The following is a 55,287-nucleotide window of genomic DNA, read 5'->3' on the forward strand; positions in this document are numbered from 1 at the left end:
CATCGGCACACCACCGAGGAAGCGGTCGCTGCCCGCGGCAAGCGCCGCCTGCGTGCGGGGGCGGCCTTTGGCAAAGCGTTTCGCCTCGCGTGTTTTCATGGCATCAAGACGGTCGCGGCGCACGCCGGCAATCAGGGCAGAGTCGAGCATGGGACCTCCGAGGTTTCGGGTCTTATGCGGCTTAATTTGATCAAATTCAAGAGCCATCGCATGTGTCCGGTGCTTGACGATGGACAGGCGTGCCGTTAGGCGGCTTGCGCCGATGCGACGGAGACGCAGATGACCGATGAGACCAGCCAGCCGACCGAACGGCGCAACTTTTACGGCCGTGTGCATGGCAAGACCCTGCGCGCCAGCCAGAAGCAGTATCTGGCCGAGGATCTGGAGCGTCTGACGCTGCCCGGTGTGACGGCGGCCGACAATCCGTCGCGCGCGCCTCTTGATGTGGCGGCGCTGACCGGCGGGCGACCACTATGGCTTGAGGTCGGCTTTGGCGGCGGCGAGCATCTGGTGCATATGGCCGCGCGCTATCCCGAGGTCTTCCTGATTGGATGCGAGCCTTTTGTGAACGGCGTCGCGATGCTCTTGGGCAAGATCCGCGCGGCGGGCGCCGACAATCTGGTGATCCACCCCGGCGACGTGCGCGATCTGTTCGACGTGCTGCCTGCCGCCTGCCTGGACAAGTGCTTTCTGAATTACCCCGATCCATGGCCCAAGGCGCGCCATCATCGCCGCCGTTTCGTGACGCCGGGCTATCTGCAACTGCTGGCGCGCGCGATGAAGCCGGGGGCCGAGTTCCGCGTGGCGACCGACATTCCCGACTACGTGCGCCAGACGCTGGAAGAGGTGCCGCAGGCGGGTTTTGATCTGGTGTCACAGACCGGGCAGGGCGGCGAATGGTCCGACTGGATTTCGACCCGCTACGAGCAAAAGGCGCTGCGCGAGGGCCGCTTCCCGCATTACCTGACCTTCCGGCGACAGGGCTAGTCCGCGCAACGCGCGCAGGCTTAGGCCGGTGTTTGCAGCACGGGGGCAAGGCTCCGGGCATCTTGCCCCGGAGCGCCCATGTCAGAGCCCAAGCTGCGTATCACGAACTGCCACACCCATACCTTTACTGCCGCCGATGTGCCGATGCGCTATCCGCATCTGGCGCTGGTTCCATTCAAGCGCCGGCCCTGGCTGATCCGAGGTCTGTGTCTTGGTGCCCGGATTCTCGGGCAAGAGGGCGCTGCGGCAGCCCTGAGACGCCTCTACCGCTTTCAGCAGGATGCGGCATCCGGGCGGCAGGCCGAGATCTTTGCCCGGCTGGTGGCGCAATACCCCAAAGGCACGCGGTTCGTGGTGCTGCCCATGCAGATGGCGGGCATGGGGCATGGCCGCGTCGCGCGCGATCTGGCTGCGCAGCATGATGAACTGGCGGCGTTGGCGGCGGCCTGGCCCGGCCTTGTGATCCCCTTTGCCACCTGCGATCCCCGCCTGCCCGGTGCGGCGAACGAGGTGCGCCGCTGCATCGAGGATCTGGGGTTTCGCGGCCTGAAGCTTTACCCCCGGATCGGCTATGCGCCTGACCATCCGGTCCTGATGCGCGAGATCTATCCGATGCTGAACGCGCGCGGGCTTGCCGTGGTCAGCCATTGCTCGCGCGGCGGGGTGACGGGTCGGATCTCACGCCAGCAGGCCGATGCCTTTTCGGCCCCCATGGCCTTTGCGCCCGTCCTGCGTGCCTTTCCAGCAATGCAGGTGAACCTTGCCCATTTCGGCGGTCAGTCCGACTGGGAGAGCTATATCGCCGAAGGGATCGACCCTTATCGCCCCGGCGCGACCGAGGGGAACTTCATGGTCAGCCTGCGCGCGATGATCGAAAGCGGAGACTTTCCGAACCTGTGGAGCGATGTGTCCTATACTCTCTTTCAGTCTGACGCCTTTGTACCGTTTCTGCGCATGTTTCTTGATCACCCCCGCGTGCGGTCGCGCACGCTGTTCGGGTCGGACTTCTACATGACGCGGCAGGAGTCGTTGTCTGAACGCGCGGCCTCGGTGCGGTTGCGCGCGGGGCTGGGGGAGGCACTGTTCCGGCAGATCGCCGAGGTCAACCCCGAGGTCTGGCTGGGTGAGCGCCCCTAGCTCACGTGATTTTTCGGCAAAAACGGGGGGCGGTGCTGGACCGGACCTGCCGCTTGCGCTAACGCCATTGCCGAAGATTGAAAGGGAGTGCCTGATGTCCGGCCATGGTGACGCGCAACCGATGACTGCCCGCAAATCGGGCCCACTGAAAGGCACCGCCGCAGTGCCCGGTGACAAGTCGATCAGCCACCGGGCGCTGATCTTCGGTGCGATGGCCGTGGGCGAGACGAAGATCACGGGCCTTCTGGAAGGGCAGGATGTGCTTGATACCGCCAAGGCCATGCGCGCCTTCGGGGCTGAGGTGACGCAGCACGGGCCGGGTGCGTGGTCGGTGCATGGCGTTGGGGTTGGCGGCTTTCGCGAACCTGCCGATGTGATTGATTGTGGTAACTCGGGCACCGGTGTGCGCCTCATCATGGGCACCATGGCCACGACGGCGATGACCGCGACCTTCACAGGTGACGCAAGCTTGCGCAAGCGCCCGATGGGCCGCGTCACCGATCCGCTCGCGCTGTTTGGCGCGCGGGCCTACGGACGCCAGGGTGGACGGTTGCCGATGACGATTGTGGGGGCGGCAAATCCGGTGCCTGTGCGCTATGCCTTGCCGGTCGCCAGTGCCCAGGTGAAGTCCGCCGTGCTGCTTGCTGGCCTCAATGCGCCGGGCGAGACGGTGGTGATCGAGCGCGAACCGACGCGCGACCATTCGGAACGGATGCTTGTCGGCTTCGGTGCGGAACTGAATGTCGAACGCGGCCCCGAAGGCCATGTCATCACTCTGAAGGGGCGGCCGGAATTGCGGCCCCAGACAGTGGCCGTGCCGCGCGACCCAAGCTCCGCCGCCTTTCCGGTCTGTGCGGCGCTGATCGTTGAGGGATCTGACATTCTGGTGCCCGGCGTCAGCCAAAACCTGACGCGCAATGGTCTTTACCTCACGCTGGTCGAGATGGGCGCCGAGATCGAGTTTCTCGACCCCCGCGAAGAGGGCGGTGAGCCGGTCGCGGACCTGCGCGTGCGCTTCTCGGGCAGCATGAAGGGCATCGAGGTGCCGCCGGAACGCGCGCCCAGCATGATCGACGAATATCCGATCCTGTCGGTCGTCGCGGCTTTCGCCGAAGGCCCGACCGTGATGCGCGGCGTCAAGGAGCTGCGCGTCAAGGAATCCGACCGGATCGACGCTATGGCCCGTGGGCTTGAGGCCTGTGGCGTCAGGATCGAAGAGGATGAGGATACGCTGATCGTGCATGGCATGGGGGCAGGCGGGATGCCGGGTGGCGCGACCGCGAAGACCCACCTCGACCACCGCATCGCGATGAGCTTTCTGGTGGCCGGCATGGCGGCGCAAAAGCCGGTCTCGGTTGATGACGCCTCGCCCATCGTTACCTCGTTCCCGATCTTTGAAGCCTTGATGAGTGGGCTTGGGGCAACGCTGGAGCGCGGATGAAAGATCTGTTGCGGCGTGCATTGCGCCGGGGATGGCTGATGCTGAACCGCTCTCCCGCCGACCGTCGGGACGAGCTTCTGGCCTGGTGGGATGCCCGGCGCGGATATCCGCGTCTGCACAACCAGTTCCGCAAGCGTCTGGGGTACGATCTGAACCTCGATGCCCCGAAGACGATGAACGAAAAGGTCCAGTGGCGGAAGATCCACGATCGCCGTCCGCTCTACCGTACGCTTGCCGACAAATATGCCGTGCGGGGGTATGTGGCGAAGCGGCTTGGAAAGGATCGTGCAGACGCTCTGTTCCCGCGCCTTCTTGGGGTGACGATGCGCCCGACCGAGGCATGGCTGCGCCAGTTTGGTACGCCGGTCGTCTTCAAGGCCAACCACGGAACCGGGTGGAACGTGTTTCTGCGTTCGGGCGATACGCCAGATTATCCCGCCATCTTGCGCCAGCTGCGTGGCTGGCTGCGACAGCGCTATGGCTGGCGCAAGCAGGAATGGGCCTATTGGGGTATCACCCCCCGCATCATCGCCGAAGAGCTGCTGCTGACGCCGGACGGACGCGTGGCAGACGACATCAAGCTTTGGATGTTCAAGGGAAAATGCCGCCATCTGCAGCTGGACCATGACCGCTTCGGGTCGCATTCCGAGATTTTCATGACACCAGACTGGCAGCCCATTCCCATGCGGATGCGCGTCAAGGGAGAGCTGACCGAGGCTCCGCGCCCGGCTCAACTGGACCAGATGATCGCCATCGCCGAAGAGCTGTCGCGGGGGTTGGATTTTATTCGCGTCGATTTTCTTTACACGACCGATCGCTTTGCCCTGAATGAGCTGACGGTTTATCGTGGCAGCGGGCTAACCCCATTTCATCCCCGCCGCTATGACCGGCAACTCGGGGCGATGTGGACCCTGCCGCGAAGGGCCGGGCAGAACAAAGCCAATGCGCCCGCCGAGGGCCGGGCCGGAAAAGGGGCGGGGCAGCAATGATCTTTACCGTGGCGATCGATGGACCGGCGGCTGCCGGCAAGGGCACGATCTCGCGCGCTGTGGCAGAACGCTTCGGCTTTGCTCATCTCGATACCGGTGCGCTCTATCGTGCGGTTGGGGTGAAGGGGGGCGATCCGGTCCACGCCGCGCGCAGCCTGACGCCAGCGGACATGATGCGCGAAGATCTGAGAACACTTGAGGCCGGTCAGGCCGCCAGCCGCGTCGCGGTGATCCCCGAGGTGCGAGCTGCGCTGTTGGAGTTTCAGCGGCAATTTGCGCGGCGCGAGGGAGGGGCGGTGTTGGACGGGCGCGATATCGGCACCGTTATCTGCCCTGAGGCAGAGGTGAAGCTCTTTGTGACCGCCAGCGCGGAAGTGCGCGCGCGGAGGCGCTGGCTGGAACTTGGGGGCGATGCAGCACCCAAGTCTCTCGCGGATGTTCTGGTGGAAGTACGCGAGCGCGACGCGCGCGACATGGGACGCGCAGACGCTCCGCTAAGGCCCGCATCCGATGCGGTGACGCTGGACACATCCGAATTGAGCGCGGATGAGGCCGTGGCGGTGGCCTGCGCGGCAGTCAAGGCCGCGCTGGCACGTCAGTCGTGATCAGAACTTCTTGGGGAAGGCCTGGGGGTTGATGCCCAAGGTCTGAAGGTCGGCATTCGTCGGAATGACGCGGCTTTCAACGGCGGCGGCGGCCCGGATGGCGGCGCCGATCACGGCCAGCGAAGTCCACAGGGCTGCGACAAGGTGGAAACCTTGCGAGGCGGCTTGGGTGTGCTGGACATAGCTCATTGGTCTGAACCTTTCTCATCTGCGCCTTGTTGCGCCCTGCAAACATGGGTGTCTGTGGGTTATGCCGCAACGCGGAAAGCTGCATGCCCGCCATGCAGATGGCGCAAGCCGTGCGGGGTCAGCGGCTTGCCTCGAACCTTGGTTGGGCGCAGACTGGTACACTGACGGAGGGGTGCCGATGACGCGTCGTTTCCTTGCTGGCCTCTTGCTTGCGGCGCTGGTGTCAGGCCTTGCGCTGCAACTGGGTGCTGCCCCGCCTGAGCCGGGCATCCTTCGGGTTTCAACGACGCTGCCGCGGACATTGCCCCTGCATATCCGCAGCCCCGACGCGCTGAGCATCCTGGTCGATGTGACTGACGACAAGACCGGAGCCGAGGTCATGCGCGCCTTCGGCAAGGGCGGCGCGATGTTCCGTGTGCTGCTGCCGCCCGGGCAGTTCAGGCTGCGGATCGCCGTCGGGCGCGACTGGCGCGATGAGACCAACCTTTTTGGGCCCGACACCCGGATCACCGAGATCGGGCCGCTCGACTTCGCCATTACGGGCCGTGCAAAACGCAACGGGCATCTGATCACCATCCTTCCCGATGGGGGAGCCACCCTTGCGGTCGTCGAGGCGCCGCTGGCCGTCTGTCAGGGGTGGCAGGCGCAGATCGACCGGGCCGAGCCCGTAGATCGCCCGCTGGATGGCTGGCCCGATCTTCCCACCTCGAGGCGGCTTTACACCTTCTCCTGTGGCTGATCGGGGTCTTGTTTTGCTTGCCCCGCAGGGCCAAAGCCGCTAGAAGCCGCCCATCCCGATAGGACTCGCCCGGTTTTCCGGGCTGTTTTTTCATTGCGGGGCCACCAAAGACCGGCGGAGCCAACCGCATGGCCAGAAAACCATGAAAAGGAACTGACTGCATATGTGCGCTAAAGCATCCATGGAAGAATTCGAAGCCCTCCTGAAGGAAAGCTTCGAGATTGACACCCCCGAAGAGGGTACTGTTGTCAAAGGCCGCGTCATCGCCATCGAGGCGGGCCAGGCCATCATCGACGTCGGCTACAAGATGGAAGGCCGCGTCGACCTGAAAGAATTCGCAAATCCCGGCGAAGCGCCCTCGATCAACGTCGGCGACGAAGTCGAGGTCTATCTGGACCGCGTCGAAAACGCCCGTGGCGAAGCCGTCATCAGCCGTGACAAGGCCCGCCGCGAAGAAGCGTGGGACCGTCTGGAAAAAGCATACGCCAACGAAACCCGCGTCGACGGTGCGATCTTCGGCCGCGTCAAGGGTGGCTTCACTGTCGATCTGGGCGGCGCCGTCGCCTTCCTGCCGGGTTCGCAAGTGGACGTCCGTCCGGTGCGCGACGCAGGCCCGCTGATGGGCATCAAGCAGCCCTTCCAGATCCTGAAGATGGACCGTCGTCGCGGCAACATCGTCGTGTCGCGCCGTGCGATCCTGGAAGAATCGCGTGCTGAACAGCGCGCCGAAGTCATCTCGAACCTGTCCGAAGGGCAGACCGTGGATGGCGTGGTCAAGAACATCACCGAATACGGTGCCTTCGTTGACCTGGGCGGCGTTGACGGCCTGCTGCACGTCACCGACATGGCCTGGCGCCGCGTCAACCACCCGTCGGAAATCCTGTCGATCGGCGAGACCGTCAAGGTTCAGGTCATCAAGATCAACAAGGAAACCCACCGCATCAGCCTCGGCATGAAGCAGCTGCAGTCGGATCCGTGGGATGCCGTCGAGCGCGCCTATCCGATCAGCTCGGTCCACAAGGGCCGCGTGACCAACATCACCGACTACGGCGCCTTCGTGGAGCTCGAAGCCGGCGTCGAAGGTCTGGTTCACGTTTCGGAAATGTCCTGGACCAAGAAGAACGTGCACCCCGGCAAGATCGTCTCGACCTCGCAAGAGGTGGACGTCATGGTTCTGGAAATCGACAGCGCCAAGCGCCGCGTGTCGCTGGGCCTGAAGCAGACCCAACGCAATCCGTGGGAAGTCTTTGCCGAATCGCACCCGGTTGGCACCGCGATCGAGGGCGAGGTCAAGAACATCACCGAATTCGGTCTGTTCATCGGTCTTGAGAACGACATCGACGGCATGGTTCACCTTTCGGACCTGTCGTGGGACCAGCGTGGCGAGGAAGCCATCCAGAACTACCGCAAAGGCGACGTGGTCAAGGCCGCTGTCACCGAGGTGGACATCGAGAAAGAGCGCATCTCGCTCTCGATCAAGGCTCTGGGCGACGACACCTTCTCGGATGCCGTTGACGGCGTGAAGCGTGGCTCGGTCATCACCTGCACCGTGACCGCGATCGAAGATGGCGGCATCGAGGTCGAATACAACGGCATGAAGTCCTTCATCCGTCGTTCGGACCTGGCCCGCGACCGTGCCGACCAGCGCCCCGAGCGCTTCCAGGTTGGTGACAAGGTCGATGCCCGCGTGACCAATGTCGACGCCAAGACCCGCCGTCTGGGCCTGTCGATCAAGGCCAAGGAAATCGCCGAAGAGAAGGAAGCCGTCGAGCAGTATGGCTCGTCCGATTCGGGCGCGTCACTGGGCGACATCCTCGGTGCGGCGCTGAAAGGCTCTGACCGCGGCTGATCCGCAAGGCTGGAATAACGAAGCAGGCCCCGCCAAACGGCGGGGCCTGTGCCATTTGCGGCGGGATTCTGCCATGCTGCAGTGCCAAGTTCCCGCGATTGCACGGCTTTTCCTTTTGTGCCCCGGCAATTCTTGCTTATAGTCCTAGAACAACAAGAGCGCGGGCCGAAGCCACCAGCCCCGGGGGGGACTCAGCGAATGATCCGTTCGGAACTCATTCAAAAGATCGCGGACGAAAATCCGCACCTGACACAGCGTCATGTCGAGCGGATCGTGAACACGGTGTTCGAAGAGATCATCGAGGCTCTGTCGCGCGGTGAGCGCGTCGAGCTGCGTGGCTTCGGCGCGTTCTCGGTCAAAGAGCGTGAGGCCCGCACCGGTCGCAACCCGCGCACGGGTGAGGCTGTCGATGTCGAGGACAAGAAGGTGCCCTTCTTCAAGACCGGCAAGCTTTTGCGCGATCGGCTGAACGGCAAGGCCTGATCCGGCGGGAAGGGAGGCTGCGGCCCCGATGCTGAAATACTTGCGTTACGCCTTGCTGGCGGTCACTGCGCTTTGCCTGCTGACATTGGCCATTGCCAACCGCGCACCTGTCACCCTACGCGCGCTACCTGATGACATCGCGGCGGTGGTCGGGATGAACTGGCAGATCAACCTGCCGCTCTTTGCCGTCATCTTCGGCGGGATCGCCGTCGGTCTGCTGATCGGCTTTGTCTGGGAATGGCTGCGCGAGCATCGTTACCGGTCCGAGGCTGGCACCAAGGCCGCAGAGGCGCGCCGCCTGCAGCGAGAGCTGGCGGCGATGCGCGACGCCAAGGGCGAGGTTCAGGACGACGTTCTGGCGATCCTCGACAAGAAGTCCTGACATGGCGGAGATTCGCGTCAAGATCTGCGGCCTGCGCACGCCGGCCGACATTCAGGCAGTGGCAGATGCCGGGGCCGCCTATGCGGGCTTCGTCTTCTTTGAAAGGAGCCCTCGCCATGTGACGCTCCAGCAGGCGCGCGACATGGCGTTTGCGGCGCCGGTCGGGCTTGCCAAGGTGGCCCTTACGGTTGATGCCGATGACGCGGCGCTTGATGAGATCATCGAGGTGGTTCCGCTCGACATGCTCCAGTTGCATGGGCACGAAACCCCCGACCGGGTGGCCGAGGTGCGCTCGCGCTATGGCTTGCCGGTGATGAAGGCGGTCGGCGTTGCGGACGAAGGAGATCTAGCCGCGATCTTTGACTACTCCACCGTCGCGGACCAACTTCTGATCGACGCAAAGCCGCCGAAGACAGCCGTGCTGCCGGGGGGCAACGGCCTGTCGTTTGACTGGCGATTGGTCGCACAGCGCCGCTGGCTTCGGCCCTGGATGCTCGCAGGTGGCCTGACGCCAGAGAATGTGGCCGAGGCCATCCGCCTGACCAATGCGCGTCAGGTCGACGTCTCGTCCGGCGTGGAAAGCGCGCCGGGCGTCAAGGACCCTGCGCGCATCGCAGCCTTTACCCGCGCCGCCTTTGGCGCGACCGGCTTTCGCATGCCTGGCTGAGCGGGGGCGGGGGCTGTCTGCCCCCACGGCCCTTCGGGCCTCCCCCGAGGATACTTTTGAAAAGAAGAAAGCGGGGCTGTGGGCTTTCCTTTGCCAAATATCCTCGGGGGTGAGCCCGGAACGGGCGAGGGGGCAGACAGCCCCCTTTTCCCCGCCCCCCAACCGCGCTACATCGGGGCAACGCTAGCAGGGGGACGCCATGGCCGAGGACGGGATCAACAGCTTCATGACGGGGCCCGACGAGCAGGGTCGCTTTGGTATCTTTGGTGGGCGTTTCGTCAGCGAAACCCTGATGCCGTTGATCCTGGAGCTTGAGGCGCAATACGACTTCGCCAAGACCGACCCGACCTTCTGGGCCGAGATGGACGATCTGTGGAAGCATTACGTCGGCCGCCCCTCGCCGCTTTACTATGCGCCCCGGCTGACCGAGCATCTGGGCGGCGCGAAGATCTACCTCAAGCGCGACGAGTTGAACCACACGGGCGCACACAAGATCAACAACGTGCTGGGCCAGATCATCCTTGCCCGCCGCATGGGCAAGACCCGCATCATCGCGGAGACCGGCGCGGGACAGCATGGCGTGGCGACGGCCACCGTCTGTGCGCGCTTTGGTCTGAAGTGCGTGGTTTACATGGGCGCCCACGATGTGGAGCGGCAGGCGCCCAACGTCTTCCGCATGCGCCTGCTGGGCGCCGAGGTCGTCCCGGTCACCTCGGGCCGTGGCACGCTGAAAGACGCTATGAACGACGCGCTGCGCGATTGGGTGACCAATGTGCGCGACACATTCTATTGCATCGGTACCGTCGCGGGACCGCATCCTTACCCGGCGATGGTGCGCGACTTCCAGTCGATCATCGGCAAGGAGGTCCGCTGGCAATTGGCCGAGCAGGAGGGCGAGGGACGCCTGCCCGATACCGTGATCGCGGCCATCGGTGGCGGCTCGAACGCCATGGGGCTGTTCTTCCCCTTCCTCGACGATCCTTCGGTCCGTATCATCGGGGTCGAGGCGGGTGGCAAGGGCGTCGATGACCGGATGCAGCACTGCGCCAGCCTGACAGGCGGGCGTCCGGGCGTGCTGCACGGTAACCGCACCTACCTGCTGCAAGACCCTGACGGGCAGATCCTCGAAGGCTTCTCGATTTCGGCCGGGCTCGACTATCCGGGGATCGGACCGGAACATGCCTGGCTGCATGATACGGGGCGCGCCGAATATGTCAGCATCACTGATGCCGAGGCGCTTGATGCCTTCCAGCTGTGCTGCAAGCTTGAAGGCATCATCCCCGCGCTGGAGCCCAGCCATGCCTTGGCCCATGTGATCAAGATCGCGCCGACGCTGCCCAGCGACCACATCATTGTCATGAACATGTGTGGCCGGGGCGACAAGGACATCTTCACCGTGGCCAAGCACCTTGGCTTTGACATGAAGATCTGATCGGGTCGGGCGTCAGTCCGATACCGTCAGTGCAAGTGCCAGACGGCGCAGGGTGGCCACATTCTGCGCCTCGACACCCGGTTCGGTGAATGCGCGATCTGCGGCGTTCACGGCGATTGTGACGCCCACGCGGCGGTTTACGTAGATGAACTGTCCATAAACGCCCTGCGCCAGAAACTCTCCGACCTCTGCCCCCTGAGGGATCCACCACTGATAGCCATAACCCATGGCGTCAGGAGGCGTATCGATCTGCGGCTGGGTTGAAAGCATGACCCAGTCTTGCGGCACGATCTGGCGATTGCCGATGCGCCCGTGGAGGCGAAAGAGCTCTCCCATCCGGGCGTAGTCGCGGGTCGGCATGTTCAGCCCGCCCAGCACGAAGGGCTCGGCATAGCCATCGGTCAGATAGAGCGGCTCGGATTCCAGCCCCAGAGGCTGAATGATCCGTTCGGACATCAGCGAGACGATGTCGCGCCCGGTGGCGCCGCGGATCGCCATGCCGAGCACATGGGTGTCGATCGAGACATAGCGCCAGATCTCGCCCGGTGGGCCAGCCCGATCGGCAATCCCGGCGGCAAAGCCGTCCATCGATCCACCGAGGGCGAGCGTGCGGCCCATGCGGTTGATGTCGCTCCAGAAATCAAGATAGGCCTCATCGAAAGCCACACCCGATGCCATGCGCGCAACATCGCGCACGGTTGCCCCGGCATAGGCCGACCCGGCAAGCTCAGGGGCGTAATGGTCAACCGGCTGGTCGAGGTCGATCGCACCCTCTGCGACAAGCGTGCCCAGCAGGGCCGACAGAAAGCTCTTGGCGACGGACCAACTGATCCGGCGATCATCCGGGCCGGTGCCGAGGTGGTAGCTTTCGTGCCGCAGCTTGCCGTCCTGCAGCAGGACAAGCCCGGTGATCTGGCGCTGCGCCACCCATTCCTGCGCCCAGGCTGGCAACGCGAACGGCGCGCCTGCGGGCAGGGGGAGGGGGGGCGCATCGCCGCGCGGGATGGGCACGGAATGGAAGGCCCGGTCCATGTGGCTGAAGTTCTGCACGATCCGGTCCGGCTCGAACAAGGTCAAGACGGCATGCAGACGGGCAATCTCGTCGCGCTTCCAAAGGGCGGCAGCGGCGAGGATCACAAGAAGGATGCCCAGAATTTTCGCGATACGGCGCATGGTTCAATCTCCCTGACCCGGAGGATGGCGTCAGCGGAAACGGTCTGCCAGCTTTTGCAGCGCGCTGCGCGTGTCGGGGGACTGTTCCGTCGCGTCAGGGGGCGCCTTCGCGGGGCTTGTCTCTGCGGTGGGACGTCCGGTTCCCGTCGAGGGGCGCGGCGGCGCGGTGCGCAGGGCGACCGCGTTCAGGAAACGGGCCGAATCTCCGGCTGCCAGATCGGCCGCACCGTCCGAGATGCCGCGCAGCAGGTCATCGAGCCAGTCCTGATCGGCCTTGGCAAAATCATGCAGCACATAGGCCGATACCGCGTCCTTGTGGCCGGGGTGGCCGATGCCAAGACGGATGCGGTGATAGGCCTCGCCGATATGGGCGTGGATGGAACGCAGCCCGTTATGTCCGGCATGGCCGCCACCTGTCTTGGCACGGATGCGGCCGGGCGCGAGGTCCAGCTCGTCATGGAACACGGTGACATCGGCCGGGGTCAGCTTGTAGAAGCGCAGCGCCTCTCCCACCGCCTGACCCGAAAGGTTCATGAAGGTCTCGGGCTTCAGAAGCACCACCTTTTCCGATCCGAAGCGTCCCTCGGCTGACAGCCCCTGAAATGCGCGACGCCAGGGGGTGAAGCCATGGTCCGATGCGATACGATCGAGCGCCATGAAGCCGATGTTGTGCCGGTTTCCGGCGTATTTCGCCCCCGGATTGCCCAGACCGACCCACAGTTTCATGCGCAGCATTCCTTCGCCACTTGACCCGCGCCCTTTCTGCCCCGAATTTGCGCGCAACGCCAGACAGCAAGCCTGCAGCCATCCAGCGTCACCTGCCACATCGCAAGACATGAGGGACGCCGATGTATCTGACCATGAACCGTTTCAAGGTGAAACCCGGCCAAGAGGCCACGTTCGAAGCTGTCTGGAAAAGCCGCGACAGCCAGTTGCCCAGTGTGCCGGGCTTCATCTCTTTTCACCTGATGAAGGGCGCCACGACCGACGATCATACGCTCTATGCCTCGCATACGGCTTGGCAGTCAGAAGCGGATTTTGTCACCTGGACCAAATCCGAGGCGTTCCGCATGGCCCATGCTGGTGCGGGTGGGCATGGCGAGATCTATGCCGGCCATCCGCAGTTGGAGGTCTTCTCCTCGGTCCAGCATATCGGCGCCTGATAGAAAAAGGGCGCGGCGGGAAGATCCACGCCGCGCCCCGATTTCAACCTTGCGGTTGGATCACTCTTCCGCCACCAGGCCCGAAGGCGCGGTGATGTTGGCGATCACGAAGTTCCGTTCGATGGTCGGCTTCGCGCCGTTCGGCAGAGTGACGTCGTTGATGTGGATCACATCGCCGAAGGTCTTGCCAGTCAGGTCGACAACGATCTCGTTCGGGATATCCGAGGCCAGAACTTCCAGCTCCACTTCCGGGCGCACCACGGTCAGCGTGCCGCCACGCTTCAGGCCGGGGGCCGCGTCGTGGTTGGTGAAGGTCACGTGGATGAACAGGTTGATCCGGCTGTCGTCATGCAGGCGCATGAAGTCGACGTGGGTCGGCAGGTCCTTGACCACGTCGCGCTGAACGCCGCGGCAGACGACGTGCACGTCGGGCTGGCCTTCGACTTTCAGGTTGAAAAGCGTCGACAGGAAGCGGCCCTGCTTCAGACGCTTCAGCAGCGTGTTGTAGTTCATGTTGATGGCGACAGGTTCCTTGTTGTCACCATAAACGATGCCCGGCACAAAGCCCGCACGGCGAGCTTGACGAGCGGCCCCCTTGCCCGTCCCCGTCCGGACCTCGGCCTGAAGATCTTCGATCTTGCTTGCCATAGGTAAATCTCCTTCAGTTGTTCAATCCGCCATCCTCCAAGGGTGTATGGCGGATCGGGGGGCTATAGCGGCGTTTCGCAGGGCAAGGCAAGAGCGAATCCCGCGAGACCGGCCTTGTTTTCCAATAAAACCGGGGCGGGAAGGGGCGCTCGCGCCCCCTCTTGCGGGCGGGGCCTGCAATTCACCCCTGCGGGTATTTGGGGCTAGGAGGGGGGCTGTCAGGCCCAGTCGCCCTCGAAGCCCCGCGGGACAAGCAGGTTGTGGGCGCCGAGGTTTTTCACGTCACGCTCTCCACAAAGGGCGAGGGTCACGTCAAGCTCTTTGCGGATGATGTCGAGCGCGCGGGTGACGCCCGCCTCGCCCATGGCGCCGAGGCCGTAGATATAGCTGCGTCCGATCATTGCGGCATCGGCGCCAAGCGCCAGCGCCTTGAGCACATCCTGACCCGTGCGGATGCCGCTGTCGATCCAGATCCCGGTCTGGCCCTTCACTGCGCGCACGATCGACGGCAGGATGCGGATCGACGACAGCGCGCCATCAAGCTGGCGCCCGCCATGGTTGCTCACGACAATCGCATCGGCGCCGAAGTCGGCGGCGCGGCGGGCATCTTCGGCGTCAAGCACGCCCTTTAGCACCAGCTTGCCGCCCCAGCGGTCGCGGATGCGGGCAATCTTGGTCCAGTCGAGCTTGGGGTCGAACTGTTCATTCGTCCAGCTGGAGAGCGAGGCGAGATCGCCCACGCCCTTGGCATGGCCCACGATATTGCCGAAGGTGTGCCGCTTGGTGCCCAGCATGCCAAGGCACCAGCGCGGCTTGGTTGCCATGTTCAGGATATTCGGAAGCGTCAGGCGGGGCGGTGCGGAAAGACCGTTCTTCAGGTCCTTGTGGCGCTGTCCAAGGATCTGCAGGTCGAGCGTCAGGACAAGCGCCGAACAACCGGCCCGTTTGGCGCGGTCGATGATGTTGTCGACGAACTCTTCGTCACGCATCACGTAAAGCTGAAACCAGAAGGGTTTGGTCGTATGCGCGGCCACATCCTCGATCGAGCAGATCGACATGGTTGAAAGCGTGAAAGGCACGCCAAAGGCCTCGGCTGCGCGGGCGGCCTTGATCTCGCCATCCGCCGATTGCATGCCCGTAAAGCCAACCGGGGCGAGTGCGACCGGCATCGAGACAGCCTCTCCCAGCATGCTGGCGGAGAGATTGCGGTCCGACATATCGACCGCCACCCGCTGGCGCAGGCGGATCTGGCTGAAATCGCTGACATTCTCGCGGAATGTCTGCTCGGTATAGCTGCCCGATTCCGCATAGTCATAGAACATCCGGGGCACGCGGCGTGCGTGCAGGCGCTTCAGATCCTCGATGCAGGTGATGACGGGCATGGCGCACCTTTTCCAATTATTGGTAAAAAGTTATTACCAATACCGCGGGGCTCACGCAATGCTGGCCTGGTCTTTGGTCAAGAAAAAGGCGGGGCTCTGCTGGCCCCGCCTTTATCCTGAAGAGCAGATGGTGCGATCAGGCGCTGTGGGCACCTTCGGCGAGGGCTTTTACCCGCGCGAGGATGTCGGCGACGGGCCGGCCTGCGCCGATCTCCTTGACGATGGCGGAGCCCACGACGCATCCATCGGCGATGCCTGCGATGTCACGGGCATTTTCCGGGGTGCTGATGCCGAAGCCCACGATGATCGGAAGGTCCGTCTGCGACTTGATCCGGGCAACCTCGGGCGCGACATCGGTGGCCTGTGCGGCGGCGGCGCCGGTGATCCCGGTGATCGAGACGTAATAGACAAAGCCCGACGTGTTCTGCAGCACCTTGGGCAGGCGCTTGTCGTCGGTCGTCGGCGTCGCAAGGCGGATGAAGTTCAGACCGGCCGCCTTGGCGGGCAGGCAAAGCTCGCTATCCTCTTCGGGCGGAAGATCCACCACGATCAGCCCGTCAATCCCGGCCTCGGTCGCCTCGGACAGGAACCGGTCAACACCGCGAGAATAGATGGGGTTGTAGTAGCCCATCAGCACGATTGGCGTTTCGGTGTCGCCTGCGCGGAAGTCGCGCACCATGTCCAGTACCTTGTCCATGGTCATGCCGCCGTCGAGCGCGCGCTGCCCGGCCAACTGGATCGTCGGGCCGTCTGCCATCGGATCGGTGAATGGCATCCCAAGCTCGATCACGTCGACCCCGGCGGCCGGAAGGCCCTTCATCACCGCAAGCGAGGTGGCAACATCGGGATCTCCCCCCATGATATAGGCGACGAACGCCTTCTTCCCCTCGGCCTTGAGCTTGGCGAATTTGGCGTCGATCCGGGTCATGGCGGTCCTCTTGTGCAATCCTGCCCGATGTGCCGCGAAGTGGGCCGGAAATCAATGGGGCATGGACCGGATCCTGTGCCTCGATTCTTCCTGGAGGGCAGCATTGGGCCCATGCCCGCTGCGTTCAAACTTGCGCTTTCGCTCGGGCTGTGCCTAAAGGCGCGCAGCTTGCGTGCTGGAGGTGATCATGGGATTCAAGATGGGCATTGTCGGCCTGCCGAATGTCGGCAAATCGACGCTCTTCAATGCGCTGACGCGCACCGCTGCCGCGCAGGCCGCGAACTTTCCCTTCTGCACGATCGAGCCGAACGTGGGTGAGGTCGCCGTGCCAGACCCGCGGCTTGAAAAGCTTGCGGCTATCGCTGGGTCAAAGCAGATCATCCCCACGCGGATGACCTTTGTCGACATCGCGGGCCTTGTGCGCGGCGCGTCGAAGGGCGAGGGCTTGGGCAACCAGTTCCTGGCCAACATCCGCGAGTGCGATGCCATTGCCCATGTGCTGCGCTGCTTTGAAGATGGGGACATCACCCATGTCGAAGGCCGCATCGATCCCGTGGCCGATGCCGAGACCATCGAGACAGAGCTGATGCTGGCTGACCTCGAGTCGATCGAGCGTCGCCGTGCCAACCTTGCCCGCAAGCTGAAGGGTGGCGACAAGGAGTCGGCCGATCAGGACCGGCTGCTGGCTTTGGCGCAGGCTGCGCTGAACGACGGCAAGCCTGCCCGCACCGTGGCGGTCTCGGCTGACGACATGCGCCAGTGGAACATGCTGCAACTGTTGACTGCAAAGCCCGTCCTCTATGTTTGCAACGTCGAGGAATCAAAAGCCGCGACCGGCAACAGCCAGTCGGATCGCGTGGCTGCCATGGCCAAGGCGCAGGGTGCTGCGACCGTCGTGATCTCGGCCCGGATCGAGGAAGAGATCAGCCAGCTGCCCGAGGACGAGGCGGCCATGTTCCTTGAGGAGATGGGGCTGCACGAGGCGGGGCTCGATCGCCTGATCCGCGCGGGCTACGAACTACTGGGCCTGCAGACCTATTTCACCGTCGGCCCGAAAGAGGCCCGCGCCTGGACCATCACCAAAGGCACGCTGGCCCCGCAGGCGGCGGGCGTGATCCATGGCGATTTCGAAAAGGGCTTCATCCGCGCCGAAACCATCGCCTTTGACGACTACATCGCCGGCAATGGCGAGGCGGGCGCAAAAGAGGCGGGCAAGTTCCGCGTGGAAGGCAAGACCTATGAAGTCAAGGACGGCGACGTCCTGCACTTCCTCTTCAACGGCTGATTCGCATCCGAAGACCTGAAGGTTTAGGCCCGGACATTGTCCGGGCCTTTTTCATGGGTTTGACGCGGATCAAGGCAGGGTCGTTGCGGCTGTGGCACAAGGCTGACGAACGCGCCACCTGGCAGGGAAGCCTGAAATGACTCGCCTGATGATGATCATCTTTTCCATGGCCTCGACCTCTCTGATGGGGGCTTTCATCGTCGCCGCGCTGGTGATGGGGATGGATACCTCGCAGCCGATCCTGATTGCGGCTGCCCTTGGCTTTGTCGCGGCGATTCCGGTCAGCTGGATTGTGGCACGCCAGATCGTAGGCTAGGCCGAGAGGAACACGCGGAGCGTTTCTTCAAACTCGCGCGGCTTGTCGGCGTGCAGCCAATGGCCCGCGCCGGGAAGCTTGGCAAAGCGGGCCGCCGGGAACTGTGACAGGATCGCCGGTCGGTACTCCGGCTTGACGTAATGGCTCTCGGCTCCGGTCAGGAACAGGGCCGGTCCGTCGAACCGGCCTTCCGGGGCGTGCCAGCCGACGATGTTCGACATCTCGGTCGCCAGCACATCGAAGTTCAGCCGCCAGCGCGGCCCGCCTTCTGCGCGCAGGTCGAGGGATTGCAGGAAGAAAGCGCGCAAGGGGGCCTCGGGCACAGTCTGCGAGAGGCGGAGGTCCGCCTCGGCACGAGTCGAAAGCCCGGTCAGGTCCATCGCGCGCATGGCCTCGATATACTGCGTCTGGTCATGCGCATAGGCGACGGGCGCGATATCCGCGACAACCAGCCGACGCACCAGATCCGGGTGGGTCAGCGCCAGCGTCATCGCCGCCTTTCCGCCCATCGAATGGCCGACCACATCCATCCGACCGCCGTTGGCCGTGATGACCTTGGCCAGATCTTCGGCCAGATCGGTGTAGCTGTGGCTGTCAAACCAGGGGCTTTCGCCATGGTTGCGCATGTCCACCGCCAGCACGTCGCGGTTGGCCGACAGCCGTTTGGCAATGACGTTCCAGTTGCGGGCAGAGCCATAAAGCCCATGCGCGATCAGGATCGGCGGAAGGTCGGACGGCTCGACGGCGGGGTGGCGCAGGATGTTCAGCATGTCCTTGGCTTTACCGCGTCCTGTGCCATCGTGCCAGAGTCGTTGCGCGCGTGGTTGAACCCCCGCCGCAGCTTGATTACCCTCCTGGGAAAAGCGGAAGGGACGGGCAGGATGTCGGAAGAAACGGCGCAGCAGATGGCCGCTCGGGTAGCTGCGTTGATGGGACAGAGGTTGCACGTCTCCGGTGATGGCCTCTCGGAAAAGCTGGCGCGTGGCGGCAAACGCCTTCCGCGCAGAGTGCGCGTGGCGGCGCAAGAGCTTGCCGATGCCGCCGCGCTGGAGGGCGTACCCAAACTGCAGCAGCAGATCGACCCGCGCAAACTGGCCGAGGCCCGCGATGTCTGCCTGCGCTATCTGGAACCGCTGGGGCAGGCCGCGCGGCGATGGGGATGGGTCATGGGGACGATGGCGCAGGTGGCCGCCGGGCTGATGGCGGTCGCAGCCGCAGCTTGGGTGCTGGCGCGCTAGAGCGCTGCGCCAAAAGAAAAAGCCCCGGCGAACCGGGGCTTTCCATCATCACAGTGTCGGATAGAGCGGGAACTTCTCGCACAGCGCCTCGACCTTGGCACGGACGCGCGCCTCGACCTCGGCGTTGCCATCCTCGCCATTCGCGGCCAGGCCATCGACCACTTCCACGATCCAGTCCGCGATCAGGCGGAACTCGGCCTCACCGAAGCCGCGGGTGGTGCCGGCAGGGGTGCCCAGGCGCACGCCCGAGGTGACGGTCGGCTTTTCGGGGTCGAAGGGAATGCCGTTCTTGTTGCAGGTGATGTTTGCCCGGCCAAGCGCCTTTTCGGTCGCATTGCCCTTCACGTTCTTCGGGCGCAGGTCCACCAGCATCACATGGGTATCGGTGCCCCCGGTGACGATATCCAGACCACCCTTCTGCAATTGGTCGGCAAGCGCCTGTGCGTTCTTCACGACCTGCGCCGCATAGTCCTTGAACTCGGGCCGCAGCGCCTCGCCAAAGGCCACGGCTTTCGCGGCGATCACATGCATCAGCGGGCCACCCTGGATGCCCGGGAAGATGGCCGAGTTCACCTTCTTGGCGATCTCTTCGCTGTTGGTCAGGATCATCCCACCACGCGGGCCGCGCAGGGTCTTGTGGGTCGTGGTCGTCGCCACATCGGCATAGGGGAAGGGCGAGGGGTGCTGCCCGCCGGCCACCAGGCCCGCGAAATGCGCCATATCGACCATCAGGTAGGCGCCAACCTTGTCGGCGATGGCGCGGAAGCGCGCAAAGTCGATCTGACGCGGAATGGCCGAGCCGCCCGCAATGATCAGCTTGGGCTGGTGCTCGACGGCAAGCGCCTCGACCTCGTCATAGTCGATCCGGCTGTCCTGCTTGCGCACGCCATATTGGATGGCGTTGAACCACTTGCCCGACTGGTTCGGGGCAGCCCCGTGGGTCAGGTGGCCGCCCGAGGCGAGGTTCATGCCCAGAATTGTGTCGCCGGGTTTGATCAGCGCCTGGAACACACCCTGGTTGGCCTGCGAGCCCGAGTTGGGCTGGACGTTGGCGAAGCTGCAGCCGAACAGTTTGCAGGCGCGCTCAATGGCAAGGTTTTCGGCCACGTCCACAAACTGGCAGCCGCCGTAGTAGCGCTTGCCCGGATAGCCCTCGGCGTATTTGTTGGTCATCACCGAGCCCTGCGCCTCCATCACGGCGCGGCTGACGATGTTCTCCGATGCGATCAGCTCGATCTCGTGGCGCTGGCGGCCAAGCTCGTCGGTGATGGAGCCATAGAGCTCGGGGTCGCGGGAGGCGAGGCTTTCGGTGAAGAAACCGGTGTCGCGGCTGGCGCTCATGTGCGTCTCCTGAAAGTGGGCCGGGGTTCGGGCGTTCGAAACTGGCGTAGGGTGTGCGAGTGGTCTGGGCGCCATTTAGACCATGCGCCATGGTCGAGGGAAGGGCAGAAAACGACACATGCCCGAAAGCGCGCGAAGCTGGGTGCTGCGCGGCCCCCTTGTCTTTGTCTTGCGCACCCCCCAAGACTGGCGGGGTAAAGGGAGAGCCTTGATGCGCATCAGTTTCCGCTCCAGTACCAGCCCCGCGGCACTGGCAGCCTATTCCGCGCTGTCCGAGCGCTATGGCGACGCGCCGGTGACCCAGGCGGAGGTGATCGTGGCCCTGGGCGGCGATGGCTTCATGCTGCAGACCCTTCACGAGACACAAAGCCTTGGCCTGCCGGTCTATGGCATGAACTGCGGGACCATCGGCTTTCTGATGAATGCCTATGCCGAGGACCGGCTGGAGGCGCGGCTGCGTGCCGCGGAAGAGACGGTGATCAACCCGCTGGCCATGCATGCCGTGAACGTTGCAGGGCGGCACCACCACGCGCTGGCGATCAACGAGGTGAGCTTGCTGCGCGCCGGCCCGCAGGCGGCGAAGCTCAGGATCAGCGTCGATGGGCGCGAGCGGATGGCCGAGCTTGTCTGCGATGGCGCGCTGGTCTGCACGCCTGCCGGATCGACCGCATACAACTACTCAGCCCACGGCCCGATCCTACCCATCGATTCCGATGTGCTGGCGTTGACGGCGATGGCGGCCTTTCGCCCACGGCGCTGGCGCGGGGCGATTCTGCCCAAGACAGCCATCGTGCGCTTTGACGTGCTGGAAACCGACAAACGCCCGGTGATGGCCGATGCCGATGGCCGGTCATTCCGCGATGTCGTGAGTGTTGAGATCAGGTCGGAACCGGCCGTGCGTCACCGCATCCTCTTTGATCCCGGCCACGGGCTTGAAGAGCGCCTGACGCATGAGCAGTTCATGTAAGGCCGGGCGGCGGCGCCCGTGATCGGCGCTGCATGGGTATTTTTGCCAAGAGGAAACTGGACCGGCGTCTGCTTCCTCTTGGCCCAAATACCCAAAAAGGCGCGCGAGGGGGCCTCGCGCGCAGTCAAGGGGTTCTGGTGCCGGTTCAGCCGCGCGCAAGCCCCAGCGTGCGCAGGGCCAAGGTGATCTCATCAAGGATTGCCGGGTCATCGATGGTCGCCGGCATCTTCCAGTCTGCGCCGTCGGCGATCTTGACCATGGTGCCGCGCAAGATCTTGCCCGACCGCGTCTTGGGGAGACGATCAACCACCACCGCGCGCTTGAAGTCGGCCACTGGTCCGATCCGGTCGCGCATCAGCTTCACGCATTCCTTGACGACATCGGCATGGTCTTTTGCCGCGCCCTTCTTGAGGCACAGAAGGCCCAGCGGGGACTGGCCTTTCAACTCGTCCGCGACGCCGATCACGGCGCATTCGGCGACGTCGGGGTGCGAGGCCAGCACCTCTTCCATGGCCCCGGTCGAGAGGCGGTGACCGGCGACGTTGATCACATCATCCGTGCGCGCCATGATGTAGAGATAGCCGTCCTCGTCCACATAGCCCGCATCGCCGGTCTCATAATAACCGGGGAAGTGGCTGAGGTAGGATTTGCGGAACCGGTCTTCGGCATTCCACAGAGTCGGCAGAGTGCCGGGAGGCAGCGGCAGCTTGACGGCGATGGCGCCAAGCGTGCCGGGGCTGACCGGGTGGCCACCTTCGTCCAGCACCTGCACGTCATAGCCGGGCATCGGCACCGAAGGCGAGCCAAGCTTGACCGGTAGCGCCTCGATCCCCAGTGGGTTTGCCGCGATGGCCCAGCCGGTTTCGGTCTGCCACCAGTGGTCGATCACCGGGATATTCAGGTGCTTTTGCGCCCATTGGATCGTCTCGGGGTCAGCCCTCTCGCCTGCAAGGTAGAGCGCCTGCAGGTGCCGCAAATTGTAGTCCTTGATGAACTCGCCATCGGGATCGTCGCGGCGGATGGCGCGCAGCGCGGTCGGTGCGGTGAAGAAGCTTTTCACCTTGTTCTCGCTGATCACCCGCCAGAAGGTCCCTGCGTCAGGCGTGCCCACGGGCTTTCCTTCAAAGACGATGGTGGTGCAGCCCGCGATCAGCGGCGCGTAGCAGATGTAGCTGTGCCCAACGACCCAGCCCACGTCCGACGCCGCCCAGAACACGTCGCCCACGCCCACGTTATAGATGGCGCGCATCGTCCAGTTCAGCGCGACCAGATGGCCCGCGGTGGGGCGGACCACGCCCTTGGGCGCCCCGGTCGTGCCCGAGGTGTAGAGAATATAGGCCGGGTGGTCGCCCGAAACCGGCACGCAATCAGCAGGCTCGACCCCGTACTGGAAGGTGTGCCAAGCGAAGTCACGGCCCTCGATCAGCTTGGCGACCTCTTGTTCGCGCTGGAAGATCACGCAGAAATCGGGCTTGTGGTCAGCAAGGTCGATCGCGCCGTCCAGAAGCGGTTTGTAATGGACGATCCGGTTTGGTTCGATCCCGCAAGAGGCGGCGATGATCGCCTTTGGCTTGCAGTCGTCGATCCGCACGGCCAGTTCGTTTGCGGCAAAACCGCCGAACACCACCGAGTGGATGGCACCCAGACGGGCGCAGGCCAGCATGGCCTCCAGCGCCTCGGGGATCATGGGCATATAGATGATGACGCGGTCACCCTTTTCGACACCCTTGGCGCGCAGGGCGCCGGCAAGGCTTGCGACGCGGGTCTGCAGTTCCTTGTAGGTGATGCCCTTGCGCAGGTGTGTGACGGGGCTGTCGTGGATGATTGCCAGCTGGTTGCCGCGCCCTGCTTGCACGTGTCGGTCGACGGCATTCCAGCAGGTGTTCACCTCGGCGTCGCTGAACCATTCATAAAGCGGCGCCCGGTCGGGGTTCAGCGCACGGCTGGGTGATTTCACCCAATCGATGCCGCCAGCAGCCTTCATCCAGAATCCCTCGGGGTCTGCCTTCCAGCTGTCATAGATCTCTTTGTATGCCATGGTATGCCTCCTCCCTCGGTATCGTGTTTTGTTACGCGAGAGGGGGGCATTGCCGCAACGCTGTTACCGTTAGCGTAGCCGCATTGCAGCGAGAAATTTGCAGAAATCTGCCTGTCCTCGCCCGCAAATTTTTGCAAACTATGTGAATATGCCAACACTGGCAGGGCACGCAGGTAACTTTGCAAAGTTTTGCGATTTGCAGACCGTCATGATGGCAGACTGAGTCGGCCAGGCGGGGCGGCCAAATTGGTCGCCCCGCAAGATGATGTCAGCCGTAGTGCGCGACCGGCGTTCCAGCCAGAGCCGAGATGTTGAGCAATCCCCGTGCGGTGATCGACGGGGTGACGATATGGGCCTTGTTGCCCATGCCCATCAGGATTGGCCCGACCTCAAGCCCGCCCGCCTTCATGCGCAGGATATTGCGTGCAGCATTCGCGGCATCGGAATAGGCGAAGACCAGAATGTTCGCAGCGCCCTCGATCCGGGCGCCGGGGAACATGCGTCCGCGCAGGTCGGGGTCGAGTGCCGCATCAATGCTCATCTCGCCGTCGTAGGCAAAGCCCCGAGGTTCGGCATCCAGCATCGCCAGCGCCGCGCGCATGCGCAGGCCGGAATCGCTGTCGAGGTTGCCGAAGTTCGAATGCGAGCAGAGTGCCACCTTGGGCGTCACGCCAAAGCGCTTGGCATGGCGCACCGCACCCAACGTGGTCAGCGCGATCTGGTCAGGCGTGGGGACGGGGTTCACCTGGGTGTCGGCGATGAAAAGCGGCCCGTCTTCCAGGATCATCAGGCTCAGCGCACCATGCGCGGAAAGCCCGTCACGCCCCAGAACCTCGGTCACATATTTCAGGTGCCACAGATATTGCCCGAAGGTGCCGCAGATCATGCTGTCGGCATCTCCGCGATGCACGGCAATGGCGGCAATTGCTGTCGTGTTGGTGCGCATGATCGCGCGGGCCAGATCGGGGGTCACGCCCTTGCGGGCCATGAGTTCGTGATAGCTGCCCCAGTAGTCGCGGTAGCGCGTATCGCTTTCGGGGTTCACGATCTCAAAGTCACGGTCCGGGCGGATCGGCAGTCCCGCGCGTTCGGCCCGCATCGCGATCACCTCGGGGCGGCCGATCAGGATGGGCTTGTCGGTCGTCTCTTCCAGCATCGCGTTGGCCGCGCGCAGCACGCGTTCGTCCTCGCCTTCCGAAAAGACGATGCGACGGTCGGCCAGTCGGCTTGCCTCGAATACCGGGCGCATGATCAGGGCTGAACGGTAGACCGAGCCGTTCAGCTTGTCGCGATAGGCGTTCAGGTCGCTGATCGGACGGGTGGCCACGCCAGTTTCCATCGCCGCTTTCGCCACGGCCGAGGCGACGACGCCGATCAGCCGGGGGTCGAAGGGTTTGGGGATCAGGTAATCGGCACCGAAGGTCAGTCGTTCACCCTGATAGGCGGCTGCGGCCTCGGCGCTGGTGGTTGCGCGGGCAAGGGCCGCGATTCCCTCGATGCAGGCCAGCTGCATCTCGTCATTGATCTGGGTCGCGCCCACATCGAGCGCACCCCGGAAGATGAAGGGGAAACACAGGACGTTGTTCACCTGATTTGGAAAGTCACTGCGACCCGTCGCCATGATTGCGCCGGGCGCTACGGCGCGCACCTCGTCAGGCAGGATTTCGGGCGTGGGATTTGCCAAGGCGAAGATGATCGGGTTTTCGGCCATGCGGGCGACCATCTCGGGCTTCAGCACGCCAGGGCCGGACAGGCCCAGGAACATGTCGGCGCCGTCAATCACCTCGTCCAGCGTCCGCTTGTCAGACTTTTGCGCATAGGCGGCCTTCTGCGGGTTCATGTCCACCTCGCGGCCCTCATGCACAAGGCCGTGGATGTCGCAAAGCCAGACGTTCTCGCGCCGGACACCTAGCTTCAGCAGCATGTTGAGGCAGGCAATGCCCGCAGCCCCGCCGCCGGTCGAGACGATCTTGATGTCCTGGAACCGTTTGCCCGCCACATGCAGCGCATTCGTGGCGGCTGCGCCGACGACAATGGCCGTGCCGTGCTGGTCATCGTGGAAAACCGGAATGTTCATCCGTTCGCGGCAGAGCTTCTCGACGATGAAGCAATCGGGTGCCTTGATGTCTTCAAGGTTGATTGCACCAAAGGTCGGCTCCAGCGCGCAGACGATATCTGCCAGTTTTTCCGGATCGGGCTCATTTAGTTCAATGTCAAAACAATCTATGTTGGCGAACTTCTTGAAGAGGACGGCCTTGCCCTCCATCACCGGTTTCGAGGCCAGCGCGCCGATGTTGCCAAGGCCCAGAACCGCGGTGCCATTCGTCACGACGGCAACAAGATTTCCCCTTGACGTATAACGGCTTGCGGTCGCCGGATCGGCCTTGATCTCAAGGCAGGCCTCTGCCACGCCGGGGCTGTAGGCGCGGCTCAGGTCGCGGCCGTTCGCCAGGGGTTTCGTGGCGCGGATCTCAAGCTTACCGGGCTTGGGAAACTCGTGATAATCCAGCGCAGGATGGCGCGACTGGTCGTGACGTTGCTCTTCCATAGGGCCTCCCGGGAAATTTGGTTTGGCATTAAACAATCAGATTCGCCGCGCAAGTCTGATAGCGCTAACGACAAACTCCTCCGGGGCTGAGTGTGGCGCTTTTCCGCCAGTGCGCCAAGGTGGAAATCAGGAAAGACAGCTTTGTCCGTTTCCGTAGGATCACCACATGCGCGCGCTTGCCTCTGCGACGGGCCTGCCGCACAATCATGACCAGTTGGTCAAACACGCCTGATGCCCCGGAGATCCGAATGTCGCTGAAAGATGCCGCCACCCAGGTGCGCGAGAATGCCTATGCCCCGTATTCGCGCTTCAAGGTGGGGGCGGCGTTGCGCACCCCGTCGGGGGCCGTGCATGTCGGCTGCAACGTCGAGAACGTGGCATATCCTGAAGGCACCTGCGCCGAGGCGGGGGCTATTGCCGCGATGTGCGCTTCCGGCGAGCGGCAGATCAGCGATCTTTATGTCATCGCCGACAGCCCTGAGCCTGTTCCGCCATGTGGCGGTTGCCGCCAGAAGATCGCCGAATTCGCAGCGCCCGATGTTGTGGTCACGCTGGGCACGACCGACGGCAAGGAAAAACGCATGACCGTGGCGGACCTTCTGCCCGGGGTATTCACGATGGCCCATATGGATCGGGCCTGAGAAAGGACCTGCGATGAGCGATGCCCGCGCCATCATTGCCGCGATCCGCGACGGGCACAGCCCCGGCGCAGATGACATTCGCTGGTTTGCGGCGGGCCTTGCCTCGGGTGCAGTCACCGATGCGCAGGCGGGCGCCTTTGCGATGGCGGTGCTGCTTAACGGGTTGACCGAAGGCGCGCGGGTGGCCTTGACGCTGGCGATGCGCGACTCGGGTCGCGTGTTGGCCTGGGATCTGCCCGGCCCGGTGGTGGACAAGCATTCGACGGGCGGCATCGGGGATTGCACCTCGTTGCTGCTGGCGCCGGCGCTGGCGGTTTGCGGTGTCTTTGTCCCGATGGTCTCGGGCCGTGGCCTGGGCCACACCGGCGGCACACTTGACAAGCTGGAGGCGATCCCCGGCTTTCGGACAGGTCTGGCCGAAGATCAGCTTCGCCGCCAGATCGCGCAGGTCCGCTGCGCCATTGTGGCTGCTACGGCCGAGATCGCCCCGGCGGACCGGCGGCTTTATGCCATCCGCGATGTGACCTCGACGGTCGAGAGCATTGACCTGATCACCGCCTCGATCCTGTCCAAGAAGCTTGCAGCCGGGCTTGGGGCGTTGGTGCTGGATGTGAAGGTCGGCTCGGGCGCCTTCATGCACGACATGGACCGGGCGCGGGCGCTGGCGCAGTCGCTTGTGGCCACGGCGAATGGTGCGGGCTGCAAGACCTCGGCGCTGATCACCGATATGGACCAGTCTCTGGCCCGCAGCGCGGGCAATGCGCTGGAGGTGATCGAGGTGATGGAGGTGTTGACGGGCACCCGTCCCAATGCGCGACTGTGGGATGTGACCTGCGCGCTTGGGGGCGAGGCGCTGGCGCTGGCCGGGGTGGCCACGGATGCGGCGGAAGGGCAGGGGATGATCGCCGAAGCGCTGGAAAGCGGGGCGGCGGTCGAGCAGTTCGGGCGGATGGTTGCGGCGCAAGGCGGGCCGGCCGATTTCGTGGACCGCTGGGCCGACCGCTTGCCTGCGGCGCCTGTGGTGCGCGATGTGACAGCCGCGCGGGACGGGGTGGTGGCGGCGATCGACGGCTTTGCCTTGGGTGAGGCGGTCGTCCATCTGGGCGGGGGGCGTCTGAAGGGCGATGACCGGATCAACCCGGCGGTTGGGCTTTCCGACATGGCGGGCATCGGGCAACAGGTGGCTGCCGGACAAGTTCTGGCGCAGGTGCATGCGGCGAGCGATGCCGAGGCTGACAGGGCACTGGCAACGGTGCAGGCTGCCTATCGTTTGGCCGACGGCGAGGTTACGCCCCCCGAATTGATCCGCGAAAGGATTGCAGGATGACGCGCGCTTTTCTGATCGTGCTCGACAGCGTCGGAATCGGTGGCGCACCTGATGCCGAGGCGTTCGGCGATGCTGGTTCCAACACGCTTGCGCATATTGCGCGCGAATGCGCAGCCGGGCGTGCCGAACAGGGGCGAAGCGGGCCTTTGCGCATGCCTGTGCTCGACGCACTTGGGCTCGGCGCGGCGGTGCGGCTGGCCTCCGGGGCTGAGGCGCCCGGTTTGGGGGTCACGCCGCAGGGGATGTGGGGGGCCGCAACCGAGGTGTCGAGGGGCAAGGATACGCCGTCTGGCCATTGGGAGCTGGCTGGCGTGCCAGTGCCGTGGGACTGGGGCTACTTCCCCGATACGGTCCCCGCCTTTCCGCAGGATGTGGTGGCCAAGGTGTGTGAGCTTGCCGGCGTGGACGGCATCCTTGGGAACTGCCACGCCAGCGGGACCGAGATCATCGACCGGCTTGGACCCGAGCATATGCGGACAGGACGGCCGATCTGCTACACCTCGGCTGACAGCGTGTTCCAGATCGCCGCGCATGAAGAGAGCTTTGGCCTGCCTCGGCTGATTGCGCTTTGTCAGGGTCTGGCGCCGATGCTGCATGCGATGAACATCGGGCGGGTGATCGCGCGGCCGTTCGTGGGCGCGCCCGGCCATTTCAGCCGCACGGCCAACCGCCGTGACTTTGCGATAGCCCCGCCGGCGCCCACACTGCTCGACTGGGCGCAAGGGGCCGGGCGGGTCACCCATGCGGTGGGCAAGATCGGCGATATCTTCTCGCATCGCGGCATCACGCACCTGCACAAGGGCAAGGATGACGCTGCACTTTTCGAACATCTTGACGGGCTTGCACGGGATGCTGAGCCGGGAAGTTTGACATTTGCGAACTTTGTCGAATTTGACAGCCTCTATGGCCACCGGCGCGACGTGTCTGGCTATGCGCGTGCGCTGGAATGGTTCGATACGCGCGCTGGCGCATTTCTAAACCGCCTGCAACCGGGGGATCTGGCGCTGTTCACCGCCGATCACGGCAACGATCCCACATGGCACGGCACGGAACACACGCGCGAGCGTGTGCCCGTCCTGATGTCCGGTCGCGGCGCGGGGCAGATCGGGCTCTGTGCTTTTGCCGATGTCGGTGCCTCGGTCGCGGCACATCTGGGCATTCCCGCGCAAGGGCCGGGAAGGAGCTTTCTGTGACACTTGCTGCCACGCCAAAGATCGAGTTGCACCTGCATCTGGAAGGGGCGGCCCCGCCCGCCTTCATCCGGGGCCTCGCGGCAGAAAAGCGCGAGGATATCTCGGGCATCTTTGATGAGAGGGGTGGTTACGCCATCCGCGACTTCTGGCATTTCCTGAAGGTGTACGAGGCCGCAACTTCGGTGATCCGGTCGCCTGAGGACTACCGCCGACTGACCCTTGCCGTTCTTGAGGAAAGCGCTGCAAGTGGCGTGATCTATTGCGAAACCTTCATCAGCCCCGACTTCTGCGGCGGTCGCGATCTTGTCGCCTGGCGCGACTACCTTGCCGCGATTGAGGATGCGGCGGCCGAGGCCGAGGCGAAGATGGGCGTCACCCTGCGCGCCATTGTCACCCCAATCCGCCATTTCGGCCCCGAGAAGGCGCGTGAGGTCGCGATCTGTGCCGCCGAGACGGCAGGGCGCTTTGTGACCGGCTTTGGCATCGGGGGCGATGAAAGGGTTGGCGAGCCTGAGGACTACGCCTGGGCCTTTGACTGCGCCCGCGAGGCGGGACTGGGCATCACCGCCCACGCCGGCGAATGGCGCGGGCCTGACCATATCCGCGCCACGCTTCGGGCCCTTCGCCCCTCGCGTCTGGGCCATGGCGTCCGCGCGATCGAGGATCTGGCGCTGGTCGATGAACTGGCCGAGCGCGGCACGGTGCTGGAGGTCTGCCCCGGATCGAACATCGCGCTTGGGCTTTATTCCGACTGGCGGCACCATCCGATCGGCAAGCTGTTTGATCGCGAGGTCAAGGTGACCGTATCGACCGATGACCCGCCCTTCTTTCGTACCACCATGAACCGTGAATGGGACCGTCTGGCCGATGCCTTTGACTGGGACACGGGGGTCTTTGCGACGCTGAACAAGACCGCGCTTGACGCGGCCTTCTGCGACCGCGACACCAAGGACATGATCGCCAAGAAACTGGAGGCCGCGCATGGCTGAGCATCTGACAGTCGTCAATCACCCGCTGGTTCAGCACAAGCTGACAATCATGCGCGACAAGGAAACCTCCACCGCGGGCTTCCGGCGGCTTCTGAAGGAGATCAGCCTGCTGCTGGCCTATGAGGTCACGCGCGAGCTTGAGATGACGACGACCCGCATCGAGACGCCGCTGGAGCCGATGGATGCGCCGACGCTGGATGGCAAGAAGCTGGCGCTGATCTCGATCCTCAGAGCGGGGAATGGCTTGCTGGACGGCATTCTCGAACTGATCCCGGCTGCGCGGGTGGGCTTCGTGGGCCTCTACCGTGACCCCGAGACGCTGCAGCCTGTGCAATACTACTGCAAGCTTCCGGATCATCTGGACGAGCGGATCTGCATTGTGGTCGATCCGATGCTGGCCACGGGCAATTCATCTGCGGCTGCAGTGGACTTGCTGAAGAAGGCGGGGGCCAGGAATATCCGCTTCCTTTGCCTCTTGGCCGCGCCCGAGGGGGTCGCGCGGATGAAAGAGGCACATCCCGACGTGCCGATCGTGACAGCCGCGCTGGATTCGCATCTGAACGACCATGGATACATCGTTCCCGGCCTAGGGGATGCGGGTGACCGGATGTTCGGCACAAAATAAGGGAAATCCGGCTTGCGTCACACGCCCATCTGGCGCATGCTTCCCGCCATCTGGATCAAAGGGGGCCTTATGTATCGCGTGATCGTTTCCGTTGCGCTGGCCGTGGGGGCGATGTCTGGCCCCGCCGCCTTTGCGCAGACGGAAGATGCGATACCCGCCCCTGCCGAGGTGCCGCCAGCCAGCTATGATGACGCAAGCTACGTCGACAGCCGGGGCTGCGCCTATGCCCGAGCTGCCGTGAATGGTGCGGTAACCTGGGTTCCCCAGCTTGGGGCGGATCGAAAACCGCTCTGCGGTCTGGCACCTTCGCTGCCTTTGCCGCCAAAGACCGAAGTGATGGAACCAGAGCCTCTCACCGTTGATCCGGCAGAGGCCGCAGTCGCGGCACCCGTGGCGCAGCCGGAGCCTGCCGCGGAACCGCCCGCGGCGCCCGAGGCCAAACCGGTGGCGGCCAAGAGTGCCCCCAAGGCTTCGGCACCGCGTCAGACCAAGTCGCTGGCCCGGCAAAAGTCCACGGCACCAAGGGTTGTCATTCAAGTACCTGCGACGGCCATCGTGAAGCGCCACGGCCTGTGGCGGCAGATCGAGATTCCGGGCAAGGCCCTGAACGTGAAGGCCATCGCCTCTGGCGTCTATGTGCAGGTCGGCGCCTACGGCCGAACTGCCAATGCCGATGTTGCGATAAGCAAGCTGCGCGCCGCAGGCTTGCCCGCTGCCAGCACCACTGCCCATAAGGGCGGTGCGCCGCTTTATCTGGTTCTGACGGGACCTTTCCCCGATGCGCCCGCCGCGCAGGATGGGCTGCGCCGCGCCCGCGCGGCCGGATTTACCGACGCGTTCATTTACTAGTCTTTCGGTGGTTTCACGAAGCAGGCGAAGACGAAGAGCAGAAAGACCCTGCCCCTGGGAGCAAATTCCCGGGGGCTTTTCTTTGCCCGCGCGATGATCTCAGTCGGCGCAGATCGATTGCAGGCCGATCCAGTCGCTGTCGGTCATCAGCGGGCGACGCTCGCCTCGGGCAAGGGGGTCCGCCTCGATCAGGGCTTGGGACGTGTTGCCGGTCGGATCAAAGGCTTTCGCATAAGGGGTAGAGGGCACGTCCGCTGCCGCAAAGCGCGCAAGCAGGGCGGCGTCAGGCACCGCAAGGGGCGGTGTGGTCAGCAGCGTGGACCCGTAGCCCGCGACAGACGCCGGATCGAGCTGCCCCGTGGTGAGCAGGCCGAATGTCGCGCGCAGCCCCGCATGGCGCAGAAGCGGAACCAGGGGATCATCCATGTCTGAACGCTCATCCTCGGCCAGCGCAAAGCCTGCCAGCACCTCGGGGCCGTCGGCCTTTTCAACAAGGTCACGGTGAAGCGTGATGATGTTTCCCGGCAGATGCAGGCTGCGGGCCTGACCGTCGCGCAGGATGTAAAGCCCCGGTGCCTCGGCCCCGAACAGGCGTGTCGCCAGACGCCGCAACGCCGCCTCGCCTGACGGATCAGCACAGGGGGCACCCGCCACCTTGCCCAGATCGTCCAGCGCCACGCGGCCGATAGCCAGCCGTGTCGTCTGAGGAACCATGGCGGCGGTGTGGTTCACCATCGCGCCCGGAACGAAGATCGCACCCAGAATGAGCACCAGTGCCGAGCCCGCAAGCATCAGGCTGCCACGAAGACGGCCCGGACGAGGGCGGTTTGAAGCGAGTGCGGCGCGCACCTTTTCCAACGCTTCGATCATCAACTTGTCGTCGATCTCCAGCGTTTCCAGTGCCTGGTGCCCCGGGGCATAAAGCGCAGGCATCTCGCCGGGGTTCAGCCTTACGACCGCAGGCAGGGACCAATGCGAGAGGGCGTTTTCACTGCGCGGATCGGCAATGGTCAGCGAGGCCTCGCCGAAGTTCACGATTACTTCGCGGCGCTGCAATTCCGGGGCTTCCCGCCACAGGCCGGTACTTTCCAGTTTCGTGAATTGCTTGAGCGCCGTGCTGCGCATGAATACCGTTTTGTCCCTTTTTCCGCAGCTTATCGGGAAAGGGAGAGGCGAACAACAGAGCATGCGCCCCGTTGTCGCCCCCCTGAAACTCTTGCACTGTCAGGCGGGTTCGCGGCCCTGCTGCGCCATCAGCTTTGCAACGGCGCGCAGTTCGAACTTCTGGATCTTGCCGGTGGATGTCTTGGGCAGATCGCAGAAAACCACCGCCTTGGGCGTGGCAAATCCGGCGAGCCGCGCGCGGGCGAACTTGATCAGCTCGTCCTCGGTTGCCGACATGCCGGGCTTCAGCTCGACAAAGGCGCAGGGCACCTCGCCCCATTTCTCGTCAGGCTTGGCGACGACCGCGACAAGGCTGACGGAGGGGTGGTGCATCAGCGCGCCCTCGACCTCGACCGACGAGACATTCTCGCCGCCCGAGATGATGATGTCCTTCGCACGGTCGGTGATCTTGAGGTAGCCGTCCGGCGTCTGGAAGGCGATGTCGCCCGACCGGAACCAGCCGCCGCGAAACGCATCGCGCGTGGCCTCAGGGTTCCGGTAGTAACCCTTCATCACCATGTTGCCGCGCAGGGCTATCTCTCCCAGATGGGCGGCATCGCGGGCGACGGGCTGGCCGTGGGTGTCATGGACCTCGGCACCCTCAAGCATCGCCATGGCAACGCCGGTGCGCGCCTTGAGCGCGGCGCGCTCCTCTCCGGCCGTGCGCTCCCAGTCGGGGCGCCACAGGCATTCGGTCGAGGGGCCATAGGTCTCGGTCAGGCCATAGACCTGCGTGACGTTGAACCCGAGCGGCTCGATCGCGGCAAGTGTGGCGGCGGGGGGCGGGGCGCCTGCGGTAAAGACCTGCACCACATGGTCAAAGGGGCGGCGGTCTTCGTCGCGCGCGTTGATGATGGTGTTGAGCACGATCGGCGCGCCGCCGAAATGGGTGACGCCCTCATCCGCGATGGCATCATAGATTGCCTTGGCCGTGACATCGCGGCAGCAGACAAGCGTGCCACCCATCATGGGCACCAGCCATGGCTGCACCCAGGCATTGCAGTGAAACATTGGCACGATGGTCAGGACCACAGGGAAAAGCTGCATCTGCCAGGCGATGACATTGGCCATGGTCGCGAGGTAAGCGCCGCGATGGTGATAGACGACACCCTTGGGCCGCCCGGTCGTGCCTGATGTATAGTTGATGGCAAGGCTTTCCCATTCATCCTGCGGCATGATCCACGGGAAGTCAGGGTCGCCCTCGGCCAGAAACGCCTCATATTCCAGATAGTGGCCCGATGATGTGTGACCGCTCTCCTGATCGGTGACCTCGATGATCTGGGGTGCGAGACCTTCCATCTTCTTGATCGCGGCCTCGGCCAGCGGAACGAGCGCGCTGTCTACCAGAACGATCCGCGCTCCGGCGTGGCCAAAGATATAGCCGACCGTATCGGCATCCAGCCGGGTGTTGATGGTGTTGAGCACCGCCCCGCAGGCCGGCACGCCAAAATGCGCCTCTGCCTGAGCGGGAAGGTTTGGCAGCAGCGTCGCGACCACATCGCCGGGATTGATGCCACGCCGGACCAGGGCCGAGGCAAAACGGCTGACGCGCGCGGCATATTCGGCATAGCTGACGCGGCTTGACCGCCACGCCAGCGCGGTGCGGTCGGCATGCACATCGGCCGCGCGTTTCAGGTGCGAGAGGGGCGTCAGTGGCACGTAATTGGCAGGCGTCTTGTCCAATCCACTTTCATCTGCGAGCCATCCCATGTGTCCCCCCCTTCCGAACTGATCGGATCATGTCGTTTTCCGGCGCGCAGCATGGGGCGGGTTTGCGGCAAAGAAAAGGGCAGCGAAAGGAAATTGCGCAATGACATCCGCTAACATTTCATCCTTGCCCGACAGGACGCTTGCCGCAGCCGCACTCGTCCTTGGCTATGCGGTGATCATCGGCTTTACCGACAACTACGTCAGGGTCATTGCAGAGGAGGGGGGGCTCTGGCAGTTCCACGCCACGCGGTCGGTCATGGCATGGATGATCCTGCTGGCGCTACTGGTGCCGATGGGGTTGCGGCTGCGCCCGCGTAACTTGCGTGCGGTTGTTGCGCGCTCGGCCATTCACGGCAGCGGGATGCTGATCTACTTCGGCGCGTTGGCTTTCCTGCCGGTCGCGCTGGTCGCGGCAGGACTGTTCACCGCGCCGATCTTCGTGCTGCTGATCTCGGGGTTCGCCTTCGGTCACCACATCGGGCCGGTGCGCATCGCGGCTGTCGCGGTGGGCTTTGTCGGCGTCGTCATGGTGCTGGGGCCGCAGGCACTGGGCGGTGCAAGCCTCGCGGCAATTCTGCCGGTGGCGGCAGGTGCGCTCTATGCGTTGGGGAACGTCGCAACCCGTGAGTGGTGCGCAGAAGAGACGGCAGAGACCTTGCTGGGCGGCTTCTTTCTGGCGCTTGGTGTGCTGGGCGCCATTGGCATGGCTGTGCTGTCGGTCTGGCCGCTCGATGTGCCCGAGGGACCTGCGGGCTTTGTGATGCGAGGTCCGGTCTGGCCATCGGGGACGTTCCTGTTCTGGACCTTCGTGCAGGCGGCGGGCTCGCTTCTAGGCGTGGGCATGATGATCCGCGCCTACCAACTGGCCGACGCCGGACGCGTATCGGTGTTCGAGTACGTAATCCTGCCTGCATCGGCAGCCTGGAGCTGGTTGATCTGGGGCGAAACGCTGACCCCGCTGGCGATCGCCGGGATGGTGCTGATTGCCGTCGCCGGCATGATGATTGCGCTGCGGGCGCGGTCACAGGGAAACTGAATACGTTGGTTCGGGGGGCTGTCTGCCCCCCGCTCGCCTGCGGCGATTCCCCCCGAGGATACTTGCGAAAAGAAGAAGAGGGGGGCTCAGCCCTCGACCGCCTCGCGCCAGTGGCGGCGGCAGAGGCTCTGGTAGGTTTCGTTGCCGCCGATCTGCACCTGTTCGCCTGCGGTCAGGGCGCGGCCATCGGCGCCGCGGCGGATGACCATGGTGGCCTTCTTTCCACAATGGCAGATGGTGCGGACCTCACGCATTTCATCAGCCCAGGCCAGAAGTGCGGCCGAGCCGGGAAAGAGGTTGCCCTGAAAGTCGACCCGCAGGCCGTAGCACATGACCGGCACGCCGAGGTCATCGACCGCGCGCGCCAGCTGCCAGACCTGTTCCTTTGACAGGAACTGCGCCTCGTCGATGAAGACGCAGGCGACAGGGCCACTGCCAAGGCGGGTGGCGAGCATTGCAAACAGATCATCGTGAGGGGTGAACGGGTCGGCATCCTCGGCGATGCCGATGCGGCTTGCGATGCGACCGGGGCCTGCCCGATCATCCAGACGCGCCGTCAGCAGGTAGGTCTGCATCCCGCCTTCGCGGTAGTTGTGCGAGGCTTGAAGAAGCGCGGTCGACTTGCCCGCGTTCATGGTGGAGTAGTGAAAGTAGAGCTTTGCCATGGTGCGCCCGCGATAGCGCAGAACCCCCGGCGCGGGCAAGCCGTGCCGAGGGTGAATTCAGGCGCGGGCAAGCCGCGCCGGTATGGCGATCAGGGACGCGGGCCGCTGCGTCCCGCAGGTTTCGCCCCGCCGGCCGAGCGGCGCGGCGCAGCTGTGCCGCCCTGCGGCTTCGGGTTGGCAGACTTGGGACGCGCGTCGGGCTGTCCCTGCGGGCGCGGGCCATCTGCACGGGCACCCTGGGGCTTGCCGGGGCGCGCAGATTGCCCCTGCGGCCGACCGCCCTGTCCTTGCAGCTTGCGGCCCTGCGGACGCGCGGGCTTGGCCGCCTTCACCATGTCCATCGCCCAAGGCGCACCACCCAGAACCGGCAGCGGCTTCTTCAGAAGCGTCTCGATGTCACGCAGCTCTTCCATCTCGGCCGGGGCGCAGAAGCTGACCGAGGCGCCATCAGCGCCTGCCCGCGCGGTCCGGCCAATGCGGTGGACGTAGTTGTCGGCCACGTTCGGCAGGTCATAGTTGTAGACGTGGCGCACCAGCGGAATGTCGATGCCACGGGCCGCCACATCGGTTGCGACGAGCACATCGAGTTCGCCCGCACGGAAGGCCGACAGGATCGCCTCGCGCTGGTTCTGGCTGCGGTTGCCGTGGATGGCGCCTGCCTTGAAGCCCCATTGCACCAGAACCTTGGTCAGCTTGTCAGCGCCATGCTTGGTGCGCGAGAAGGCAATCGCGGCCTCACCGGGATGTTTCTTGAGGTATTCTTCAAGCAGGCGCGCCTTGTCGCCCTGCGGGGTGAAGTGCACGCCCTGCGTGATCCGCTCAACCGGCTTGCCCGGAGGCGCCACCTGCACGCGGATCGGATCGCGCAGATAGGTCTCGGCGATCTCTTCGATGTCCTTGGGCATGGTGGCCGAGAACAGGAGCGTCTGGCGCTTGACCGGGATATGCTTGGCAATGGTGCGCAGCGCGTGGATGAAGCCCATGTCGAGCATATGGTCGGCTTCGTCCAGCACCAGATAGCCGCAGCGTTCAAGCATCACTGCGCCACGGTCGAGCAGGTCGATCAGACGACCCGGAGTGGCGATCAGAACGTCCGACCCCTTGGCCAGTCGGTCGGTCTGCTTGTTGATGGACGCGCCGCCCACCACCATCGTCAGCTTGACGGGAGTACCCTTGGTGAAGGCAAAGAGGTGATCGTGGATTTGCTGAACCAGTTCCCGCGTGGGCGCAAGGATCAGCGCCCGCACATGGCGCGGGCCCGGCGGATGGGTGTTGTCAAGGATGCGGTGCAGAAGCGGCAGGCCGAAAGCTGCGGTCTTGCCAGTGCCGGTCTGGGCAAGGCCCATCAGGTCGCGGCCCTGCAGAACATGCGGGATGGCCTTCACCTGAATGGGTGTCGGCATGTCGAATTTGGTCGCCTCAAGCGCCTTGATCAGCTTCGGCGAAAGGCCGAGGTCGGCAAACGTAGTCATGAATCTGTCTTTCCGGCAGACGAATGCCTGCCATTGGCCCGCTTTGCGGGGCCGTGAAGGGGCGGGACCGGCCTCGCCTTCGGGGCGAATCCCCAAAGGCCGTCAGCCCGCGGCGCCCCTGCGTGATGGTGGGAACCACACCCCGACGTCCCATTCAGGCTCACGCGGCCGGACGGCGGGGGTTGAATGGGCAGATGGGGCAGGGCGGGGCAAAAGTCAAGGGAATTCCCCCGATCGGTCTTGGCGATCACTGACCCCAGATGCGGGCCTCGGCCAGTTCGACCGAGTTTCCGGCGGGATCGCGCAGGTAGATCGACCGGCCACCACCCGGCCAGTCATGCTCATGCTCGATGGTTTGGCCTCTGGTCTGAAGCTGCGTTTTCCAAGCGTCCAGGTCGGCCGCCGTATCCGCGCGAAAGCACACATGGCCCGCCCCTTGCGCGCCATGTGCGGGGATGCCGTGCTGCTGCGCAGGGTCCGACGAGGGGCCGGGCGCAAAGATCAGAAGCATTTGCTGACCGCACCGCAGGAAGTTGAACCTGCCCGGCACGGCACGCGTTTCGGTCAGCCCAAGCACCTCTACATAGAACGCGGCGCAGGCTGCGGGGTCATCGGCGTAAAGCACCGTCTCCAGTATGGCCGTTACCCGCATGACGCCCCCTTTTCCGGGCCGCGATCAGTCCCGCGTGCCCGCGAACTTCTGCTGCCACTCTGCCCGTTCCTCATCCGTGATCTTGCGGAACAGGTTCTCCGGCACGGCGAAGGCATGGCCCGGCGGCAAGGCGCGCAGCGCGGCCCCGGCGTCGGTCGGCCAGGACCAGTCGTCAGACCCCATAGCCGACATCATCGCCTGCGCCGCATCGGGTATGAACGGCTGCGAAAGGATCGCATAAAGACGGATCAGGTTCAACGACAGGCGGATCATCGCCTCGGCCCGCGCCGGATCGGTCTTGACCGCGCTCCAGGGGGCGGCGGACTGCAGGTATTCGTTGCCCACCACCCAGATCGCCCGCAACTCGGCAGCGGCCTTGCGGACCTCCATCTGGTCCATGCAGCGCTCATAGTCGCGGATGCGCGCGCCCAGATCGGCGATGAGTGCGGTTTCCTGCGGGCCGAACTCGCCCCCCGCGGGGACCGTATCGCCCAGCTTCGATTTGGCGAATTTCGTCACGCGGCTGACAAAGTTACCCAGAACGTCGGCCAGATCCTTGTTCACGGATGCCTGGAAATTGTCCCAGGTAAACTCGCTGTCGGCCGATTCCGGGGCGTGCGACAGCAGCCACCAGCGCCAGTAGTCGCTGGGCAGGATCGACAGCGCCTGATCCATGAACACCCCCCGCCCGCGCGAGGTAGAGAACTGGCCGCCATCATAGTTCAGATAGTTGAAGGACTTGAGGTAATCGACCATCTTCCACGGCTCGCCCGAGCCGAGGATGGTCGCCGGGAACGACAACGTGTGGAAGGGGACGTTGTCCTTGCCCATGAACTGATAGTAGGTCACGTCGTCCGCGCCCTTGTCGGTGCGCCACCAGCGTTCCCAGTCGGCCTCTGACTTGCCATTCGCATCTGCCCATTCGGCGGTGCCCGCAATGTATTCGATCGGCGCATCGAACCAGACGTAGAAGACCTTGCCCTCCATCCCCGGCCACGGATCATTGCCTTTCATCACCGGGATGCCCCAGTGCAGATCGCGGGTGATGCCGCGGTCCTGCAGCCCGTCGCCATCGTTCAGCCATTTCTTGGCAATCGAGGTGGTCAGGATCGGCCAGTCGGTCTTTGAATCGATCCAGGCCTCGATCTTGTCCTTCAGCGTGCGCTGCATCAGGTAGAGGTGCTTGGTTTCCCGCACCTCGAGGTTGGTCGAGCCCGAGATGGTCGAATGCGGGTTGATCAGATCGGTCGGGTCAAGCTGCTTGGTGCAGTTGTCGCACTGGTCGCCCCGCGCACTGTCATAGCCGCAGTTGGGGCAGGTGCCCTCGATATATCGGTCGGGCAGGAAGCGGCCATCGTCGACCGAATAGACCTGACGCTCGGTCACTTCCCGGATCAGGCCGTTCTCGGCAAGCTTGCCGGCGAAATGCTGGGTCAGACGGTGGTTGCGCTGGCTGGAAGAGCGACCGAAATGGTCAAACGACAGGCGGAATCCGGCGGCGAGCTCTTTCTGCACCTCGTGCATCTCGGCGCAGTATTCGGCGACTGGCTTGCCGGCCTTGGCGGCGGCGAGTTCGGCCGGGGTGCCGTGTTCGTCGGTGGCGCAGATGAACATCACCTCATGCCCGCGGGCGCGGTTGTAGCGGGCGAACAGGTCGGCGGGCAGCTGGCTTCCCACAAGGTTGCCCAGATGCTTGATCCCGTTGATGTAGGGAATCGCCGAAGTGATGAGAATCCGTGCCATGCGCCTGTCCCCTTGCCGTGCAGGGGGCTGTTTAACGCTGCTCGCGCGCAGGGAAAAGGGTCTTTGGGACAGGGGTCAGCCGCCCGCGCGCTGGATGCGGGCCAGAATGTCGAGCGTAATCACATCGCCAACCATCCCCGCCCAGCCGTCGGCGCCAAACGCCGAGCGGCTGACCTGCCCGCGCAGCGCAACGGTCAGCCGCGAAAAGTCATCCTCTGCCGCCCCGCTCTGGCGCAGGATGCGGCCTCGCAGGACAACGGGCCGGGTCACGCCCCGCAGGGTCAGTTGGCCGCCGACCTCGACTGCAGATGGGTCGCCACGGACGCTTTCACTGACAAATCGCGCTTCGGGAAAGCGGCGGGTGGCAAGCACGCTTTCGCCGCGCATCGCCTCTGCCGCCAGAAGCGAGCTCGCCTTGACGCCGGCCACGTTCAGCGTGACATCGATCTGGCTGCGCGCGGGCTTTTCGACGTCGATCACGACGCTGGCCGAGCGGATCGGGAATGTGCCGGTGATCGGTTGGCCGTCGGATGGAGCGGAGAAGGCAACGCGCGATGCCTCTGCCTGCAGCAGGTATCGTTCGGGTGCGGCCCAGACAGGGACGGCGGAAATCAAAGCCAGAACAACGCCCAGAGTGCCTACGGCTTTCATGACTTTTCTCCCTTGGGCCCCAGCCTAAGCCCCTTTTGCCCTGCATGCACGCACGTTTGAGTGATGGGATGCTGCGACACCCCTTGTTCACCCCGGCCAAGGCGCTAGGCTTCGGGGTGACAGGAGACTGCAATGAAAAAGATCCCGCTTGGCCGTTCTGGCCTGACCGTATCCGAATACTGCCTTGGCACGATGACATGGGGCACCCAGAACACCGAGGCCGAGGGGCATGAGCAGATGTCCTATGCGCTGGAACACGGCGTCACCTTCTGGGACACGGCCGAAATGTATCCGGTCAACCCCGCGCTGGTCGAAACAGCCGGGCGCACCGAAGAGATCATCGGGACCTGGTTTGCAGCCAACGGCGGGCGCGACAAGGTGGTGCTTGCCACCAAGATCGCGGGCGAGGGGGGCTTGCACCCCGAAGGGATCACGGCGGCCAGCTTTACCGCCGCCCTCGATGCCTCGCTGAAGCGGTTGCGGACGGATTACATCGACCTCTACCAATTGCACTGGCCCAACCGGGGCAGCTATCACTTCCGCCAGAACTGGAATTATCGACCCAAGACCAACCGGGCGGGCACGCTGACCCATATGGAAGAGGTGCTGCGCGCCGCGCAGGCAGCGGTCGCTGCGGGCAAGATCCGGGCGGTCGGCCTGTCAAACGAATCCGTCTGGGGGGCCGCGCAATGGCTGCGGCTGGCCGACGAATGCGGACTGCCGCGGATGGTGTCGATCCAGAACGAGTATTCGCTGCTGCATCGCCAGTTCGATACCGACTGGGCAGAGCTTTCGGCGATGGAGGATGTGCCGCTGCTGGCGTGGTCGCCCTTGGCTACGGGGATCCTGTCTGGCAAATATGCGGGCGATGTGACGCCAGATCACACGCGACGTGCGGTCAACCCCACGCTGGGTGGGCGGATCACGCATCAGTTGTTCGCCGCCGTATCGGCATATCTGGGGCTTGCGCGGGAGCACGGGCTGGATCCCTGCCAGATGGCGCTGGCCTTCACCCGGACGCGGCCGTGGCCGTGTATCCCGATCATCGGGGCGACGAGCCTTGCGCAGTTGAAGACGAATATAGCGGCGGCCGAACTGCGCCTTACGGATGAAGTGCTTTCCGGCATCAATGCGATTTATCGCGAGTATCCAGCACCGTTCTGACACCATATCTTGCGCTTCCTGTGGTTTTGTAGCCAATAGGCACAAACTTCGGGGAAGGGCATGACATGCGTGTGCGACGGTTCGGCATCCTGCTTTGCCTTGGGCTTGCGGCATGTCAGATGTCGCTGCCGTTCAAGAAGGACACGCCGGACGCCGCCTCTGCCGGTGTGACGGCCCCGGCGGGCACGATCATGGGCGGGCCGATCACGGCCACACCGATCACGCCGGGTGGCAGCGCTGCGGGTGCTGCGCCTGTCGCGGCGCCAGCCCCGCCAGAACCCTTCCCATCCTCGATCGAAACGACGACCGAGGGTGGGGCCACGACCACTGTCGAGACCCTGCCCGCCGCAGCCGCACCTCCGCCGCCCGAGCCCAAGTCCGAGGCGCAGCTTGCCTGCGAGCGGCGCGACGGCACCTGGACGAGCGCGGGCAAAGGCTTCAAGTCCTGCGTTTACCGCACACGCGACGGGGGCAAGACGTGCCGGAAGGAAACCGACTGCGACGGGCTTTGCCTGGCGCGCTCGGGCACCTGTTCGCCCTACAAGCCGCTCTTCGGCTGCAACGAAATTCTCGATTCCATGGGCCGAAAGGTGACCCTTTGCATAGACTGACAATCCTGCCGCTGGTTCTGCTTGCGGCCTGCGGTGGCAAGCGCGATGGCATGCCCGAGAGCTTTCGGGATACGGACACGCCCATTTACTCCAACGCGGTCCTCGACCCGGCCGAGCTGGAGGGAACCTGGACCCAGGCCGCGACCTTTGCGCCCGAGGCCGGTGGTTGCAAGCCGGGAACGGTACGCTTTGGACGACCCGACGGCGGGGCGATCCCGGTGACGGCTGACCTGTGCCTGGGGGGCAAGTCGCAAAAGATCTCGGGCCGCGCCGCGATGCCGGTGCCGGGCCGGCTGGTGCCCGAAAGCGTGGGCAGCGCCGCCGTCGCCGACGGCATCGGTCAGGCGTGGTGGATCGTCTGGGCCGACGTGGATATGCGCACGCTGGTTATCGGCACGCCCTCGGGCGAAATGGGGTTCATCCTGAACCGTGACGGGCGGCTGCCCGCTGACCGGCTTGCCGCCGCGCGCGAGATCCTCGAATGGAACGGCTACGATCTGGAACGTCTGCAGACGTTCTAGGCCGTCAACCGCCGAAAGGTCGGCCGTGTGCCCGAGTTGTCGAAGAACGGCACGCCGGGTTGCGGCTGGCCCGCCAGTAGTGCCGCAACCTCTGCCAGAACCACTTCGGTGATGAATGGCAGGTCCAGACGACGCACCTCGGCCAGCGCAATCCAGTGCAGGTGCGAAAGCTCGTCAGCGGCGGCCGAGAAGTCATCGGGGTCGCCGGCGAGCGAGCCTGCATCGGCAAGAAAGAACCGCGCGTCGAACCGCCGGGGGCGGCCGGGCGGGGTGATCGCGCGGAAAATCAGCCGCAGGCCAGAGGCGTCGGGCACAAGACCGCGTGCGGCAAAACCGTGCCAGCCTTCGGGCGGCAACGGCCAGGCTCCGGATCTGCCGAGCGTCAGGCCAGTTTCCTCGAACAACTCGCGGATGGCGGCCACCGCCAATGCATGGGCCGATGGGACCGAGCCTGCCAGAAGGGCCGCGCTGTGATCGGGCAGGGGCGCGGCCAGCGGTACCTCAGCGTCGCCTGCATCGACCGCGCCACCCGGAAACACATACTTCGACGGCATGAACACGGCACCTGCGCCGCGCTGACCCATCAGCACCTCGGGGCTGCCGCCACGGCTTCGGGTCAAGATGATGCTGGCGGCAGGCCGGATCGGCGGGTCAGCCGTCACGCCCGAACCCGTGCATCCGCCGCGACCATTGCAGCGCCACGAAGGCGCCCTTGACCCTTGGCAAAAGCCAGAGCGTCATCGCAACCGTCATCACCGAAAAGACTGCAACCATGATCAGCGGATCGGGCTCCCAGCGGGTAAAGGCCCAAAGCATCAGCGGCGCCACGACATGGCCCACGATCAGGATCGTGATATAGGCCGGGCCGTCATCGGCGCGCTGGTGGTGCAGGGCCTCGCCGCAGACGGGGCAGCTTTCGCGCACCTTCAGATAGCCACGCAGCATGGGCCCCGATCCGCAACTGGGGCAACGCCGTTGCCAGCCCTTTTTCAAGGCGGGCACAAGCGGCCGGTCATCCTCGGGGGGCGAGGCGGTGCTCATCGTCTGCATGTCCATGTCTTTCCTGTCGCGCGAAGCGGCACAATAGGCACTTGGCGGCTGGCGTCAAAGGGGACATTCCGCCGCGGCGCCACAAACGTCGCGTTTTCGTGAACGTGGCCACCCGACGGAAAGCACCCGGTGCCGCGTTTGTCCCGTAACGGCGCCAGAAAGAGGGCGCGCCGTGACCCTTTACCCGAACCTCTACAGGAGACGGAAGATGACGAAACGGACAATTGGATATTCGCTGGCACTGGCCGCCGTGCTGATGGGCGGGCTTGGAACCGCTGCCTTGGCTGACCGTGGCCGGGGCATGTTTCCGATGCATGACGTGGATGCGGTGGGACCCTTCGACGGGCCGGGCTTTGACTTTGCCGCGATCGACGCGGACAAGGACGGCAAGCTGACCGAGGCTGAACTCAAGGCCTTTCGTGCCGCCCGGATCAAGACGGTCGATGCCGATGGCAATGGTGTGATCTCTGAGGACGAGCTGGTCGCCTTTCGCCTGAAGGAAGCCGAAGCAGCGATGCGCGGTCATGCCAAATTCGCGATGACGCGCCTGGATGTCGATGGTGACGGCGCAGTCAGCGTGACCGAGCTGCAGGCGGCCCCGAACCCGTCGCTGCGGATGTTTGAACGGGTCGACACCGATGGCGATGGAGCGATCTCGCAAGCCGAGCTTGATGCCGCAAAAGTCCGGATGGCCGAAATGCGCGAGCGTGGAGGCCATGAGGGTCGTGAGGGCAAAGGTATGCGCGGTCACGGTCACAAGATGATGCGTGGCGAGGGAATGCAGGGTGGAATGGGCATGCAGGGCGGAGGAATGGGCATGCAGGGCGGGCCCGGCATGCCGCCGCCGGATGCGCCTCAGGGCAACTGAGACAAAACCTGTCCCGCCCGGTGCTTGCCGGGCGGGGCTCTGAGGGTTAACCCTGCTGGATGACCATGGCCTTCGACGACCTTGCCGACCAGAGCGATGAGGCGCTGCTGCAGCTTTATGCACGCGGCGACCGTGCTGCGGCGCGCACGCTGGTGTTGCGGCTCTCGCCCCGTGTGCTTGGCTATGCCACGCGCCTTCTGGCGGACCGGGCCGAGGCCGAGGATGTCGCGCAAGAGGCGATGCTGCGTCTGTGGCGTATGGCCCCGGAATGGCGGACGGGCGAAGCGCAGGTCACGACCTGGCTTTACCGTGTTGTGACCAATCTGGTGACTGACCGTCAGCGTGCGCGCCAGCGGCGGCAGGCAACCACGCTGGATGATGCGCCCGAGGTGGCCGATGACGCCCCCGCCGCCGTCGCCCAGTTGATCGAGGCCGACCGGATGGCCGCGCTTGACCGCGCGCTGGACGGCCTGCCTGACCGGCAACGCCAGGCACTGATTCTGCGGCATATCGAAGGGATGTCGAACCCCGAGATCGCAGAGATCATGCAGATCGGTGTCGAAGCAGTGGAAAGCCTGACCGCACGCGCCAAGCGGGCACTCGCCTCGGCGCTTGGTGGCCAAAGAGAAGAACTTGGATATGCGGATGTGGAGGGCGGATCATGACGAAGAGGCTTTCCGGTGCCGATGGGTCCCATAAGGATGAGGGTGCGATGAATCCGAAGGATCTTGATGACCTGCTTGCTAGCGCGCGTCATACCCGCGCCGAGCCCTCGGCTGAGTTTCTGTCGCGCCTTCTGGTCGACGCCTATGCGAATATGCCCGAACCTGCCGCCGTTCCCGTGGTGCCTCCGCGCGTGGGGTGGAGGGCTGTGCTGCGTGGCTGGCTGAATGATTTCGGTGCGCCAGCGGCGGGTCTTGCCTGTGCAACGGCTGCAGGGCTCTGGATCGGCTTTGCGCAACCGGCCACGCTTGATCCGGTGACCGGCGCATTGACGCTGGCCGCAGCCTCGACCGATACGACCGAAGAAACCGTTGAGCTTATCCCACGTCTGGATACCTGGCTTGGGGAAGGATGATCATGACGACTGGACCGGAAATGCCCGAAGACGTGTCGCAAAAGCCGCCTGTTGCTGTCGCGACGGCGCCAGAGGCGCGGATCAAGCGCTGGCGCATGGCGTTTTTCGCCTCGCTCGCAGTCAATCTGCTGTTTCTCGGTGTCGTGGGGGGCGCGATCCTCAAGGGGCCGCCGCCGCGCATGTCGGGGGGCGATCCTGGTCTTGGCGCCTATGCCGATGCATTGGATGATGAGGATCGCAAGGCGCTGCGCATGGCGTTTCGCGGCAGTGAATCCTCGGTGCGTGAAGTGCGTCGTGCCATTGCTGAACAGCAGGCAGCGGTGATCGCCGCGCTGCGTGCCCAACCTTTCCAGCCTGAGGCGCTGGACAGCGCCTTGCAGCGCCAGCACACCACGATTGCCGACCAGATCGCACTTGGCCAGCAGATCCTGCGAGACCGTCTGGTTGCAATGACTGATGACCAGCGCGCCGCTTTTGCCGACCGGCTGGAGCACAGCCAGAAACGCAAGCGCGATGATCGCCACGGTGATCGGCCAGGCAAGCCTTGATCCGGGCGCGGTCTGGGCCTGGTCTTCTGGGCCTGATCTGCGCTCGTCAGGCGGCCTCGGGCCACAGCATGATCTGATTGCGCCCTTCGGACTTTGCGCGCAGCAAGGCGCGGTCAGCACGATCGAGGACGGCACTGCCGTCCTGCAGGTCTGACAGACTCTGGGCCAGTGCAACGCCGATCGAGGCGGTAACATGTGCCTCCGCGCCACCAGAAAGCCGCACCGGCTTGTCGCCGATGACACGGCGAAGACGTTCGGCGACCCTCTGGGCATCATCCGCCGCGCAGTCGGGAAGGACCACCAGAAACTCTTCCCCCCCGATGCGGGCCAGAAGGTCGGGCGCGCGCAGATTTTCGGTCAGGCGCCGTGCGATCTCGACCAGCACGGTATCGCCGCCAGCATGGCCGTGCCGGTCATTCACAGCCTTGAACCGGTCCAGATCCACCAGAAGCACCGCAAAACCTGCCGCAAGCTCATGCGCCCGCTGGGCAATCGTGGCGAGCCGCGACACGGCGTAGCGGCGATTGTAGAGCCCGGTCAGGGGATCGATCACCGCAAGGCGCAATCCGTCCTGCACCGACATGCGCACCCGGTCTGCCGACTGCTTGCGCCGCATAAGCCCGCGCAGGCGGAGGGCAAGCTCCTCCGTCGGCAGTCCTGCCGGAAGCACCTCGTTTGCGCCGATATCAAAGGCCACGGCCTGCTCGGCGCTATTGGGGGTCGACTGCATCAGCACGATCCCGGCATGGCGCGTCGCGGCATGGGACCGCAGTTCTGACATCAGTTGCAGCCCGCCGCCTGGCCCTCCCAGATCTGAGGCAATGATGAATATGTCGGCGGCGGCCATTTCCGGGGTCTGTTCAGCCAAGGTGTCGGTGCGCGACAGGACAACCATCCGGTCCTCGACCAGACATTTCAGTGCGTCATACCGCGCGTGGACATGATCGTTTCGATCCTGCACCAGCGCGATCGTGCCGGGCAGGGCGAATTCCGGCTGCGTCTCGGCAAGCCCGAGGGCGCGCAGGGTATCGTCGCGCTGGCCAAGTTCGGCCACCGCAGTCTGGGTGCGCAACAGGTTCCGGATGCGCGCCAGTACCACGGAATCGTCAACGCTGCGGGCAAGCACCTCATCCGCGCCCGCCATCAGGGCGGCGATCCGCGCCTCGGCCCCGCCACGGGCTGTCAGCGCGATGATGGGTACGGTACGGCTGCGGGCGTCGGCACGCAAAAGCCGCAGCAGCGCCGGGCCGGGCGGATTTTGCAGATCAAGGTTAAGAAGGATCAGGTCGGGTCGCAAATCCCGCAAGGCCAAACGGCAGGCGCGACCATCCGCCACCGCCAGTGTCTGATGGCATGCGGCCGCAAGCATCGCTTGCCAAGCGTCACGGTTCGTTGCCACATCGTCAACGATGAGGATACGACCAGCCATGCGAAACCTCGTTGGAAACTGTATGTTCACCAACCGAATTTGCGCAGTAAAGGTTAACAAAAGCTTTTGAATTGTTAATTCATCGGCGTGCAATGTGCGTTTCGCAGAGTTCAGGAACCGGAGATTGACTGATGCGGCAAGAATCCGCCGAGACACTCGCCCTGCAGGCCTTGGGGTGGCTCTTGTCACGCGACGATCTGGTGCCGCAATTCATGGCCGCCACCGGGGCTTCGCCGGACGATCTGCGCGCCCTGGCCGCCGATCCAGGATTTCTTGGCGCAGTGCTGGATTTCCTGCTGACCGATGATCAGATGGTGCAAGCCTTTGCCGGGGACGCGGGCCTCGCGCCGGATCTGCCGATGCGCGCGCGGGCAGCCCTTCCGGGCGGCATGGTTCCTGACTGGACCTGATCCGAGCCGTTGGCCCTTGCCTTTGGCTCTCGACGCAGGCCAATTAGCGCGCGGTCATAACATGCGGGCAGGACATCAAAAGCCATGATCAAGGCGCTCATCTTCGACAAGGACGGCACGCTTTTCGACTTCCGCCGCAGTTGGGGGGCCTGGGTCGAGGCGCTTTTGCCTGTGCTGACACCCGATGTCGGGCGGCAGGCGATCCTGTCCGAGGTTCTGGGCTATGACCGTGCACGGGGCGATTTTCTGCCCAGCAGTCCCGTCATCGCCGGAACCGCACACGAGATCGCAGAATCCCTCGTGCCGCATCTGCCGGGAGAAGCGGTCGAGACCCTGGCTGCCCGCATGAATGCGGGTGCAGCCGAGGCGCGGATGGTTCCGGCGGTGCCGCTGCGCCCGCTGTTTCTGACCTTGCGGGCGCGGGGCCTTTTGATCGGTCTGGCCACCAACGATAGCGAACTGCCCGCCCGCCGCCATCTTGAGGCGCATGACCTGCTCGATCTGTTCGACTTTGTTGCCGGCTACGATTCGGGCTTCGGCGGCAAGCCCGCGCCGGGGCAACTTCTGGCTTTTGCGGACCAGTGCGATCTGCACCCTACGCAGGTGGGCATGGTTGGGGACAGCCGGCACGACATGGTCGCGGCCGCCAACGCCGGCATGGCGCGCATCGCAGTGCTGACGGGCATCGCACTGGCTGACGAGTTGGCACCGCATGCCGATGTGGTCCTGCCCCATATCGGGGCGCTGCCGGACTGGCTCGATTCGTTGCCGCCCGCGTCAGCAGCAGGCAAAGCGGCGCATGGTGCAAAAGCGACATGATCAGGGTTCGCTGAGGGTCAGCGAAAGCCACGCACTTGCGACAAGCTGATCCCATGTGGCCAGATAGGGCGCAGGGACGACGACGGAGGGACGACCATGGCGGATGATACTGGCAGCAGCCGGAGCAAACCGGGGCCGCGCCCCCGCCCGCAGGTTCCGCCAGTTCAGATGCCTTGGGCGCCGCCGATCCTGCAGGATCGCCCGATTGACCCGCTTTCGCCCGAAAATGTGGTGCGGCTGGACGCGGCGGTTCGGCGCATCCTTTCAGACGTGGGCATTGACGTGCAATCGACCGAAGTCGCGCAGATCCTGCGTCAGGCCGGTTGCCGCGTCACAGGCACACTGGTCCGCATGGATGGCGACTTTCTGACCGAGATGCTGGCGCGCGCGCCGCGTCGGTTCGACATCATTCCGCGCAACCCGGACCGGACGATCACCGTAGGTGACGGGCATCTGCTGTTCGGCTCTGTCTCTTCACCACCCAATGCATGGGACATGGAACGGGGCAAGCGTCCGGGCGACCGGGCTGCGATGCGCGATCTGCTCCGTCTGTCGCAGCACTTCAACTGCATCCACTTTATCGGCGGCTATCCGGTGGAGCCGGCCGAGGTTCCTCCGTCCCTGCGCCATGTCGAATGCCTGGCCGAGATGCTGCGCCTGTCTGACAAGGCCTGCAACGTCTATGCGCTGAACGCGACGCAGGCTGAGGAATCCATGGAGATGGTGCGCATCGCCGCTGGCCTCTCGGCGGACGAATTCCGGCAGGCGCCCCGGATGTTCAGCAACATCAACTCGGTCTCACCCCTGAAGCATGACGGCGCGGTACTTGAGGCGGCCTTGCGCTTTGCGCGGGCGGGTCAGGCGGTATTTGTCACGCCATTTGCCGCTGCAGGGATTTCGGCGCCAACGACACCGGCCGGGGCGGTTGCGCTTTCGCTGGCCGAGGCGCTGTCGGCCATTGCGCTGCTGCAATACGCAAGTCCGGGCTGCCCTGTGGCGCTTGGCAGCTTTACCCCGACCGCCGACATGAAGTCGGGTGCGATGCTCTTTGCCACGCCCGAAAGCCTGCGAGCAACACAGATCGCCGGACAGATGGCCCGGCACTACGGGCTGCCACTGCGCGCCTCGAATGCCTGCAGCGCGCCTGTGCCTGATGGTCAGGCCATGTGGGAAAGTGCGGCGATGCTGTGGACTGCCGTGCGATCCGGCGCGTCGATCATCTATCACGCCGCAGGCTGGATCGAGGGGGGCATGTCGGCAAGCTGCGAAAAGTTCCTGATGGATTGCGAGGTGTTGCAGCAGATTCAGCGCTATTGTGCGCCCGGCTTGAACGACTGCGGCGACGAGGGCCTGTCGCTTGATCTGATTGCGCGGATCGGCCATGGGGGCCACTACTTCGGGCACGCCCAGACCGATGCGCAATCGCGCGATGCTTTCCTGCGTGGCTTTCTGTCAGACACCCGCTCGTATGAAAACTGGGCGCAGGATGGCGCCGTCTGGACGTCCGAGCGCGCGCACCGGATGGTGCCGCGGATGCTGGCGGATTGTGTCGATCCGCCCCTTCCCGAGGGCGCGCAGGATCAGCTTGACCGTTTCCTTGACGGGCGCAGACGGGCCGCGGGTGTGGCCGAACCCGCCTGAGCCGCGTCAGAATTTTGCGCGTGCGTCGGGCCTTTCGCGCGCGCGTCGGGGGCGATAGGCTGCGATCGGCGCAGGCAAAACCTGTCGCGCCCGGCGAAAGGAGCAGCCCATGATTGACCGGCCGATGGGACAACGGCTTGCCATGACGGCGACGGGGGCGTTGGCAGGCTTGTCCTTCTTCAATCTGGCCGAGGCGCTGAACCGTCAGCTTTTGCCCGACCGCGTGATCTTTGGTGCGATTGCCTGGGCGATGGTCTTCTTTGTCGGGGTCCTCGGCATGTCGGGAACGCTGCGCCTGCCGCGCGCGGCGGCAATGTCGGCGCTGCTCGCCACGCTGGTTGCGGGTCTTCTGGCGCTCGCCGGTCTACGCTTTGATCGTCCGGACCAACTTTTTGAGGGCGCGATTCCGGTGATATGTGTCGGTGTGTTGACCTTCGTGCCGCTGCCTTTCCTTATCGCGGCCAGTACAGGCAACTGGCGGGATTACCGGGTGTTATTCAGCGAAGCCTGGGCAATCCTGATCCGCTTTGCCGCTGCCGCACTGTTCGTGCTGCTGGTCTGGGCGGTTCTTGCGCTGAGCGATGCCTTGCTCCGAATGGTCGACGTAGAGGCCATGACGCCGCTGCTTGAGTCGCGCTTTGTCATGTCGGCGATTGTCGGCGCGACCTTCGGGCTTGGCGTGGCGATGGTTGACGAGCATGTGGAGGTCGTGGCGCCGACGCTTCTTTTGCGTCTTTTGCGGCTGTTCTTGCCTGTGGTTCTGGGTGTCGTTGGGGTGTTTCTTGGCGCACTCGCTACGCGTGGGCTTGAGGGGCTGTTCGGCGATCTGTCGACCGGCACCATGCTGCTGGTCATCACTGCCCTTTGCGCCACGCTGATTGCTGCGGCGGTCGACCAGTCCCCGACCGAGGCCAGTCGCAGTCGGATCATCCGCTGGTCGGCGATTGCGCTCTCAGCCCTTCTGGTGCTGCCTGCTGCCTTGGCCGCATGGGCTGTTGGGCTGCGTGTCGGGCAATATGGCTGGACACCTGATCGCATACTGGCCGCCTCGATTGCGGCTTTGGGGCTGGGCTATGGCATCCTCTACCTGCTGGCGGTGCTGCGCGGTCGCGGGTGGGAAGGGCGGATCCGTCAGGCCAATGTTACCATGGCGCTGGTGACGCTGGTCCTTGCCGCTACTCTGCTGACGCCCTTGATCGACCCGCAACGGATCTCGGCGCAGAGCCAGCTATCGCGCCTGAAATCCGGCATCATGGGGCCAGATCAGCTCGATCTGTCGGGGCTCATGCAATGGGGTCGTGCGGGCGAGGCCGTACTTGCCGAACTGGCCGTGATGGCGGCAGAGCCGGGGCGCGAGGCGCTGGCCGCGCGCCTTGCCGCCCGTGAGCGCCCGCCAGAGGCGACGCCGAAAGCCGAACCTGCGGTCGATCTGCGGGCAGAGCTGGTGGACAACATGACCTTGCGCCCCGCGACTGAAACCGCGATGCGCGACGCGGTGCTGGCCTCCCTCGACCGGGTCGAGCTGGCGAACTGGGTGCGTCAATGCACGCTCGGAACGCCGATCAACGGCAAGGCGCCCTGCGTCATGGTGGTTGGCAAACTCTGGCCGGACGCTGGAGGGCAGCAGGCGATTGTTGTGATCGCGGAACTTGATGGCTTCATCCGTACCGAAGGCTTCACTCGATCGGACGGGGTCGTCGCGCGCCGCAGTGTTGTGGCCTTCGGGATGCCCTCGCCAGATCAGGCGACCGGCATGCAGATGATCGAGGATCTGCAATCCGCCGACCCGGTGATTGCAGCGCCTGTGGTCAAGGCCCTGCGCGTCGGCGGGATCGACCTTCTGGTCGTGCCCTGAACGTGCTTCGGTAGGTCTTCGTTAACATCCGCCTCCTATGTTTCGGAAAACAGGGGGCTGCGATGCATGGGCTAATCAATCGATCGATCCAGTGCTTTCTGCGCGAAACCTTTGGCGCGGCCTTCTGGCAGCACGTCGCGCAGGAGGCGCGGCTCGGCATCGATGGGTTCGAAGCGATGCTCGACTATGACGATGCGCTCAGCGAAGCGGTGATCGCGGCGGCGGGCCGCCTGCTGGATCGCAGCCGCGATAGCCTGCTTGAGGATATGGGCACCTATCTTGTCACCGGGACCGGAGATCGGGGTCTGCGCCGTCTGTTGCGATTTGGCGGCCCCACCTTTGCTGACTTTCTCCACTCTCTGGACGAAATTCCTGACCGTGCCCGACTGGCGCTTCCCGATATCGAACTGCCGGCACTCGAGGTCGTCGAACATGCGGGCGCAAACCTGACGCTGTGGTGCCGCTTTCCGCTGTCAGGGGCAGGGCATGTCATCGTCGGGCTGTTGCGCGCGATGGCGGATGACTATGGCGCGCTCTGCCTTGTCGAGCACCGTGGAGAGGTTGCGGGGGCCGAAGTCGTGGGGGTAAGCCTCGCCGCTGCGGCCTTTGCCGCGCCGCGCCCCTTTGACCTTGCCATGCCGCCGGTGTGATCCCTTGATGTTGCCCGCCCTCGCCCCTTTCCCCAAAGGCCTTACGCAGGCCGCGCTCGATACACTCATGCCCATGCACGTGGCGCTTGACGCCGCCGGGCGCGTCCGCGCGACCGGCCCCACCATTGGCAGGATCGTCGAGGCCCCGTTCGGCGCGCCGTTCTTCGATCTCTTCGCAATCAGACGGCCGGAGGGGATAGGTGATCCCGCGACTTTACGGGCCCGCGCGGGAGAGCGGCTGTTTCTCAGGTCGCGCGGGGCGGAGGGGACCTTTCGAGGCGTCGCTGTGGCGGATGCAGAGGACGGGACGCTTGTGAACCTGTCCTTCGGGCCAGGGATAATCGAGGCGGTTCGACGATACGGTCTGACAGAGGCGGATTTCGCCGCCACCGATCTTGCGATTGAGCTGCTCTATGTCGTCGAGGCGAAATCGATGATCATGGAAGAGCTGCGAACCCTGAACGTTCGCCTGCGCGGCGCCAAGAACGAGGCAGAGCAACAGGCCCGCACCGACCCGCTGACCGGGGTACGCAACCGGCGCGCTTTCGACCTTGCCTTGGACGAAGTACTATCGGGTCAAGGCGCACGCCCCTTTGGCCTGATGCATGTGGATCTTGATTTCTTCAAGGCCGTCAATGACACGCTCGGGCACGCTGCCGGTGATGCGGTGCTACGCCACGTCGCGACCGTGCTTACGCAAGAGACGCGGACCTCTGACACCGTGGCGCGTATTGGTGGAGATGAGTTCATGGTCCTTCTGCCGAATGTGGCTGACCGCGCGCGTCTTTTCGAAATCGCCGAACGCGTCATCAGCCAGCTTAGCCAGCCTATCGATCAGTCCGGTAAACGATGTCAGGTCGCGGCGTCCGTCGGCCTCTGGTCTTCGGTGGGCGCACAAGGCCCGTTGCTGAACACCGAGATCCTCGCGCAGCTCGACGCCGCACTTTATGCAGCCAAACGACAGGGCAGGGCGCGGGCGTGCTTCGCACCGGATGGGTATGGCTCCGCTTGGCCATCACGTCCTTGACACCATAATGCCGGGGAAGTGAGCGGGACTGTTCATCATTCAACATTCCATCGCTTGCGTGGTTGCCGGATCACCGTAAACTGCGCCCAAACCATGATGGAGCTTTCAAGGTGATTTTCAGAAAGTCGATACTGCCAATTCTGGCTATTGTAGCGGTTGCCGGCCCGGCGCTTTCCGCGCCATGCAGCAATACCGGTGCCGAGTATGAATCGTGGAAGCCGGTCATGGCGCAGGAAGCAGCTGCCGCCGGTGTCGGTGAACGTGGTCTGGCGGCCCTGATGGGATCGAGCTACGCATCCAAGACGATTGCCGCTGATCGCAACCAGAAGAGCTTCAAGTATTCGCTCGACAAATTCCTGCAAGTGCGCGGCGCCGATACGATCATCGCGCAGGGGCGCAAGCGCAAGGCGGCCAGTGCCGGTTTCTATCAGTCGCTTGAGCAGCGATACGGCGTACCGGCTGGTGTGTTGATCGCCATTCACGGCATGGAAACCGGGTTTGGCAGCTTCATGGGCGACAGCAATGTGATCTCGGCGATTGCGACGCTGGCCTATGACTGTCGGCGCAGCGATTACTTCACCCCGCATCTGGTTGCGGCGCTGCAGCTTGTCGACATGGGTGTGCTGTCGCCAAAGTCGGTGGGTGCAAAGCACGGTGAGGTCGGCCATACCCAGTTCCTTCCAGGCAACGTGCTGCGTTACGGAATCGATGGCGACGGCGATGGTCGAGTTGACCTGACAAAACAGGCAGATGCCTTGGCTTCGACTGCGAACTTCCTGGCGCAGAAGGGATGGCGTCCAGGGGCCGGCTACCAGGAGGGTGAGCCCAACTTTGCCGTGATCCGCGAATGGAATGCGGCCAAGGTCTACCAGCAGGCCATCGCACTGATGGGCGCAAAAATCGACGCCTGATCCCGCTTTTTCCCCCTTGCACAGGTGGGGCGGCTGTCATAGATAGCCGCCTACCAACCGC

At 64.4% G+C, this 55,287-nt stretch carries 58 protein-coding genes (1 of these 58 running past the window's edge); 37 read left to right on the forward strand and 21 right to left on the reverse strand.

Annotation, left to right across the window (positions count from 1 at the left end):
* A protein-coding gene (locus tag FQU74_RS03600; RefSeq protein WP_146285061.1) for an aspartate aminotransferase family protein crosses the window boundary here: on the reverse strand, positions 1-150 show its 5' end (the start). It extends 1,218 nt beyond the left edge of the window; only the first 150 of its 1,368 coding nucleotides appear in the window; it begins with the start codon at positions 148-150; the stop codon falls past the left edge of the window.
* A 129-nt stretch (positions 151-279) separates the two neighbouring features.
* Between FQU74_RS03600 and trmB the strand changes: the two genes are divergently transcribed.
* From trmB to FQU74_RS03625, 5 genes are all read left to right on the forward strand, one after another.
* Positions 280-987: a tRNA (guanine(46)-N(7))-methyltransferase TrmB gene (trmB, locus tag FQU74_RS03605; protein ID WP_146285062.1), complete on the forward strand. Its 708-nt coding sequence runs from the start codon at positions 280-282 to the stop codon at positions 985-987.
* 78 nt (positions 988-1,065) lie between these two features.
* A complete protein-coding gene (locus FQU74_RS03610) occupies positions 1,066-2,124 on the forward strand; it encodes an amidohydrolase family protein (protein WP_146285063.1) in 1,059 nt (352 codons plus the stop codon).
* A 94-nt stretch (positions 2,125-2,218) separates the two neighbouring features.
* Positions 2,219-3,565, forward strand: coding sequence for a 3-phosphoshikimate 1-carboxyvinyltransferase (aroA, locus tag FQU74_RS03615; protein WP_146285064.1), 1,347 nt, complete (start codon positions 2,219-2,221; stop codon positions 3,563-3,565).
* Positions 3,562-4,554 (forward strand): ATP-grasp fold amidoligase family protein, encoded by a 993-nt coding sequence (locus FQU74_RS03620; RefSeq protein ID WP_146285065.1) that lies wholly within the window; start codon positions 3,562-3,564, stop codon positions 4,552-4,554. The genes aroA and FQU74_RS03620 overlap by 4 nt, the downstream gene beginning before the upstream one ends.
* Positions 4,551-5,159, forward strand: coding sequence for a (d)CMP kinase (locus FQU74_RS03625; protein ID WP_146285066.1), 609 nt, complete (start codon positions 4,551-4,553; stop codon positions 5,157-5,159). The genes FQU74_RS03620 and FQU74_RS03625 overlap by 4 nt, the downstream gene beginning before the upstream one ends.
* On the opposite strand, the gene FQU74_RS03630 is transcribed toward FQU74_RS03625, so the two are convergent.
* Positions 5,160-5,348, reverse strand: coding sequence for a hypothetical protein (locus FQU74_RS03630; protein WP_146285067.1), 189 nt, complete (start codon positions 5,346-5,348; stop codon positions 5,160-5,162).
* Between the two features lie 178 nt (positions 5,349-5,526).
* Between FQU74_RS03630 and FQU74_RS03635 the strand changes: the two genes are divergently transcribed.
* From FQU74_RS03635 to trpB, 6 genes are all read left to right on the forward strand, one after another.
* A complete protein-coding gene (locus tag FQU74_RS03635; protein WP_146285068.1) occupies positions 5,527-6,087 on the forward strand; it encodes a hypothetical protein in 561 nt (186 codons plus the stop codon).
* Between the two features lie 163 nt (positions 6,088-6,250).
* Positions 6,251-7,936, forward strand: coding sequence for a 30S ribosomal protein S1 (gene rpsA / locus FQU74_RS03640; RefSeq protein ID WP_146285069.1), 1,686 nt, complete (start codon positions 6,251-6,253; stop codon positions 7,934-7,936).
* 198 nt (positions 7,937-8,134) lie between these two features.
* A complete protein-coding gene (ihfB, locus tag FQU74_RS03645) occupies positions 8,135-8,419 on the forward strand; it encodes an integration host factor subunit beta (RefSeq protein WP_146285070.1) in 285 nt (94 codons plus the stop codon).
* A gap of 28 nt (positions 8,420-8,447) precedes the next feature.
* Positions 8,448-8,801, forward strand: coding sequence for a LapA family protein (locus FQU74_RS03650; RefSeq protein WP_308423073.1), 354 nt, complete (start codon positions 8,448-8,450; stop codon positions 8,799-8,801).
* Between the two features lies 1 nt (position 8,802).
* Positions 8,803-9,468, forward strand: a complete 666-nt coding sequence (locus FQU74_RS03655) for a phosphoribosylanthranilate isomerase (RefSeq protein ID WP_146285071.1) — start codon at positions 8,803-8,805, stop codon at positions 9,466-9,468.
* Between the two features lie 199 nt (positions 9,469-9,667).
* Complete coding sequence (trpB, locus tag FQU74_RS03660; RefSeq protein WP_146285072.1) at positions 9,668-10,900, forward strand: tryptophan synthase subunit beta; 1,233 nt, start codon at positions 9,668-9,670, stop codon at positions 10,898-10,900.
* Positions 10,901-10,912: 12 nt separating this feature from the next.
* On the opposite strand, the gene FQU74_RS03665 is transcribed toward trpB, so the two are convergent.
* Together FQU74_RS03665 and pth are read right to left on the reverse strand one after the other, a co-directional pair.
* A complete protein-coding gene (locus tag FQU74_RS03665) occupies positions 10,913-12,073 on the reverse strand; it encodes a serine hydrolase domain-containing protein (protein WP_146285073.1) in 1,161 nt (386 codons plus the stop codon).
* Positions 12,074-12,103: 30 nt separating this feature from the next.
* Positions 12,104-12,799 (reverse strand): aminoacyl-tRNA hydrolase, encoded by a 696-nt coding sequence (gene pth / locus FQU74_RS03670; protein ID WP_146285074.1) that lies wholly within the window; start codon positions 12,797-12,799, stop codon positions 12,104-12,106.
* A 122-nt stretch (positions 12,800-12,921) separates the two neighbouring features.
* Here pth and hmuQ point away from each other — a divergent pair, with 122 nt between their 5' ends.
* On the forward strand, positions 12,922-13,236 hold the full coding sequence (gene hmuQ / locus FQU74_RS03675) for a heme-degrading protein HmuQ (protein ID WP_146285075.1): 315 nt from the start codon (positions 12,922-12,924) through the stop codon (positions 13,234-13,236).
* Positions 13,237-13,296: 60 nt separating this feature from the next.
* Here the strand turns inward: hmuQ and FQU74_RS03680 are convergent, their stop codons facing one another.
* The 3 genes from FQU74_RS03680 to trpA form a co-directional block, all read right to left on the reverse strand.
* On the reverse strand, positions 13,297-13,884 hold the full coding sequence (locus tag FQU74_RS03680; protein WP_146285076.1) for a 50S ribosomal protein L25/general stress protein Ctc: 588 nt from the start codon (positions 13,882-13,884) through the stop codon (positions 13,297-13,299).
* 218 nt (positions 13,885-14,102) lie between these two features.
* Positions 14,103-15,266: an alpha-hydroxy acid oxidase gene (locus FQU74_RS03685; RefSeq protein ID WP_146285077.1), complete on the reverse strand. Its 1,164-nt coding sequence runs from the start codon at positions 15,264-15,266 to the stop codon at positions 14,103-14,105.
* A gap of 136 nt (positions 15,267-15,402) precedes the next feature.
* On the reverse strand, positions 15,403-16,194 hold the full coding sequence (gene trpA, locus FQU74_RS03690; protein ID WP_146285078.1) for a tryptophan synthase subunit alpha: 792 nt from the start codon (positions 16,192-16,194) through the stop codon (positions 15,403-15,405).
* Between the two features lie 187 nt (positions 16,195-16,381).
* On the opposite strand from trpA, the gene ychF reads away from it, so the two are divergent.
* A complete protein-coding gene (gene ychF, locus FQU74_RS03695) occupies positions 16,382-17,479 on the forward strand; it encodes a redox-regulated ATPase YchF (RefSeq protein WP_146285079.1) in 1,098 nt (365 codons plus the stop codon).
* Positions 17,480-17,615: 136 nt separating this feature from the next.
* Positions 17,616-17,795: a CTP synthetase gene (locus FQU74_RS03700; protein WP_146285080.1), complete on the forward strand. Its 180-nt coding sequence runs from the start codon at positions 17,616-17,618 to the stop codon at positions 17,793-17,795.
* Here the strand turns inward: FQU74_RS03700 and FQU74_RS03705 are convergent.
* On the reverse strand, positions 17,792-18,565 hold the full coding sequence (locus FQU74_RS03705; protein ID WP_146285081.1) for an alpha/beta fold hydrolase: 774 nt from the start codon (positions 18,563-18,565) through the stop codon (positions 17,792-17,794). The two genes, FQU74_RS03700 and FQU74_RS03705, sit on opposite strands and share 4 nt — an antisense overlap.
* Before the next feature lie 111 nt (positions 18,566-18,676).
* Between FQU74_RS03705 and FQU74_RS03710 the strand changes: the two genes are divergently transcribed.
* Positions 18,677-19,033 carry a hypothetical protein gene (locus tag FQU74_RS03710; protein ID WP_146285082.1) on the forward strand — a complete coding sequence of 119 codons (357 nt, stop codon included), beginning with the start codon at positions 18,677-18,679 and terminating at the stop codon, positions 19,031-19,033.
* Between the two features lie 48 nt (positions 19,034-19,081).
* Here FQU74_RS03710 and glyA read toward each other — a convergent pair whose 3' ends face one another.
* Positions 19,082-20,374, reverse strand: a complete 1,293-nt coding sequence (gene glyA, locus FQU74_RS03715) for a serine hydroxymethyltransferase (RefSeq protein WP_146285083.1) — start codon at positions 20,372-20,374, stop codon at positions 19,082-19,084.
* Positions 20,375-20,585: 211 nt separating this feature from the next.
* On the opposite strand from glyA, the gene FQU74_RS03720 reads away from it, so the two are divergent.
* The gene (locus FQU74_RS03720; protein WP_146285084.1) at positions 20,586-21,341 is read left to right on the forward strand and encodes an NAD kinase; all 756 of its coding nucleotides are present in this window, start codon (positions 20,586-20,588) and stop codon (positions 21,339-21,341) included.
* A gap of 145 nt (positions 21,342-21,486) precedes the next feature.
* Here FQU74_RS03720 and prpE read toward each other — a convergent pair whose 3' ends face one another.
* Entirely contained in the window at positions 21,487-23,379 is a 1,893-nt protein-coding gene (gene prpE / locus FQU74_RS03725) for a propionate-CoA ligase PrpE (RefSeq protein WP_146285085.1), read from the reverse strand.
* Between the two features lie 268 nt (positions 23,380-23,647).
* The gene (locus FQU74_RS03730; RefSeq protein WP_146285086.1) at positions 23,648-25,927 is read right to left on the reverse strand and encodes an NADP-dependent malic enzyme; all 2,280 of its coding nucleotides are present in this window, start codon (positions 25,925-25,927) and stop codon (positions 23,648-23,650) included.
* A 248-nt stretch (positions 25,928-26,175) separates the two neighbouring features.
* On the opposite strand from FQU74_RS03730, the gene FQU74_RS03735 reads away from it, so the two are divergent.
* Genes FQU74_RS03735 through FQU74_RS03760 form a run of 6 tightly spaced genes read left to right on the forward strand, consistent with a single transcriptional unit; the run spans position 26,176 to position 31,551 of the window.
* The gene (locus FQU74_RS03735) at positions 26,176-26,568 is read left to right on the forward strand and encodes a cytidine deaminase (RefSeq protein ID WP_146285087.1); all 393 of its coding nucleotides are present in this window, start codon (positions 26,176-26,178) and stop codon (positions 26,566-26,568) included.
* Between the two features lie 13 nt (positions 26,569-26,581).
* Positions 26,582-27,895 (forward strand): thymidine phosphorylase, encoded by a 1,314-nt coding sequence (locus FQU74_RS03740; protein ID WP_146285088.1) that lies wholly within the window; start codon positions 26,582-26,584, stop codon positions 27,893-27,895.
* Positions 27,892-29,088, forward strand: coding sequence for a phosphopentomutase (locus FQU74_RS03745; RefSeq protein WP_146285089.1), 1,197 nt, complete (start codon positions 27,892-27,894; stop codon positions 29,086-29,088). Before FQU74_RS03740 ends, FQU74_RS03745 begins: the two co-directional genes overlap by 4 nt.
* Positions 29,085-30,077: an adenosine deaminase gene (locus FQU74_RS03750; RefSeq protein ID WP_146285090.1), complete on the forward strand. Its 993-nt coding sequence runs from the start codon at positions 29,085-29,087 to the stop codon at positions 30,075-30,077. Before FQU74_RS03745 ends, FQU74_RS03750 begins: the two co-directional genes overlap by 4 nt.
* A complete protein-coding gene (upp, locus tag FQU74_RS03755; protein ID WP_146285091.1) occupies positions 30,070-30,702 on the forward strand; it encodes a uracil phosphoribosyltransferase in 633 nt (210 codons plus the stop codon). Before FQU74_RS03750 ends, upp begins: the two co-directional genes overlap by 8 nt.
* A gap of 36 nt (positions 30,703-30,738) precedes the next feature.
* On the forward strand, positions 30,739-31,551 hold the full coding sequence (locus tag FQU74_RS03760; protein WP_158635524.1) for an SPOR domain-containing protein: 813 nt from the start codon (positions 30,739-30,741) through the stop codon (positions 31,549-31,551).
* Between the two features lie 99 nt (positions 31,552-31,650).
* On the opposite strand, the gene FQU74_RS03765 is transcribed toward FQU74_RS03760, so the two are convergent.
* Together FQU74_RS03765 and FQU74_RS03770 are read right to left on the reverse strand one after the other, a co-directional pair.
* A complete protein-coding gene (locus tag FQU74_RS03765) occupies positions 31,651-32,676 on the reverse strand; it encodes a hypothetical protein (RefSeq protein ID WP_146285093.1) in 1,026 nt (341 codons plus the stop codon).
* Between the two features lie 99 nt (positions 32,677-32,775).
* Positions 32,776-34,425, reverse strand: a complete 1,650-nt coding sequence (locus FQU74_RS03770; RefSeq protein ID WP_146285094.1) for an AMP-binding protein — start codon at positions 34,423-34,425, stop codon at positions 32,776-32,778.
* Between the two features lie 100 nt (positions 34,426-34,525).
* Here FQU74_RS03770 and FQU74_RS03775 point away from each other — a divergent pair, with 100 nt between their 5' ends.
* On the forward strand, positions 34,526-35,461 hold the full coding sequence (locus FQU74_RS03775; RefSeq protein ID WP_146285095.1) for a DMT family transporter: 936 nt from the start codon (positions 34,526-34,528) through the stop codon (positions 35,459-35,461).
* A gap of 86 nt (positions 35,462-35,547) precedes the next feature.
* Here FQU74_RS03775 and FQU74_RS03780 read toward each other — a convergent pair whose 3' ends face one another.
* The 5 genes from FQU74_RS03780 to FQU74_RS03800 form a co-directional block, all read right to left on the reverse strand.
* Positions 35,548-36,126 (reverse strand): thymidine kinase, encoded by a 579-nt coding sequence (locus FQU74_RS03780; RefSeq protein WP_146285096.1) that lies wholly within the window; start codon positions 36,124-36,126, stop codon positions 35,548-35,550.
* Between the two features lie 89 nt (positions 36,127-36,215).
* Entirely contained in the window at positions 36,216-37,598 is a 1,383-nt protein-coding gene (locus FQU74_RS03785; RefSeq protein ID WP_146285097.1) for a DEAD/DEAH box helicase, read from the reverse strand.
* Positions 37,599-37,845: 247 nt separating this feature from the next.
* Positions 37,846-38,250, reverse strand: a complete 405-nt coding sequence (locus FQU74_RS03790) for a VOC family protein (RefSeq protein ID WP_146285098.1) — start codon at positions 38,248-38,250, stop codon at positions 37,846-37,848.
* Positions 38,251-38,274: 24 nt separating this feature from the next.
* Positions 38,275-39,993, reverse strand: coding sequence for a methionine--tRNA ligase (metG, locus tag FQU74_RS03795; protein ID WP_146285099.1), 1,719 nt, complete (start codon positions 39,991-39,993; stop codon positions 38,275-38,277).
* 75 nt (positions 39,994-40,068) lie between these two features.
* Positions 40,069-40,644: a YceI family protein gene (locus tag FQU74_RS03800; RefSeq protein ID WP_146285100.1), complete on the reverse strand. Its 576-nt coding sequence runs from the start codon at positions 40,642-40,644 to the stop codon at positions 40,069-40,071.
* Between the two features lie 132 nt (positions 40,645-40,776).
* On the opposite strand from FQU74_RS03800, the gene FQU74_RS03805 reads away from it, so the two are divergent.
* The 3 genes from FQU74_RS03805 (at position 40,777) to FQU74_RS03815 (ending at position 42,940) form a co-directional block, all read left to right on the forward strand.
* Positions 40,777-41,808: an aldo/keto reductase gene (locus tag FQU74_RS03805; RefSeq protein ID WP_146285101.1), complete on the forward strand. Its 1,032-nt coding sequence runs from the start codon at positions 40,777-40,779 to the stop codon at positions 41,806-41,808.
* Between the two features lie 119 nt (positions 41,809-41,927).
* Positions 41,928-42,419, forward strand: a complete 492-nt coding sequence (locus tag FQU74_RS03810; protein WP_206664996.1) for a hypothetical protein — start codon at positions 41,928-41,930, stop codon at positions 42,417-42,419.
* The gene (locus FQU74_RS03815) at positions 42,407-42,940 is read left to right on the forward strand and encodes a lipocalin family protein (RefSeq protein WP_146285103.1); all 534 of its coding nucleotides are present in this window, start codon (positions 42,407-42,409) and stop codon (positions 42,938-42,940) included. The genes FQU74_RS03810 and FQU74_RS03815 overlap by 13 nt, the downstream gene beginning before the upstream one ends.
* Here the strand turns inward: FQU74_RS03815 and FQU74_RS03820 are convergent.
* The gene (locus tag FQU74_RS03820) at positions 42,937-43,524 is read right to left on the reverse strand and encodes an NUDIX hydrolase (RefSeq protein WP_229704354.1); all 588 of its coding nucleotides are present in this window, start codon (positions 43,522-43,524) and stop codon (positions 42,937-42,939) included. The genes FQU74_RS03815 and FQU74_RS03820 overlap by 4 nt on opposite strands.
* Positions 43,525-43,591: 67 nt before the next feature.
* The gene (locus tag FQU74_RS03825; protein ID WP_146285105.1) at positions 43,592-43,990 is read right to left on the reverse strand and encodes a DUF983 domain-containing protein; all 399 of its coding nucleotides are present in this window, start codon (positions 43,988-43,990) and stop codon (positions 43,592-43,594) included.
* 208 nt (positions 43,991-44,198) lie between these two features.
* On the opposite strand from FQU74_RS03825, the gene FQU74_RS03830 reads away from it, so the two are divergent.
* From FQU74_RS03830 to FQU74_RS03845, 4 genes are read left to right on the forward strand one after another with little or no spacing between them, the layout of a single operon-like run.
* Positions 44,199-44,858 carry an EF-hand domain-containing protein gene (locus tag FQU74_RS03830; RefSeq protein WP_146285106.1) on the forward strand — a complete coding sequence of 220 codons (660 nt, stop codon included), beginning with the start codon at positions 44,199-44,201 and terminating at the stop codon, positions 44,856-44,858.
* A 59-nt stretch (positions 44,859-44,917) separates the two neighbouring features.
* Positions 44,918-45,523, forward strand: coding sequence for an RNA polymerase sigma factor (locus tag FQU74_RS03835; RefSeq protein ID WP_146285107.1), 606 nt, complete (start codon positions 44,918-44,920; stop codon positions 45,521-45,523).
* Complete coding sequence (locus tag FQU74_RS03840; RefSeq protein ID WP_146285108.1) at positions 45,520-45,936, forward strand: dihydroorotate dehydrogenase; 417 nt, start codon at positions 45,520-45,522, stop codon at positions 45,934-45,936. Before FQU74_RS03835 ends, FQU74_RS03840 begins: the two co-directional genes overlap by 4 nt.
* 2 nt (positions 45,937-45,938) lie before the next feature.
* Complete coding sequence (locus FQU74_RS03845; protein WP_158635525.1) at positions 45,939-46,484, forward strand: periplasmic heavy metal sensor; 546 nt, start codon at positions 45,939-45,941, stop codon at positions 46,482-46,484.
* Between the two features lie 46 nt (positions 46,485-46,530).
* Here the strand turns inward: FQU74_RS03845 and FQU74_RS03850 are convergent, their stop codons facing one another.
* Positions 46,531-47,913, reverse strand: a complete 1,383-nt coding sequence (locus tag FQU74_RS03850) for a diguanylate cyclase (protein WP_146285110.1) — start codon at positions 47,911-47,913, stop codon at positions 46,531-46,533.
* 131 nt (positions 47,914-48,044) lie between these two features.
* Between FQU74_RS03850 and FQU74_RS03855 the strand changes: the two genes are divergently transcribed.
* The 7 genes from FQU74_RS03855 to FQU74_RS03885 all read left to right on the forward strand — a co-directional run bounded on the left by FQU74_RS03855 (position 48,045) and on the right by FQU74_RS03885 (position 55,226).
* Entirely contained in the window at positions 48,045-48,323 is a 279-nt protein-coding gene (locus FQU74_RS03855) for a DUF3572 domain-containing protein (RefSeq protein ID WP_146285111.1), read from the forward strand.
* An 84-nt stretch (positions 48,324-48,407) separates the two neighbouring features.
* Positions 48,408-49,142 (forward strand): HAD family hydrolase, encoded by a 735-nt coding sequence (locus tag FQU74_RS03860; protein ID WP_146285112.1) that lies wholly within the window; start codon positions 48,408-48,410, stop codon positions 49,140-49,142.
* A gap of 96 nt (positions 49,143-49,238) precedes the next feature.
* On the forward strand, positions 49,239-50,783 hold the full coding sequence (locus FQU74_RS03865) for a trimethylamine methyltransferase family protein (protein WP_146285113.1): 1,545 nt from the start codon (positions 49,239-49,241) through the stop codon (positions 50,781-50,783).
* Positions 50,784-50,892: 109 nt separating this feature from the next.
* Positions 50,893-52,638, forward strand: a complete 1,746-nt coding sequence (locus FQU74_RS03870; RefSeq protein ID WP_146285114.1) for a DUF4153 domain-containing protein — start codon at positions 50,893-50,895, stop codon at positions 52,636-52,638.
* A gap of 62 nt (positions 52,639-52,700) precedes the next feature.
* On the forward strand, positions 52,701-53,288 hold the full coding sequence (locus FQU74_RS03875) for a heme NO-binding domain-containing protein (protein WP_146285115.1): 588 nt from the start codon (positions 52,701-52,703) through the stop codon (positions 53,286-53,288).
* A gap of 7 nt (positions 53,289-53,295) precedes the next feature.
* A complete protein-coding gene (locus FQU74_RS03880; protein ID WP_146285116.1) occupies positions 53,296-54,315 on the forward strand; it encodes a GGDEF domain-containing protein in 1,020 nt (339 codons plus the stop codon).
* A gap of 113 nt (positions 54,316-54,428) precedes the next feature.
* A complete protein-coding gene (locus FQU74_RS03885) occupies positions 54,429-55,226 on the forward strand; it encodes a lytic murein transglycosylase (RefSeq protein ID WP_146286197.1) in 798 nt (265 codons plus the stop codon).
* Positions 55,227-55,287: the final 61 nt, after the last annotated feature.

This window comes from Gemmobacter aquaticus (assembly GCF_007859075.1).
Lineage (GTDB): Bacteria > Pseudomonadota > Alphaproteobacteria > Rhodobacterales > Rhodobacteraceae > Gemmobacter > Gemmobacter aquaticus.

Bases quoted from the DNA above. Each gene is read 5' to 3' on its own strand.
- FQU74_RS03810 (WP_206664996.1), top strand. From the start codon at position 41,928: ATGTCGCTGCCGTTCAAGAAGGACACGCCGGACGCCGCCTCTGCCGGT.
- glyA (WP_146285083.1), bottom strand. From the start codon at position 20,374: ATGAGCGCCAGCCGCGACACCGGTTTCTTCACCGAAAGCCTCGCCTCC.
- FQU74_RS03760 (WP_158635524.1), top strand. From the start codon at position 30,739: ATGCTTCCCGCCATCTGGATCAAAGGGGGCCTTATGTATCGCGTGATC.
- FQU74_RS03665 (WP_146285073.1), bottom strand. From the start codon at position 12,073: ATGCGCCGTATCGCGAAAATTCTGGGCATCCTTCTTGTGATCCTCGCC.
- FQU74_RS03740 (WP_146285088.1), top strand. From the start codon at position 26,582: ATGAGCGATGCCCGCGCCATCATTGCCGCGATCCGCGACGGGCACAGC.
- FQU74_RS03655 (WP_146285071.1), top strand. From the start codon at position 8,803: ATGGCGGAGATTCGCGTCAAGATCTGCGGCCTGCGCACGCCGGCCGAC.
- FQU74_RS03700 (WP_146285080.1), top strand. From the start codon at position 17,616: ATGACTCGCCTGATGATGATCATCTTTTCCATGGCCTCGACCTCTCTG.
- FQU74_RS03880 (WP_146285116.1), top strand. From the start codon at position 53,296: ATGTTGCCCGCCCTCGCCCCTTTCCCCAAAGGCCTTACGCAGGCCGCG.
- FQU74_RS03705 (WP_146285081.1), bottom strand. From the start codon at position 18,565: ATGCTGAACATCCTGCGCCACCCCGCCGTCGAGCCGTCCGACCTTCCG.
- upp (WP_146285091.1), top strand. From the start codon at position 30,070: ATGGCTGAGCATCTGACAGTCGTCAATCACCCGCTGGTTCAGCACAAG.
- FQU74_RS03620 (WP_146285065.1), top strand. From the start codon at position 3,562: ATGAAAGATCTGTTGCGGCGTGCATTGCGCCGGGGATGGCTGATGCTG.
- FQU74_RS03785 (WP_146285097.1), bottom strand. From the start codon at position 37,598: ATGACTACGTTTGCCGACCTCGGCCTTTCGCCGAAGCTGATCAAGGCG.
- FQU74_RS03875 (WP_146285115.1), top strand. From the start codon at position 52,701: ATGCATGGGCTAATCAATCGATCGATCCAGTGCTTTCTGCGCGAAACC.
- rpsA (WP_146285069.1), top strand. From the start codon at position 6,251: ATGTGCGCTAAAGCATCCATGGAAGAATTCGAAGCCCTCCTGAAGGAA.
- FQU74_RS03855 (WP_146285111.1), top strand. From the start codon at position 48,045: ATGCGGCAAGAATCCGCCGAGACACTCGCCCTGCAGGCCTTGGGGTGG.
- FQU74_RS03720 (WP_146285084.1), top strand. From the start codon at position 20,586: ATGCGCATCAGTTTCCGCTCCAGTACCAGCCCCGCGGCACTGGCAGCC.
- FQU74_RS03825 (WP_146285105.1), bottom strand. From the start codon at position 43,990: ATGCAGACGATGAGCACCGCCTCGCCCCCCGAGGATGACCGGCCGCTT.
- FQU74_RS03870 (WP_146285114.1), top strand. From the start codon at position 50,893: ATGATTGACCGGCCGATGGGACAACGGCTTGCCATGACGGCGACGGGG.
- FQU74_RS03835 (WP_146285107.1), top strand. From the start codon at position 44,918: ATGACCATGGCCTTCGACGACCTTGCCGACCAGAGCGATGAGGCGCTG.
- FQU74_RS03805 (WP_146285101.1), top strand. From the start codon at position 40,777: ATGAAAAAGATCCCGCTTGGCCGTTCTGGCCTGACCGTATCCGAATAC.
- FQU74_RS03745 (WP_146285089.1), top strand. From the start codon at position 27,892: ATGACGCGCGCTTTTCTGATCGTGCTCGACAGCGTCGGAATCGGTGGC.
- pth (WP_146285074.1), bottom strand. From the start codon at position 12,799: ATGAAACTGTGGGTCGGTCTGGGCAATCCGGGGGCGAAATACGCCGGA.
- FQU74_RS03830 (WP_146285106.1), top strand. From the start codon at position 44,199: ATGACGAAACGGACAATTGGATATTCGCTGGCACTGGCCGCCGTGCTG.
- FQU74_RS03625 (WP_146285066.1), top strand. From the start codon at position 4,551: ATGATCTTTACCGTGGCGATCGATGGACCGGCGGCTGCCGGCAAGGGC.
- FQU74_RS03860 (WP_146285112.1), top strand. From the start codon at position 48,408: ATGATCAAGGCGCTCATCTTCGACAAGGACGGCACGCTTTTCGACTTC.
- FQU74_RS03865 (WP_146285113.1), top strand. From the start codon at position 49,239: ATGGCGGATGATACTGGCAGCAGCCGGAGCAAACCGGGGCCGCGCCCC.
- metG (WP_146285099.1), bottom strand. From the start codon at position 39,993: ATGGCACGGATTCTCATCACTTCGGCGATTCCCTACATCAACGGGATC.
- FQU74_RS03840 (WP_146285108.1), top strand. From the start codon at position 45,520: ATGACGAAGAGGCTTTCCGGTGCCGATGGGTCCCATAAGGATGAGGGT.
- FQU74_RS03775 (WP_146285095.1), top strand. From the start codon at position 34,526: ATGACATCCGCTAACATTTCATCCTTGCCCGACAGGACGCTTGCCGCA.
- FQU74_RS03650 (WP_308423073.1), top strand. From the start codon at position 8,448: ATGCTGAAATACTTGCGTTACGCCTTGCTGGCGGTCACTGCGCTTTGC.
- ychF (WP_146285079.1), top strand. From the start codon at position 16,382: ATGGGATTCAAGATGGGCATTGTCGGCCTGCCGAATGTCGGCAAATCG.
- ihfB (WP_146285070.1), top strand. From the start codon at position 8,135: ATGATCCGTTCGGAACTCATTCAAAAGATCGCGGACGAAAATCCGCAC.
- hmuQ (WP_146285075.1), top strand. From the start codon at position 12,922: ATGTATCTGACCATGAACCGTTTCAAGGTGAAACCCGGCCAAGAGGCC.
- FQU74_RS03845 (WP_158635525.1), top strand. From the start codon at position 45,939: ATGACGACTGGACCGGAAATGCCCGAAGACGTGTCGCAAAAGCCGCCT.
- FQU74_RS03710 (WP_146285082.1), top strand. From the start codon at position 18,677: ATGTCGGAAGAAACGGCGCAGCAGATGGCCGCTCGGGTAGCTGCGTTG.
- FQU74_RS03630 (WP_146285067.1), bottom strand. From the start codon at position 5,348: ATGAGCTATGTCCAGCACACCCAAGCCGCCTCGCAAGGTTTCCACCTT.
- FQU74_RS03790 (WP_146285098.1), bottom strand. From the start codon at position 38,250: ATGCGGGTAACGGCCATACTGGAGACGGTGCTTTACGCCGATGACCCC.
- FQU74_RS03850 (WP_146285110.1), bottom strand. From the start codon at position 47,913: ATGGCTGGTCGTATCCTCATCGTTGACGATGTGGCAACGAACCGTGAC.
- FQU74_RS03610 (WP_146285063.1), top strand. From the start codon at position 1,066: ATGTCAGAGCCCAAGCTGCGTATCACGAACTGCCACACCCATACCTTT.
- prpE (WP_146285085.1), bottom strand. From the start codon at position 23,379: ATGGCATACAAAGAGATCTATGACAGCTGGAAGGCAGACCCCGAGGGA.
- aroA (WP_146285064.1), top strand. From the start codon at position 2,219: ATGTCCGGCCATGGTGACGCGCAACCGATGACTGCCCGCAAATCGGGC.
- FQU74_RS03780 (WP_146285096.1), bottom strand. From the start codon at position 36,126: ATGGCAAAGCTCTACTTTCACTACTCCACCATGAACGCGGGCAAGTCG.
- FQU74_RS03685 (WP_146285077.1), bottom strand. From the start codon at position 15,266: ATGCCCGTCATCACCTGCATCGAGGATCTGAAGCGCCTGCACGCACGC.
- trmB (WP_146285062.1), top strand. From the start codon at position 280: ATGACCGATGAGACCAGCCAGCCGACCGAACGGCGCAACTTTTACGGC.
- trpA (WP_146285078.1), bottom strand. From the start codon at position 16,194: ATGACCCGGATCGACGCCAAATTCGCCAAGCTCAAGGCCGAGGGGAAG.
- FQU74_RS03770 (WP_146285094.1), bottom strand. From the start codon at position 34,425: ATGGGATGGCTCGCAGATGAAAGTGGATTGGACAAGACGCCTGCCAAT.
- FQU74_RS03765 (WP_146285093.1), bottom strand. From the start codon at position 32,676: ATGCGCAGCACGGCGCTCAAGCAATTCACGAAACTGGAAAGTACCGGC.
- FQU74_RS03680 (WP_146285076.1), bottom strand. From the start codon at position 13,884: ATGGCAAGCAAGATCGAAGATCTTCAGGCCGAGGTCCGGACGGGGACG.
- FQU74_RS03820 (WP_229704354.1), bottom strand. From the start codon at position 43,524: ATGGGTCAGCGCGGCGCAGGTGCCGTGTTCATGCCGTCGAAGTATGTG.
- FQU74_RS03730 (WP_146285086.1), bottom strand. From the start codon at position 25,927: ATGGAAGAGCAACGTCACGACCAGTCGCGCCATCCTGCGCTGGATTAT.
- FQU74_RS03635 (WP_146285068.1), top strand. From the start codon at position 5,527: ATGACGCGTCGTTTCCTTGCTGGCCTCTTGCTTGCGGCGCTGGTGTCA.
- FQU74_RS03800 (WP_146285100.1), bottom strand. From the start codon at position 40,644: ATGAAAGCCGTAGGCACTCTGGGCGTTGTTCTGGCTTTGATTTCCGCC.
- FQU74_RS03735 (WP_146285087.1), top strand. From the start codon at position 26,176: ATGTCGCTGAAAGATGCCGCCACCCAGGTGCGCGAGAATGCCTATGCC.
- trpB (WP_146285072.1), top strand. From the start codon at position 9,668: ATGGCCGAGGACGGGATCAACAGCTTCATGACGGGGCCCGACGAGCAG.